Annotated in this window: 34 protein-coding genes and 1 pseudogene (1 of these 35 running past the window's edge); 13 read left to right on the top strand and 22 right to left on the bottom strand. The window is 37.6% G+C overall.

Translation table 11 applies throughout. The features are described 5' to 3' along the window. From ES765_RS09190 to ES765_RS09175, 4 genes are all read left to right on the top strand, one after another. Window positions 1–111: the 3' end of a PIG-L deacetylase family protein gene (locus ES765_RS09190; RefSeq protein WP_138113462.1), read on the top strand. The gene continues 777 nt to the left of window position 1, outside the view; 111 of the gene's 888 nt are visible here — the last part of the coding sequence; its start codon lies off the left edge, out of view; its stop codon occupies window positions 109–111. A gap of 60 nt (window positions 112–171) precedes the next feature. Beyond that, on the top strand, window positions 172–348 hold the full coding sequence (locus ES765_RS09185; RefSeq protein ID WP_249356303.1) for a hypothetical protein: 177 nt from the start codon (window positions 172–174) through the stop codon (window positions 346–348). A gap of 67 nt (window positions 349–415) precedes the next feature. Beyond that, complete coding sequence (locus ES765_RS09180; RefSeq protein WP_138113460.1) at window positions 416–3,064, top strand: hypothetical protein; 2,649 nt, start codon at window positions 416–418, stop codon at window positions 3,062–3,064. Window positions 3,065–3,504: 440 nt separating this feature from the next. Continuing rightward, window positions 3,505–6,150 carry a PQQ-dependent sugar dehydrogenase gene (locus ES765_RS09175; protein WP_138113458.1) on the top strand — a complete coding sequence of 882 codons (2,646 nt, stop codon included), beginning with the start codon at window positions 3,505–3,507 and terminating at the stop codon, window positions 6,148–6,150. Between the two features lie 665 nt (window positions 6,151–6,815). Here ES765_RS09175 and ES765_RS09170 read toward each other — a convergent pair. Further along, window positions 6,816–7,820, bottom strand: a complete 1,005-nt coding sequence (locus tag ES765_RS09170) for a PorP/SprF family type IX secretion system membrane protein (RefSeq protein WP_138113456.1) — start codon at window positions 7,818–7,820, stop codon at window positions 6,816–6,818. Then, the gene (locus ES765_RS09165) at window positions 7,820–15,889 is read right to left on the bottom strand and encodes a gliding motility-associated C-terminal domain-containing protein (protein WP_138113454.1); all 8,070 of its coding nucleotides are present in this window, start codon (window positions 15,887–15,889) and stop codon (window positions 7,820–7,822) included. The genes ES765_RS09170 and ES765_RS09165 overlap by 1 nt, the downstream gene beginning before the upstream one ends. Window positions 15,890–17,503: 1,614 nt before the next feature. On the opposite strand from ES765_RS09165, the gene ES765_RS09160 reads away from it, so the two are divergent. Then, complete coding sequence (locus tag ES765_RS09160; RefSeq protein ID WP_171017271.1) at window positions 17,504–20,572, top strand: gliding motility-associated C-terminal domain-containing protein; 3,069 nt, start codon at window positions 17,504–17,506, stop codon at window positions 20,570–20,572. A gap of 19 nt (window positions 20,573–20,591) precedes the next feature. Beyond that, a complete protein-coding gene (locus tag ES765_RS09155; protein ID WP_138113450.1) occupies window positions 20,592–21,479 on the top strand; it encodes a type IX secretion system membrane protein PorP/SprF in 888 nt (295 codons plus the stop codon). 480 nt (window positions 21,480–21,959) lie between these two features. Here the strand turns inward: ES765_RS09155 and ES765_RS09150 are convergent, their stop codons facing one another. Continuing rightward, entirely contained in the window at window positions 21,960–22,289 is a 330-nt protein-coding gene (locus ES765_RS09150; protein ID WP_138113448.1) for a hypothetical protein, read from the bottom strand. A gap of 1,157 nt (window positions 22,290–23,446) precedes the next feature. Between ES765_RS09150 and ES765_RS09145 the strand changes: the two genes are divergently transcribed. Further along, window positions 23,447–25,126 (top strand): response regulator, encoded by a 1,680-nt coding sequence (locus ES765_RS09145; RefSeq protein WP_249356302.1) that lies wholly within the window; start codon window positions 23,447–23,449, stop codon window positions 25,124–25,126. A gap of 507 nt (window positions 25,127–25,633) precedes the next feature. On the opposite strand, the gene ES765_RS09140 is transcribed toward ES765_RS09145, so the two are convergent. The 17 genes from ES765_RS09140 to ES765_RS09060 form a co-directional block, all read right to left on the bottom strand. After that, window positions 25,634–26,077 carry a hypothetical protein gene (locus tag ES765_RS09140; RefSeq protein WP_138113446.1) on the bottom strand — a complete coding sequence of 148 codons (444 nt, stop codon included), beginning with the start codon at window positions 26,075–26,077 and terminating at the stop codon, window positions 25,634–25,636. A gap of 5 nt (window positions 26,078–26,082) precedes the next feature. After that, window positions 26,083–26,289, bottom strand: coding sequence for a lipopolysaccharide assembly protein LapA domain-containing protein (locus ES765_RS09135; RefSeq protein WP_138113444.1), 207 nt, complete (start codon window positions 26,287–26,289; stop codon window positions 26,083–26,085). Window positions 26,290–26,668: 379 nt separating this feature from the next. Beyond that, complete coding sequence (locus ES765_RS09130) at window positions 26,669–27,499, bottom strand: GIN domain-containing protein (RefSeq protein ID WP_138113442.1); 831 nt, start codon at window positions 27,497–27,499, stop codon at window positions 26,669–26,671. Between the two features lie 90 nt (window positions 27,500–27,589). Next, complete coding sequence (locus tag ES765_RS09125; RefSeq protein ID WP_138113440.1) at window positions 27,590–28,426, bottom strand: mechanosensitive ion channel family protein; 837 nt, start codon at window positions 28,424–28,426, stop codon at window positions 27,590–27,592. An 11-nt stretch (window positions 28,427–28,437) separates the two neighbouring features. Beyond that, entirely contained in the window at window positions 28,438–28,629 is a 192-nt protein-coding gene (locus ES765_RS09120) for a hypothetical protein (RefSeq protein WP_138113438.1), read from the bottom strand. A gap of 119 nt (window positions 28,630–28,748) precedes the next feature. Beyond that, window positions 28,749–28,928 (bottom strand): hypothetical protein, encoded by a 180-nt coding sequence (locus tag ES765_RS09115; RefSeq protein WP_138113436.1) that lies wholly within the window; start codon window positions 28,926–28,928, stop codon window positions 28,749–28,751. Between the two features lie 2 nt (window positions 28,929–28,930). Then, window positions 28,931–29,548, bottom strand: coding sequence for an RNA polymerase sigma factor (locus ES765_RS09110; protein ID WP_138113434.1), 618 nt, complete (start codon window positions 29,546–29,548; stop codon window positions 28,931–28,933). Window positions 29,549–29,913: 365 nt separating this feature from the next. Further along, the gene (locus tag ES765_RS09105; protein WP_171017270.1) at window positions 29,914–30,957 is read right to left on the bottom strand and encodes a gliding motility-associated C-terminal domain-containing protein; all 1,044 of its coding nucleotides are present in this window, start codon (window positions 30,955–30,957) and stop codon (window positions 29,914–29,916) included. A 116-nt stretch (window positions 30,958–31,073) separates the two neighbouring features. Next, window positions 31,074–32,648 (bottom strand): hypothetical protein, encoded by a 1,575-nt coding sequence (locus ES765_RS09100; protein ID WP_138113430.1) that lies wholly within the window; start codon window positions 32,646–32,648, stop codon window positions 31,074–31,076. A 213-nt stretch (window positions 32,649–32,861) separates the two neighbouring features. After that, the gene (locus ES765_RS09095; RefSeq protein WP_138113428.1) at window positions 32,862–33,563 is read right to left on the bottom strand and encodes a hypothetical protein; all 702 of its coding nucleotides are present in this window, start codon (window positions 33,561–33,563) and stop codon (window positions 32,862–32,864) included. A 53-nt stretch (window positions 33,564–33,616) separates the two neighbouring features. After that, window positions 33,617–34,543, bottom strand: a complete 927-nt coding sequence (locus ES765_RS09090; RefSeq protein ID WP_138113426.1) for a hypothetical protein — start codon at window positions 34,541–34,543, stop codon at window positions 33,617–33,619. Window positions 34,544–34,626: 83 nt separating this feature from the next. Then, a complete protein-coding gene (locus ES765_RS09085) occupies window positions 34,627–35,193 on the bottom strand; it encodes a two-component system response regulator (protein WP_138113424.1) in 567 nt (188 codons plus the stop codon). Beyond that, window positions 35,190–37,973 (bottom strand): PAS domain S-box protein, encoded by a 2,784-nt coding sequence (locus ES765_RS09080; protein ID WP_138113422.1) that lies wholly within the window; start codon window positions 37,971–37,973, stop codon window positions 35,190–35,192. Before ES765_RS09080 ends, ES765_RS09085 begins: the two co-directional genes overlap by 4 nt. A gap of 6 nt (window positions 37,974–37,979) precedes the next feature. Then, the gene (locus ES765_RS09075; protein WP_138113420.1) at window positions 37,980–39,188 is read right to left on the bottom strand and encodes a response regulator; all 1,209 of its coding nucleotides are present in this window, start codon (window positions 39,186–39,188) and stop codon (window positions 37,980–37,982) included. Window positions 39,189–39,260: 72 nt separating this feature from the next. Beyond that, complete coding sequence (locus tag ES765_RS09070; protein WP_138113418.1) at window positions 39,261–41,234, bottom strand: PAS domain-containing hybrid sensor histidine kinase/response regulator; 1,974 nt, start codon at window positions 41,232–41,234, stop codon at window positions 39,261–39,263. Between the two features lie 722 nt (window positions 41,235–41,956). Continuing rightward, a complete protein-coding gene (locus ES765_RS09065; RefSeq protein WP_138113416.1) occupies window positions 41,957–42,592 on the bottom strand; it encodes a response regulator transcription factor in 636 nt (211 codons plus the stop codon). Continuing rightward, window positions 42,592–44,481 carry a PAS domain-containing sensor histidine kinase gene (locus ES765_RS09060; RefSeq protein WP_138113414.1) on the bottom strand — a complete coding sequence of 630 codons (1,890 nt, stop codon included), beginning with the start codon at window positions 44,479–44,481 and terminating at the stop codon, window positions 42,592–42,594. Before ES765_RS09060 ends, ES765_RS09065 begins: the two co-directional genes overlap by 1 nt. 594 nt (window positions 44,482–45,075) lie before the next feature. On the opposite strand from ES765_RS09060, the gene ES765_RS22875 reads away from it, so the two are divergent. The 4 genes from ES765_RS22875 to ES765_RS09040 all read left to right on the top strand — a co-directional run bounded on the left by ES765_RS22875 (window position 45,076) and on the right by ES765_RS09040 (window position 51,550). Next, window positions 45,076–45,276, top strand: a complete 201-nt coding sequence (locus ES765_RS22875) for a type II toxin-antitoxin system ParD family antitoxin (protein ID WP_410504460.1) — start codon at window positions 45,076–45,078, stop codon at window positions 45,274–45,276. 121 nt (window positions 45,277–45,397) lie between these two features. Continuing rightward, complete coding sequence (gene uvrA, locus ES765_RS09050; protein WP_138113412.1) at window positions 45,398–47,944, top strand: excinuclease ABC subunit UvrA; 2,547 nt, start codon at window positions 45,398–45,400, stop codon at window positions 47,942–47,944. Window positions 47,945–48,378: 434 nt separating this feature from the next. Next, window positions 48,379–49,782: a BspA family leucine-rich repeat surface protein gene (locus ES765_RS09045; protein ID WP_138113410.1), complete on the top strand. Its 1,404-nt coding sequence runs from the start codon at window positions 48,379–48,381 to the stop codon at window positions 49,780–49,782. 373 nt (window positions 49,783–50,155) lie between these two features. Beyond that, a complete protein-coding gene (locus ES765_RS09040) occupies window positions 50,156–51,550 on the top strand; it encodes a BspA family leucine-rich repeat surface protein (protein WP_138113408.1) in 1,395 nt (464 codons plus the stop codon). 561 nt (window positions 51,551–52,111) lie between these two features. Here ES765_RS09040 and ES765_RS09035 read toward each other — a convergent pair. Continuing rightward, window positions 52,112–52,681 carry an RNA polymerase sigma factor gene (locus ES765_RS09035; protein ID WP_138113406.1) on the bottom strand — a complete coding sequence of 190 codons (570 nt, stop codon included), beginning with the start codon at window positions 52,679–52,681 and terminating at the stop codon, window positions 52,112–52,114. A gap of 100 nt (window positions 52,682–52,781) precedes the next feature. Between ES765_RS09035 and ES765_RS09030 the strand changes: the two genes are divergently transcribed. Together ES765_RS09030 and ES765_RS09025 are read left to right on the top strand one after the other, a co-directional pair. Then, a complete protein-coding gene (locus tag ES765_RS09030) occupies window positions 52,782–53,945 on the top strand; it encodes a FecR family protein (protein WP_171017269.1) in 1,164 nt (387 codons plus the stop codon). Between the two features lie 171 nt (window positions 53,946–54,116). Further along, window positions 54,117–57,104, top strand: coding sequence for a TonB-dependent receptor (locus ES765_RS09025; RefSeq protein ID WP_138113402.1), 2,988 nt, complete (start codon window positions 54,117–54,119; stop codon window positions 57,102–57,104). A 435-nt stretch (window positions 57,105–57,539) separates the two neighbouring features. On the opposite strand, the pseudogene ES765_RS09020 reads toward ES765_RS09025, so the two are convergent. After that, window positions 57,540–57,671: pseudogene (locus tag ES765_RS09020) on the bottom strand (IS3 family transposase); the annotation flags it as partial.

The following is a 57,671-nucleotide window of genomic DNA, read 5'->3' as shown; positions in this document are numbered from 1 at the left end:
GTTGATGTCTCTAACGTGAAACAAGTTGAGTTTTTTGAAATTTGCGAATATGGGAAACAGCCAACAGACCAAGAAATTAAGCAGATGTTTCCGATGTTGGGTAGTAAGTAACTAGTAGGTCGCTAACTTTCTCAGTATCATTTATAATTAAAATAACCAACCAAACTAATAATGGAAAATAGTAAGCCTACTGCAAAAGGGTATGACCATATTATTGGATTGGTAATGCTCGTATTTTTTGTAATATCGTTCAGTACGAACATACTTAATTCGATTATTGTAGATGTTAAGGATAGTTTTAATTTAAGCCTTACTTCCACTGGGTTTTACCGTTCACTTTCATTCTAGCATACGGTATTATGTCAATACCGGCAGGGTTCCTATCTGAAAAGTATAGTGAAAAAATATTATATAAATGAGACTACTAATAACCATTCTAATCGTGGGTTTTTTATTGAAATCTTGCGCAACTAAAGAAGCTGGAAAACGAGTCGATATTACTATTGAGAATAATAAGTTAGGAGCGCCAGTTACCTTGGGCATACCATTCCCAAAAGGTGAGCTTTATTCTGTAGACCATTTACGTTTATTAACTTCTGATGGAATTGAGATTCCATGTCAAACAACTGAGGTAGCTAATTGGGGCCCATTAGATGATAGTGTAAAATGGGTGTGGGTTTTCTTCTTTTCTGAAGAAGGATCGGAGTATGTGTTAGAATACGGTGATTCAATTGTACCGATTCTTTCGAAAGAAAAAATTGTATCAACTAACAATATGAGACCGCAAGGTGGAATCGAAGTGAACACAGGGCCACTTTCCTTCTCTATTCATAAAATGGGTAATGGTTTTCTCGATGAAGTTTATTTAGATTCAAACAAAAATGGAGAATTTGAAGAGCGTGAACTTATAGCTACTTCTCCTGAGAAGAATAGAGGTTCCTTTTTGGATTTGTTGGATGATGCGGGGATTGATGCATCCAAAGCGGTTATCAATGAAGTTTTTAGGGAAAAGGGCTCTGGTCCTATGCATGATATTTTTAAGGTAGAGGGGACGTATACATACAATAGGGAAGATAACAACCTTTCACCTTTCACCATGTGGTTGCACGCCTATGCTGGAAAAAGTTATGTTAAGGTACTGCACACCTTAACGTATACGGGCGTACCTGATAAACATAAAATTAAAAAAGGAGAGCATTATAATATTGCCACTCAGAATACGAGTATTATATCTGAAAAAACTGAAAAGGATATTGGATGGACACAACCAAATGATGAAATAGCTGCAAGTGGAATTCAATTAAAGTACCATTTAAATGAAAACGTTAACGTTTCGATACCCATTACCGAAGGTGATTGGCAAAATGATGATGCCAAAAAAATAACGAAAGATGTCTCATTAAATGACAATAAAGTCGTGAAACTTTTACAACAAGGGCCTGATAGAGTAAAGAGCACAAGCCTAAGAAGCCTTTATGGAGATGGATTTAAAAAAGAGAAAACCGAAGAAAAGAAAGGTAGTTTTCAATTTGAAGCTACCATTTCAAAAGGTGAGGAAAACGTAGCTAAGTCTCAACGGGCAAAAGGATGGGTGAATGTTGCTGATGGACAAAGGGGTATAGGTGTAGGTATAAAGAATTTTTTAAAAGAATATCCAAAAGGAATTAAAATAGATCCGATTTCCGGTTTACTTACTGGAAGTATATGGCCATTGGAAAACGGCCCTATGAATTTTGCAAGGCATAATACGGAACCTGATGGTGGAATGCTAGGGAATTTTGCCCAAGGGATTACTAAGACTACAGAATTTATCTATTATTTTCATGATAATGATACAAAGGAAGAAGTTGGACAAAAAATGGATTACGTTCTGAATAGTCCTGTGGCACATGCAAAACCTGAATGGTATACAAACTCTAAGGTTTATGGAAATATGGCGCCTGCGTCAACCAAACATCTAGAGTTTGAGAATGCTTTACAATATAGATATCAATGGTGGGGCTACAATCAAAAGCATGAACCTTGGTACGGTATGTTCAATTATGGCGATGGAAAGAGTTATTTCTTTAACGACCGGTGGGTACAATGGACTAATAATGAGCCGACTGTAGATTTTATGTTATGGACCAATTTTATGCGTACAGGAGATCCTAAATATTTCAATATGGCACAGGCTATGAGTCGGCATACTATGGATGTAGATAATATTCATTGGCCTAAAAAGCGTACGTATTACGGGGAGATAAATGATGCAATTGACTTTTGGAACTATGAAGACGAACCAGAATCAACACCTTATTTAGGAATAGGTAGAAGGCATGCTAACGAGCATTGGTACGCGCTATTAAGTGCACATGTTTGGGTCCAGGGTTGGATTGCTTCATATTATATTTCAGCAGACCATAGGGCACTTGAAGTTGCAAGAATGACTGGTGATACGTATTTAAACAGAATATGGGGTGAGCATGATTTAAGAGGGAGAAGACTGTATTTGTCCGTACTTAATCTTGTGGAGCTTTATGATGCAACCAAACAGCAGAAGTATAAAAATGAGTTGGATGAGAGAGTCGGTTTAATGCTAGAGTTTCAAAAAAGACAGGGAGGAAATCTGTTATTAGATAGATATGGATATAGTCAAACATATGTAGCTCAAGGGCTCTATAAATATCAACAAATAACAGGCGATGAGAAAGTAAGAAAAGCACTATTGGACCATGCCAGATGGGTTCGGGATGTACCTCCATTAAATCATGAAATGGAGTCTTATTTAGCTACAATATATCCTTTGCTTATTGGCTATGAATTCAGTGGTGAAAAAGGATATTTAAATGAAGCCTTATCAAGGGCAGAGGTTTTAAAGATAGGTGAGTTGAAAAAACCATCAGAAGAATATGACGATGCAAAAGCATATAGTGATGATCTCTTAAAAATCTCAAACCTTCCTGAAAGTAAGGGTCGATTTACCAACTGGCAAACTAACCAAGGTTTACGTGTATTTGGTTGGACACACGCCTACAACATTCCTTATTTGTTATATTGGATGGACAAAGAAAATATTGATTAAAACCGAGACTTAAAGGGAGCAGGCTGTATATATTACAGCTGTTCCTTTTTCAGTTTTAATTAAATTCACCTGGGGTAAAGTGATATCTACACGTATTGGCAGTGTAATCGAACCAGTGACCTTCGGATTGTGAGTTTTGCAAAAGCCCTAATTTTAGGTCTATTCCATGCTTTTTTCGCTAAAACCGTATTCGGTAGCCTATACATTAGTTAAACAAATTGTCTAGTTAAAATAGCAAAAAGTACGAGGTATATTTACAATTAAATAAAATATTTTGGTAATTGAATAACGCCATTACAAAGTTTTTTTAAAGGAAAAGGGGTAGTAAATAAATTTATTCCAATTAAAAAAAGGAAAGGGGCATGCAACTTCGCAGCACATTACATTAAATTGCAGTTTCAATTTTATATAGTATTCCATTATAACCATAAACCCTTATTATGCTCAAAAAGATTGGCTTTCTACTGATATCCTTATTAATTTTTAATGGTTGTAAGAATGAAGCACCTTGTCATAAGAGTGCTGCACCTGTGAATTATCCTTCAATCGACTCATTGGCGGGGATACTAAACTGGCCTGAAGACTTGAATATTACCACATTTTCAGGTCCCAATCTTACACCAAGTCCAGCATGTATGGCCGTGGCTCCTACTGGTGAGGTATATGTAGGAGTTGATATGATAGGGTCTTTAGGCAAGGAAATGGGAAAGGGCTATATCAAACGTTTAGTTGACTGTGATCACGACGGCATTCTTGACTCTCATACTAATTTTGCGCAAGTCGACAACCCCAGGGGGATATTACCCATTGGCGACCAAGTATTTGTGCTCTACACAAGATTTTCAGCTGGTACTAAAAAAGCTGAAAATATGGATTTGGTTGTTTTTGAGGATAAAGATGGGGATGGTATCGCCGATGGTTCTCCAAAAGTTTTGATTAAGGATATCAGCAATCCTACCTATTTAAGAGAAAGAGGAACAGATCATGCGACCAATGGAATACAAATGGGAATTGATGGGTGGATTTATATTGCCGTGGGTGATTTCGGATTCCATAATGCTACTGATCGCGATGGCACTCAATTGACTATGCTCGGAGGAGGCATCGTACGCGTACGCCCCGATGGTACGGAAATGGAAGTATATACCCATGGTCTACGTAATATATACGATGTAGCCATTGACCCGTTCATGAATATTTATACAAGAGGTAATACCAACGATGGTGGAGGGTGGAACGTCAGATTTATTCACCAAATACAAACAGGCGAATACGGGTATCCCGTTCTTTTCAAACATTTTACTGAAGAAACATTGCCAGCCCTTGTTGACGTGGGTGGCGGTTCGGGTGCCGGAGCCCTTTTTCTTGACGATAGCCGATGGCCAAAACATTATAACAAAACTCCTATGATGGCCGATTGGGGCAGAAGTTATTTATACATGCATAGGCTTAATGAAGATGGTGCCAGTTTTAAGCAAGATGAGGAACAGTTTATCAAATTACCGCAGATCACAGATGTCGATGTCGATGCTTCTGGAGCCATGTACCTTTCGGCATGGGACGGTGCAGGATATTCGGGAAACCCCGATAAAGGCTATGTGGTCAGGGTAACCCCAACCGGACTCCAATATGCTGCTTTTCCCAAAATAAAAGATTTTTTCTGGACAAAGAGCGTTGCAGACTTGTTAAAATCAACCAACGCAAAAACCCGCTTGAGTGCACAATACGAATTGTTACGAAGGGGAAAAGGTGCGATTAATGCCCTAGAAATTGCAAAGGACGAGGAACAGCCCTTAGAAGTACGTGCCGCGGGTATTTTTACCTATGCCCAACTAACCGGTAAAAAAGGGATCGATGAACTCATTACATTGTCGAAAGACATCTCAGTACAAGAATTTGCCCTTAGGGCACTAAGTGATAGAAAGGAGCATATTGAAGGGGTTCCAGTAGCTCCATTTTTAGAAGCGCTACACGCAGAATCAGATAGAACTGTAGCATCGGCGATTATTGGACTTGGGCGTTTGGGAAAACAGGAAGCGGTAACGGCATTGATGGATATATCCGTACCAGATTCATTTGTAGCTCCAGAACCGGGTTTAGAAGGCCCACATGCTAGTCCCAATTCAGACATTGTTCTGCCTCATTTGGCCGTCAAGGCACTTGTTCAGCTAAATGCCATGGACGACTGTATCAAGGCTATTGGCACAGAAAATCAAGAATTGGCACTTTGGGCATTGAGGTATATGCACGAGTCAAAGGCGGTTAAAGGAATAATTGAGGCTTATAAAAGTACAACTGATGACCTTCAAAAGGAAAAACTGATGAATGCTCTGGCACGTATTTTTCATAAAGAAGCTCCCTATGATACATCATGGTGGTGGAGCACCAGACCTGACACACAAGGGCCTTATTATAAGACCGAAGCCTGGGAATCAACAGAGGTAATTCGGACATTTATGGTCCGTGAATGGAAAAAGGCCCCTGAGGATGGGAAAGATTTCTATGCTGCACTGAATACAAAGTATCGTTTGGAAGTGGCTGAATTCGGAACCATAGCGCCCATTTTACCGAAAGAAGATAAGCCCATTGCTGATCTCGAAAAGATAAAGAACAAAAAAGGACAGGTGGGGGAAACATCTATAGAAGATGTCATGTTGGCTATAAAGCAAATCAAGGGAGATTTTGAACTAGGTGCCAAACTTTACAAGACCCAAGCATGTTATACCTGTCATAGCTTAAAAAGTAGCGAGATAATGAAGGGCCCGTTTATGGGACAAATAGGATCTATTATGAACAGGGAACAAATCGCCGAGTCGATTTTAAAACCAAATGCCTCGATTTCGCAAGGGTTTTCAACCGTACAGATACAAACTAAGAACGAGCAATTTTATATAGGCTTCGTTACAGAAGAATCGGCAAATGAGCTTACGTTGACGAACATTGCCGGCGTAGCAACTCAACTAATGAAATCGGACATTGCTGAAAGAAAGGAATTGGAAAATTCCATGATGCCAGTTGGGTTGGTCAATTCTTTAAGTTATGAGGAGTTTACTTCGCTAGTGACATTTTTGGAACAGCAAAAATGATGCTTTAATTATACATTTAATGTTGTTCTAAGTCAACTTTGAATTTATTGCTCCCCTGAATTTAAAGTTAATAAATTAGAATTATGACTGTTCTATTTTCAGGGAAGCTTACAAAAATGTAGGTATACATTTTCGGAGAAGGATACATTCTGTCTTAATAAGGCTAAAATAATTAGAAAGGACTTTGTCTAAACTAGCACGGAACAGCGTACTTAAAAAGGAAGAAATAATGCTCACTGGGGCAATTTGCAAACCATTGGAATTGAACCCAAAGATGCTGAAAGCCAGCCACATATTTAGCTATAATTGGAAATTATAACAGCCAAGATAAAGAGATTACATGTGCAACTGCAAATGTTGGATTGTAAGCATGGAGTTGAAGAAATTTTTGACAAATGCCGTGGTAAAATAGAAAAGAAGGATGATTATACGATTTCCTATTTTTAAAGATTTGGAGTGAAGCAAACCAAATTAATCCGAGTGGATATTAAATCTTCCACCTGAAGGAAATCTGAAAATGTATGACATGATGTTAGTACATTTATTAATTCTAACTAGGGTAAGAAAGACTATTGTTTTCAATGTGTTGGCACCAATCATTTTAAGATAATTTCAAATATACTGTAACAAAAAAATTGGGTTTAGTATCCGTCAGAAAAAATAGGTTACTCATAAAACTTGCTGTAATCTTTTCTGCCGCGTTCCTTGAATCGGGATATATCAAACACAAGAAACAGTTCTAACGCTCTGGGAAGAAACATTTTTGCTTCGCTACCAAATGGCATTCTATAGTTTACGCCAAATTCAAAAGTTTCTAAGGTAATACTGGTGGCTATACCAACCTCTGAAAACGTTGCCGATTCTAAAAAACTAAAGTGTTCGTTGACTCCAAGACTTATATTCCCCAATTGCAGGTCCTGATAAAAATCTAATCTACTATTGGAACCTTGAAGGGAAACGGTATTGAAAAAATACAGATAAGAATATTCTGGAAGTTTAGACTGATTGTATTTGTTGATGTCCAATTCATACCCAAATTGACCGGATACCAGCATATTCAAGTTTACGTTGTTTTCGCTTTCCTCAGAAGATAATTTAGGCTGGTTCAAATGTTTGACGGACAGCCCAAAAAGCATATTAATATCGTTATGCATCAATACAGAAGCTCCCAAATCTAAATATCCAACATTTCGCGATGATGCAGTTGGGTCAATAGTATTTGCACTAATTTGACCTGTAAATATGTTTATTTGGTCTTGAAAGGTCAGATTGTTGAAATCGAACTTATAATTACTATAGCCCGCTGTTATCCCAGGATACAATAACCAATCATTTGGTAAGCGTAGTTTATACATGTAACTCATAGACGCAGAGGTATAATTAAACCCACTATTCTTTAAGTTATTGCTAAAAAGGTCAACCCCCAATTGAAAATTATACTCCTCAAAAAAGGTAGAGCCAAATGCATACCTATGTTGTGATTGGTTTCCTTGGTTTTGGCTCGCCAATTCTCCCAATACCCCAATTTTTGTCTTTTCTTTGAAGGCATGAAAACTTGGGTTCAAGGATACTGGAACCTTACTTAAGTTATAAATGAATTTATCTTGGGCCTTTGCACCCAAGGCTATAAAAAATAGAATGAATGTTATTTGTTGAAGTCTTTTGACCATTATCTTAATATTGTGGCTTCGCCAGTTTCGGTTATTTGTTGGTTGTCTCCTGTGGTTCCTACGAATATAAACCTGAAGGATAGGTTTTCATAGGCTTTCCCATCGGTATAGGTTCCGTCCCAGCCCCAGTTTTCGGGTAGGTCATTATAATCATGGGCAGTAGTGAAAATAAGATTTCCCCACATATCATAAACCTGGAAGGTAAAAGAGGAGATTCCTGTAAATTCTCCTTGAAAATAGTCGTTGATACCATCGTTATTTGGCGAGAATACATTTGGGAACATAACATCATACCCTGAACCAATTTGAACGGTTTGCATAATTTCCCTACTGCAGCCTTGGGCATTAAAAATCAGTAAGGTTACATCAAAAACTCCTGGAAAATCAAAATTATGCACCGTCAACATACCATCTGCTTCTGGTTCTACCGTTACTAATGGACTACCATCTCCAAAATCCCAAACAGCTTGGTCAAATTCCATTACCGAGGTATTCAAAAACCGTATATCTTCCCTGGTCAATAACAGGCCGGTGATATCGAATTCCGTGGAACTGTACTCAAAAGAGGGCTCCGTTACGGCAACGCTTAGTGGAGTGCTAAATCCACATCCCAAATTGTTTACTACGTTAAGGGTTGCATTTTTAACTGGGTCTGCAATCTGTAAAGAATAGGTATTCGGTGCTGTTTCAACAGCAGGCACCAAAGCACCTTCATAATAAAAACTCAACTCACCGTTCTGTGCATCGAATATGGTAACTGAAATATTTCCTGGCGTATCAGAGCACAAGGCATCATCATAATATGGTCCATCGACCAAACGAAGTGATTCCGTCTTGTTGATCGTTATCAATTCCTGATACCTGTACGAGGTGTTAGCGGCATCACAGCCAAGAATATTACTGGTAACCGTTAGTCGTATCCTACCCTCTGGAAGTTTATTAAGTTGGGTTACATTCTTTCCTAAAGGCGTAAATACTGGATTAGGGTCGGTGCTAGTACCGGGTTCTTCCTGTTCCCAGACTATAGAGTAGGGCCTGTTGCCCCCATCAATGTTAATTGAAATTGCACCGTCATCATCTGCCCCACAACTTACGGGAGTTATGGTTTTACTAACCGTTATAGGGTCATATGTAGGACTGAACTGGAATTCTACCTCTACTGATCCGCAGCTATTACTATCTAAAATAGTCAAGAAATAACTTCCTGTTATCGCTTCAAAACTGGTGATATCTTGGGCAATAAAATTATTAGGGCCTCTCCACTCGTATAAATAATACGTGTCATTGTTGGCATCCAGAAATGGAGTTCCTCCGGTTACCAAACCAGTATCCAAGTTAAAGGCATAACTGGTTTCACAAGCAGCTATCGTAACTGATTTTGTGCCGTTATACACTATGGGTTCTGATGGTTCTATATTAAAAGTCTGCACTGTACATTGGTTTGAATCAGTGACAGTAATTTCATGGTTATCATTCGAAAGGCCAGAAATAGTAGTCTGTAAAGTTGAGAACAGCACGGCAGTATTTCCATCCACGTTGTATTCATAAGGTGCTGTACCACCACGTACATTGAAGGTGAAACTTCTTTGGGCATTGGTGTCAAAACACTGTGCTGAATTACTTTCTACCTCGCTAGCGCTAAAAACTTGCGGTGCCGTAATGACAATAGTCTGGCGTGCAGTGCAAGGTGCATTAGGGTCGCTGTTGGTATCGGTAACCACCACTTCATAACTACCCGATTCTAAATTGGTGAGATTAGTGCTATTGGTGGCAAAACTAGTCCCGTTTTTGAACCAATTAATCTGTAGTTGTGCACTATTATCAGAATTGATTTGTATGCCAATTTCCGCATCGGTATCACCGGCGCATCTCAACTGTTGGTTTATTACCTGTACGTTGTCAATCTCCAATAGGGATTTTGAGGCGATGTTGGCTGTATATGTTGCAGAACAACCAATCTGATCGGTTACGTTTAATACATACACGCCAGGAGCCAGGTTGTCAATGTTCTGTGTGTTATAGGTGGCATTATCAGGGCCTGTCCAAACAAAATTATAAGAAGGGGTGCCTCCTGTTACGGTAGTGGTTCCATTGTTTAAACTGATGCTGCCATCGTTTTGACCGAAACAGGTTACATTTTCCACTACGACGGACGCAGCATCGAACTGCAATCCAAAAGGTAGGGTGACCGATGCTGATTCGGCAATGGTACACGTAGCTCCTTTCACGGAGACGGTATAGGTAGCCCCACCAGTAAGACCCTTATAGGTCATATTCGGATTGTTGGAAGTGCTTACGGATGTTGTTGCGTCAGGTCTGGTTAATGTAAAGGTAAATGGTGCGATACCTCCTGTACTGTTTGCGGTAAGTGCTGTGTTACAGGTATCGGCAATATCCAAGATCAATTCATCGGGTTCCGAGACCAAGAATGCTTCTGAGGTAACATCGCAAAATTGATTATAAACGGTTAAAAAGTAAACGCCTACTTTTAAATTATGGATGCTTAGGGATGAAGCTGTAAAGGAATTATCCCCGGCTTTTACCCATTCATACGTATTGGCTACTTGGTTTTCTTGTGTAATGACACTTGAAGCTCCGGCATTGGTAGTACTGTTGGTACTTGCAAAAGCAGTAAATCCTATACCGGCGATTTTTGCGGTTAATACAAGTTCATTTGCATTCGCTGATGCTAGTACAGGACTCAATCGATTCCCTGTAGCTTGATTGATTTCTAAAACCAAGGCCTGAACAATCTCGTCATTGGTCTGGTTCTGGTTCGTTCCGTTCAAAGTAACCTGATGCTCATATACAATAGTATCGATAATGATGCTATACGTACTATCAAATTCGGGTGTTCCAAAAAGAGTTACGGTATTGATCTGTTTTTGGGCCGTATTACCCCCTGTAATTCTTCCATTAGGGATGACGATGCTACCATCACTACCTTCATAGCAACTTACATTCGTAATATCATTTGCTATGATTGCATCATTATTTATAATAGGATACGGTATTACGGTCACCAAAACTGGCGCTGTATCATCGGTACAATAAACCCCGTTCAAACTACTGGTCACCACTCTTTTAAAATAGGTGGATGTCGTCAATGAAGTTGGCGGCACATAATTTGGTTGCCTGGCCCCAGCAACATCAACATAGACTTGATTGTCGGGTGATGACTGCCATTGATAAGTAAGTTGACCCGCACCAGTGGAAACGTTCACCTCAACCAGAGCATCTGGTTGGCTACCCTCGCATACCGACTGATTTCCTACAATAGCTCCAGCATCCACTTTGTTCAATGTTACCTTCACTACATTAGTTTCTACCGAACAGGTAAGATTGTTCAGAGAGGTTCGGGTTATCGTTCTCTTGTAATACATAGTCTGCGTGGGTACCGGTGGCAAGTAGGAGGCCGTAGTCACACCTGTATCATTATAAATCATACCGTCTACGGATGAATACCACTTAATACTTTGGTCACCAAATGAACTACCACCGGTAACCGTTAAAGCAGCAGGAGCAACTCCTTCGCAAACCGTTTGGTCGCTATTTAGAACCCCTGGTTCAATTTCTTCCGCTACGGCTACCATAATCACAGTACTATCCATAGTACAATCCACACCGTTAAGGGAGGAAATAGCCGTTCTTTTGAAGTAACGTGTTGGAAAATCACCTGCCTCAGGGTCGTAGGTGCTATTTTTAGCATCAATAATAACATCCCACGTCGCATTATCTTCCGAAGAGTACCATTGATAACTCAATACTCCTCTAGCCGTTCCGTCAGCACTAGATTTTAATAGTCCTGGATCTTCGCCAAAACAGATTTGTTGGTCTTCGGAAATAATACCTCCATCCACATCGTTTATAAAAATTTGAATGGTATTACTGAATCTTTCTGAATCACATTGTACGCCTTCAACGGTCGCTATATAACCTCTACGAAAATATAGATCTTCAGTAAGCGCTGAATTTGGGGAATAGGTAGCATATGTTGCCCCATCAATTATTCCGAATGCAGAGCCATCAGTAGAATCATACCATTGAAAGTCTAAAAAGGCCTCACCCTCAATAAGGCTAACATCCCCTAAGGTTGGTGGCGTTTCGCCAGTACAAAGCGTAATGTCGTCACCAATAGCATTGCCCTGCGGTACCAAGACCGTTATTGCATTACTATTTACCTCACAGGTATTTCCATTTATATTTTCGCTGTAGGTGGTACGTACGAATCTTGATGTTGCGTTAATGGCAACGGTTGGGGTATAGTCTATTCCTGTTGCACCGGCTAATGGCGTTCCACCTGAAAACCATTGATAGGATAATGTACTTCCCATTGCGGCAGAACTCTGCTGCATAGGGCTTGGAATAGTTCCCCTACAAATAACCTCCAAGCTTGGGTCTCCACTAATGATATTGGTCGTTTCAATACTGCCGCCGGTGGCATTGCCTGCATTTATAAATTCTAGCGTATTACTGGTAACAATACAAGAAACTCCATTTAGGGTAGATGTGGTAATTCTATTATAATAGATATCTTCAGTTACCGCAGGTGCGTCATATACAACATTAGTTGCTTGGCCAATATCTGAAAAATTAATATTATCATTGGATACTTGCCATTGGTAGCTTAAATCACCTGAAGCAATCAAATCAAAATTGGTTGCAAAAGCATCTGGATCGGCCTGATTACAGATTTCAAAAGGAGCAGTTGTGTTGCTAGAAAAAGTGATACGATGGTTGGCCGCATCCTCAAATCGGTTTACAAAAACAATAACAGGTTGCGTAAATACGTCACAAGTTGTTCCTTGCAAAGTAGCTGTTGCCCTTCTTCTAAAATAGGTTTGAATGTCCTCCGTAATAGGGGGTGTAAATGTAGCCTGTGTAGCATTTGCTATAGCAGACCAGGTATCACCATTTGATGAATCTTGCCACGAATAGGTAATTGCTCCGTTCGAAACCGCATCGGCCGTGCTGGTTAGCGGCGGAACATTGGCGCCTCCACAAACCGTTTGGGTCTGACCAATACTTCCTTCGGATAAAGAAAGAAGTGTCACGAAAGTAGACGAACTATTCGCCGTACAGGTGGTTTCGTTGTTAGATAAGGTTATTGCTCTCCTGAAAAAGGTAGATGCTGAAATTCCTGAGGAAAATGAAAGGGTCTCTCCCGTTTCTCCGGTAATGATTGCGTAATTAGTATCGTCTGTTGATTTGTACCACTGAAAGGTGATTCCTGTGCCTGCAGGCGTTCCATTGGTGACAGATATTGTGGTTGGCAATTGTCCTTCGCATACTGTCTGTTCTGCTGAACCGTCGCCACCATCGATAGCACCTGCAACGGTTATGGTAATTTCATTCGTGTATGCCGTACAAGTCTTACCATTCAAAAGACTGAAATCCAATCTTCTAAAATTCGAAGTAGTCTCCAATACGCCCGAAGTAAATGTAGCACCAGTTGCCCCAGAAATGGAACTCCAATTAGCACCACTATCCGTAGAGGATTCCCATTTATAGGATACAGTTCCTTCGGCTGAAGTGTTGCTTGAGCTTACTATCGTTTCAGGAATTTCTCCGGCACATACATCTTGGTTAATACCTATGACACCGGCAGTAATGGTATTTACAATAACGGTACTTTCAGTAGAAACTGCTGCACATACTTTTGCATTGTTAGAGACGATAGTCTGTCTTCTGTAGTTTGTCGTTGCTGATGGTGCAGTTGAAAAGGTAAGGCTGGCATCAGTTTCGCCCTCCATATTGGCAAAATTGCCAGATGTTTTGGATTGCCATAGGTAACTAATGTTTGATCCGGTCGTAGTTCCATTAGTAATCGTTATTGTAGATGGCGTCTCATCGCTACAGATGGTCTGGTTGGCAGATGCATCGCCACCAAGGACTTCTGCAAGTACTTGTATCGTAATTTCGTTGGTGGTTTCTGAGCAGGTAAATCCGTTGAGTTCAATAGCATCTAATCTTCTAAAGGAACTAGTTTCCTGCAAGCTTCCTGGCGCATACGCGGTTCCGGTTTGGTTGGTAACGGTCACCCAATTGGTCCCGTTAAATTGTTGCCACTGGTAGCTAATGGTACCCGTACCGCTAGCGTTAGTATCGGAATTTAAGGTATTCGCAGTTTCATTGTAACAAATGGTCTGTCCACTGGAAATACTACCTATCTGAAAATTGGTGTAGGTGATGGTGGCGACGGTGCTAATGCCTTCACAACTGGCACCGGAAACGGTAGTAACCCTTCTAAACTCAGTTACTCCTGGATTTACATTAGTACTCGCATCATATGTACTCTGGGTAGCAAATTCAATATCCTGCCAAGTGCCAGAATTATTTTTCTGCCATTGGTAGGTACCATTATTTTCCCCACTGTTGACCGTTAGCAATTGCAATTCGTTCAGGGCACAGATATTCTGATTTGTAGTGGTGCCACCAATAACCGTAGAATTTACCGTAACCGTTAGTTCATTGGTCGTTTCCGTACAGGTGTAACCATTTAATTCAATAGCATCTTTACGTCTAAAAGTAGTGGTCTGCTGTAAAGGTTCAGGCTGATAGGTAGTACCGTTTTCCCCGTCAAGAAGACCCCAATTAGCACCATCAAATTGTTCCCACTGGTAGCTAATCGTACCTGTTCCACTGGCATTTTCGGTGGAATTGAAAAGGCTTGGGGTTTCTCCGTTACAAATGGTCTGTGTACCTGCGATACTTCCTTCTGAAAAATTAGTGTAGGTGATAGTCGCTACGGTACTTACACCCTCACAATTAGCACCAGAAACGGTAGTAGCCCTTCTAAATTCGGATACTCCCAGATTTAGATTAGTACTTGCGTTATAGTTGATTCCGGTAGCGCCGGGAATGTCTTCCCAGGTTTCTGAGTTATTTTTCTGCCATTGGTAGGTGCCATTATTATTCCCGCCGTTTATGGTCAATACCTGTAAATCATTTAGCGTACAAACCTCTTGGTCAACAGCAATACCACCTGCTACGGTAGAATTTACGGTAATGGTCACCGGTAGCGTTTCTTCAAAACAGCTCAGGCCGTTGAGTACATTGGTGATTCTTCTTTTAAATTTGGTGGTTGTGGATAAAGCGTTTGGCTGATAAAAGGTTTCGTTCGCTTCACTGATAAGTTCCCAGGTACTACTATCATTTTTATACCATTGATAGGTCGCTGTTCCGCCAACAGTAACTGCCACATCAGCAGAAGTACTCAATTGAGCGGGAGTTTCGGTAGCACAAATATTCTGACCTGTTCCTTCGGTAATACTGCCCGGATAAATTTCATTTACTGTAATGGTCGCCATGGTACTGGTCAGGGTACAGGTTTCTGAATTTACCATAAAGGTAGTAATACGTCTGTACCTGTTTACCCCGTTGGAAATAGAAGCATTGCTTACGGCTAATTGTTCCGTATTAGAATTTGGAATAGGGTCCCAGAACCCACTTTCCTGTTTTTGCCATGCATAGGTTCTGCTTTGGGTAACGGTAGCTCCGGTAATATTAATGTCTTGTGCATCGGCCAAGGCACATATATTCTGATCTACACCATTTCCTTCGCTTAATGCGTTAAATGTAACGGTAGCCAAGGTGTCCCCATCGGCTAAACCATTAAGGTTATTTTGATTAGCACCTAAATCATAGTTAATAATTCCGTCTGTGGTAGTCCCTGAAATATGTTGAATCCGTACATTTTCTAAGGTCAAAATATCTACCGATGTTTCGGCCGCTACGGTTAGCGTAATTTCTAGTTTGGTTACATCACCGGCAGATTGGGCCACGGTAGCACTAGTAATATCGGTACCAGTAAACGAAGTATTGGCTGCGTTGATTTGAAAATTGGAAGGTGCCTGAATAAAAAAAGTATAGGTGCCAAATGCAAAATCAGTAGCGAAGGCTTCTGACATTACAAGGTCTCCTAAATTCAATTCAGATGTCGGCAAAGACTCCCCACAAGTGTCAAAATCTGTTTGTTGAAATGTGGTACTTACTTGAGCGTTACTGTTCCAAGTAAATAGTTGGAAAATAGCTGCCAAAAAGGCAAGCTTTAAATAATAATTGGTCATGTGTTGGCTGCCGTTTAAACATTTTAGGAGTAATACTAAACCTACTTTGTTGTGGGAAATAACTTCTTAACGGAAATAAACGTGCTCTATTGCATTTTATTGGAAATATTTTCTAAAGATTACGCTGTAGAAATGAGGGTAAAGAGGCGTGCTAAGTAAAACTTGGTTTTTGGCTGTATTTTTTGTTTCAATAAATAAATTTTTCGACCGCATTTACCAATTTTAAAATGGTACGAAATAGGCCTAGTAATCATCTGAAGATTGCAAACTCTTTTCAGAATTGGCTTCTAGTAAAGAGTTGAAATAATAATTAAAACCACTTCTATAATAGACGCTAAAATTTCAAATAGAAACTATCTAATTTCCTTTCAGTTCGCCGACAACGTGTTCTAACTTGAGTCTGGTTTATCTATTTAATGAATAGAGTTAAATATGAAATATGATTAAAGTCAACAACTGCTATAATATAGCTTCTGGTTAATTTGATGTTTTTTATCGGCGTTACTTTATCAGTAATTTGTTACGCTATTGTCTAGGTAAAGAGACTAATAGATAAAATTTTATGCGAAACAAAACTTTTGTATTCTGCAGAATGGTTGATGGTGTACATACATGAGAAAGAAGTATTTGATTTTAATACTCCTTGAGAGCTAAATCCCTACCATGATGCTCATAGTAATTTTCGGATAGGAAAGATTTTATTTTTAATTTAGTATCACACCCTTTAAAATTATCCTTTGCGCATCTTATTTAAGTTTGCTCATTTAAAGTAAAAATAATTTGAACATCATAACATATGTTTAGTCGATTGTTTCGCATCATTAATCGACCTTTTCACAACTATTTCTTTTGACTATCACAACAAAAATACGAATATAGATTTTAATTATATTGATATTTACCTTTCAAGTATTGTAATCTAATTCTTATCAAATAATGATTTATCCTACTTTGTTTTTTCAAAAGAGAACATTTTTAGTAATCATAGTTCTTATGGTATTTTATAACAGTAGGGGATTTACGGTAGAAAAATTCTTTAGAAAGGTATCTTTCTATTCAAACTTAATCTAAATGAACTACAGCAGTTTGGCTATAAGTCAAAACACTTCACTTATCGAAGTTGGTCTCAATGAAAAATTCCTTCTAGGAAGGAAGTATATCACAAAAGAATTATTTAGAAAGTTCATATTCTTTGATAGTCACTTACTGGAGATATATAAGCCTGCTTTACGATCTCTTTTGCGGAGAATAAAATTATCACAACTGTAATTGTTTTTTTGACCTAAACCTCAAATCTTTTGATCCTAGTGTTAAATCGCTTAAGCTATAAAATGAACACTACACTGCTGAACTTTAAAGTACGATTTCTGATAATGCCTTTATTTTTTTTCAATACCTAACCCTGTGCTTTACAAGCAAAAAATAATTTATTCTTTCTAGATGTATAAATTCAACGCTATCCAAAATCAACAAGAAATAAGCTCTAAAAATATAATTTTTTCTGCTTTGCAACAATTTATAACCACACAATATAGCCGCTACGCACCATCATTTTTTTTCAGGGTCAAGTCTCCTACGCAAAAAGAAATTTATCGTTATTCAATTTTATTATCTTTGGCATTTATTTTTGTTTTCTCTAACGTAGTAACGGCACAAGATGTTGATGGCGATGGTGTTACGGATAACCTTGATCTCGACAATGACAATGACGGTGTCCTTGATTACAATGAAGGGTATTGTAATACGTCTTTCGATTATATCAACAACGGATCATTTGAAGAATATACTACACCTCCTAATGGCCTTGGTCAAATAAATGAATATTGTGATTTTTGGAGTCAAGCGAACATTGCTACATCAGACTATTTATATGATGGAGTTTATTCGTACGATGGCTTTTCTCCTCCACCCGCTTATGATGGTAATGGTTTTTTAAATTCGTTAAGTCAGAAAGGAGGAGGCTATACAGAGTACATCGCAAACCAATTAGCATCTCCCTTAGTCGAGAACAGTACTTACACCATGCGCATTGCTCTTGGAGCCATGAACGAATCTTCTAATTTCGGTGGTGCCTATAACGGCGAATTTGTAGTTTATGGTTTAAAAGAAGAAATACTCTTGCCACTAAACACACCTAATACCATTTCTGCAGAGCCAAGTTTGGCACAAGAATTTCAGAACAGAGACATAGTAGAACTAGTGAGGGTAAATATTGACATTGCTATGTTCGACTGGGACGAGTTTACATTTACGTTCTCAGTTGATCAACATTATGAAAGACTTATTTTAGGCGGGGAGAATAGCCCAGTAATAGGGGCTACAACATATGCGACTCTATTGTACGACAATGTCCGACTAACAGAAGTCTGTAGCTCCATAGATACCGACATGGACGGAACTGCGGATTACCTTGATACCGATTCGGACAATGATGGTTGTGCAGATGCTTTAGAAGGATCGGGCAACTACACCCTTACCGATTTGACATCAAGCAACAACTTGTCCGATAATGATGAAGGAACCGTTGATTCCAATGGGATACCTAACAACGGAGGGAGTAGTCAAGTACAGGCTTCATCGCTAGCCATTGTTACCGCCACTGAATATGTAATTAACCAGACACCGATAGACAAACTGGTCACTTCTGGTAATTCAACGACATTTAGCATTGCTGTTAGTGCAACGAGTACGCAGTCCTTTACGGGTACCGTACCTAACACGGTTCCAGATTATACAGATATCTCCGTTATTGATGTGGGTAGTGGTATAAACTATCAGTGGTTTGTAGGAGATCCAGAATTTGATGGTGCTGCAATTTTAGCCAGCGATGCCAACTATAACGGTGAAATTACAGATACGCTTACCGTAAATGATGTTGCCGGATTAGATGGAACAGTTTACTTTGTTGTAGTGACCCATGATAATAATAAATGTTTAAATACGAAGGAAACTGGAACATTAACTGTTAACGCCGCTCCGTCGACAAACGATGTTGTTAACACGGCAGAAATACAACTTTCCGCAGGAATCACTTTGTTAGATGATCCAACTGGAACGGATATCGATGGTACCGTAGTTTCTTACAGAATAATATCATTACCTGAAAATGGATTATTAAGCTTGTCAAATGGCACTGTTGTAACAGCCAATACCGTTCTTACCAAGATTGAAGCTGACGGTCTTACCTTTGACCCTGATGGAACTACCGCTAATATTCAGAGCTTTACGTTAGCCGCCATAGATAATGACAATGCAGAAGACGCCTCCCCTGCATCATTTACCATAAACCTTAATTTGGGAGTTAACGAAAATGGGTATACTACCGGTGCTTTTGTCACCACCTGGAAAACCGATAACCTAGGAGCTTCAGATGACACCTCCATAACTATACCAACAACAGGCGCTGGTTACAACTACGATGTAGACTGGGATGGTGACGGTATTTTTGATGAATTTGGCATTACTGGTAATGCTACTCACGATTATGGTAGGGCAGGTACATATACGGTTCAAATTAAAGGTGATTTTCCTAGAATTTATTTTAATAATGATGGTGACAAGGAGAAACTATTGCGTTTAGAGCAATGGGGTGCTGGCTCTTGGAAATCCATGAGCGTAGCTTTTTATGGATGTTTAAACCTTACTATTTCAGCGGTAGATGCTCCTGACCTAAGCTTGGTAGATAGTATGTCTTTCATGTTTGCAAACGCTGCAAATTTAAACTCGAACATAGGTTTTTGGGATGTGAGTAAGGTCTCTGATATGGCAGAAATGTTTTCAGGTGCCGTTGATTTTGACCAAAATATAGGTAGTTGGGATGTTTCAAATGTAACACTTATGGAAAATATATTCTTTGAAGCTGGCTTGTCTTCAATTAATTATGATGCCTTATTAAATGGATGGAGTGCTTTAGGACTTCAAAATAGCGTATCCTTTAACGGTGGAAGTTCTATATACTGCGAAGGTGCCGAAGCCAGACAAAATATAATAGATACCTATGAATGGATGATTGTTGATGCTGGGGAATGTGACAATGACAATGATGGTGTCATAAATAGTGAAGACGAATGCCCTAACACACCAACAGGAGAACCTGTAGATGAAAATGGCTGTTCGGAAACGCAAAGGGATGCGGATGGCGATGGCATTAGCGACGACGAAGATGTTTTCCCTAACAATGCTGATGAATTTGAAGATACAGATGATGATGGTACAGGGGATAATGAAGACTTGGACGATGATAATGATGGGTATTCTGACGAGATTGAAATTACCGAAGGAACAAACGCTAAAAATGCTAATGATTTCCCATTAGATTCTGACCAAGATGGTATTCCTAATAGCATCGATACCGATGATGATAATGATGGGGTTTTAGATACTAGTGATAGTTTTCCTACTACTGTTGAACCATTTTTAATACCAGCAGAAGCTTTTACGCCAAATGGAGATGGTATAAACGATACCTGGATAGTACCTGGTATTAATAATTATCCAAATAACGTAGTTCGTGTGTATAATCGATGGGGCCATGAAGTCTTTATCGCCAATAACTATCAAAATGATTGGACTGGAAGACACAATGCAAACAGTACCCTGCTTCCTACCGGTTCCTATTTATATATAGTCAATTTGGGCAATGGTACTGATCCCTTGAAAGGTTGGATATTCATCAATTATTAATAAATAAGAAGTCAATAAAATGAAATTTATATATAAAACAGTACTAGCCCTTAGCTTTTTAACCGTTACCGGGGCATTCGCACAGCAAGATCCTAATTATACAATGTACATATATAATATGAATCTTATAAACCCTGCTTATGCAGGAGCCAATAACACCACTGACGTAGGTATAAACGTAAGAAGCCAGTGGAACAATATAAAGGGCGCACCCGAGACCCAAAGTTTTATTTTTGGAACACCAGTTGGTAAGAATATTGGCTTGGGACTATCCATTATTAGTGATAAGACATTTATAGAAAGGCAGACTTCCATCGTAGCTGATTTTTCGTATCATCTTAAATTATCATATCAGCACGATTTATATTTTGGGGTAAAGGCCGGTTTTAATTCCTACAAAGCAAATACTGATGGTCTGGTTACTTACGGTGTACAGGCAGACCCTAACCTAATGAAACTGAAAGGTAGGTTTAATCCCAATTTTGGAACAGGAGTCTATTTAAAGCACGAAGATTATTTTTTATCTCTGTCCGCACCAAAAATCTTAAGTAATAATCGATTGGAACAAGAAGATGGGATCGCACGAACAGGAACGGACCGGCAACACATATACCTTGCTGGTGGGTATAATTTTCAATTGAGAAATAGTATAGTGTTCAAACCAACGGTATTGTTCAGATATGTGGCTGCAGCACCTTTGTCTGTTGATCTTACGGGTAGATTTTCGTTCAGTGAAAATTTTGAACTCGGGGCGGCCTATCGTATCAATGAAAGTATCAGTGGTCTATTCATATTTAATGTCACTAAAGTAGTACAGATAGGATATGCCTATGAATTTGCAAATAGCAGTAACGTAAGAAATATAGCTAATGCTACCCATGAGATTATGATGAATCTTAGGCTGTAAACTATCTGAACATTTTATATTTATAACAGAATTCAGATTTATAAAAAGGAGAAAGGTAATTCTGTTTCTCGAAGTTATTATTGTGGAGCAATACGTAACAACATCTTTCGCTAATGCTGGATATAACTTTATTTTTTCAAATAATTCGAAAGTTCGTCCGCCGTATTTTTAAGAAGTCAGTCAAAGAAATAAGTACCAATAAGCACAAAAATAGTTAACGAGATGGGCGCAATGAAGCTCAATGCTCTTTTCTTTAAATATACGCTTATGGAACACTTTGGCTTTACTTAAACGACTACTATTTGTAAAACATTCGTAAGTATAGCAAAGTTTAAATAAAGGTGAGATTGAACACTATAAGTTCTGTGTAGATAGGCTAATTAGAACTTTTTAGGCCTAGATTGTAGCTTTTTACAGGCAGTTCTACTTTGTACCGCCGTATTTTACCTTTAAGAGGTTTTAAGGTTACTGCCTATTGTTCTAAAATCCGGTTATTAGTATTTGGGGTTTTTGAATTGGGTAGAGAATGCTATAATGTACCATTATAACAGTTCTAGTATTCTTCAAGTCTGTGGACTTCTCCATTTCAGAAAGTTGTGGTAATTTTGTCTGCTCTTTAATCGCTAAGTTCAATTTTTGAGCGTCTTGGTTGATTTTATTCCGCTTATTCCAATAATTTAAAATATATTTCTTTGTCTTTTTAGTAGTTTGTGTCGAAAATATTGCGAGCCCAATCCATTTAGAGTCCTCATTTCTAAGGTCGCTTTCGGAAATCAAATTTCCATTTGCTGTATCAGTTTCGCTTAACATTAGCATTTTTATTTGATGAGAATCCAGTTCTAGTCGATCAATCTGCCTTTTAATATGTTCAGCGTTTTCATAATTCGTTTTTAATTAAAATTCGTCAAATTTATTGGTTTTGTTAAATTTTGGGTAGGAGCTGTAGAAATGGTACATGGGTTTGTTTCTTTCAAAAAATCTTAAACTTATATACCAACTAATCTGATTCTTCGGACCTTGAAGAAAAACGATTGGGGTTTTTAATAAGTTCAATTAAGTGAACATAGGTTTATTTGTATGTTCGATCACGGGATTCGTACTTTGTATGAGAAGCTTTTCACTATTTAAATGATTTTTAAGGACTATAATTAAGCGTAAGGATCAAGTATACTTTTCTGAAAAGGGAACAAACCGTTAAAGCCTTTGATAAACGTATTATCAATAAGTTTTCAATCATTTCCACGGATGTTAAATTTTATCCGGAAATCAAAATTGTATTGGTAAGGAACGATTATCCTAAAAATCTATGTATAATTCCCTTTAATTTCACCTAATTACTCTTTTTTAAAATGATTGGTAATTTAATAGTAGGTAAGAAAAATTCTAATTGAATAGTCATTCATCGAATAGTACACTTCGCTTATCGATACTTTCACACACGTTTAACGTCATGTAACAACATAAAATAGGAATTTTCTTACTTTTTTAAGAATATTGCTCTTTAATGTAATAGAATAAATACGATACTTGATAATGGACAAATTTATTATAGAAAAAGGCACATCATTTTCACAAACACGACTCATAGTTTAAACTCGCTTGGCCGACAAAAACTAATTCATAGGGTAGTCGCCCTATTATTTGCTTCGTCAAAAGAAATTTTAAAGAATTTAACTGTTGACAATCTTATGGTTATAAGGACCACGATTAGAACATAATACTCGTACGAGTATTGATGTTTCAGAAAATTAAAAATATCTATACTATGTAATATTCAACCAGTATGAACATTAAAAAACACATTAAATCTATGAGGGTTCAATTCCCCAAAGCTTATTTCGTATGAGAAAAGGAAGTTTAAAAATTCAAGGTATTCATTGATAAAAATATTCTATTGAATACCTCGTATGCTTGTATCGAGGAAGTTTATTCGCTTTTATATTAACATAAATTAATCTTTCAAAACTATGCCTGAATTCTCTAAACGTAGAGTGGAAATTGTCTTTACACTTTCTCTATTGACCTCGGTCATTTCTGTGATTTGGTGTATTCTAGCTAGAAGCTTGAATATGTTGGAGCTGAGCAATTATATTGGGGCAACGGTACCTCTTTTTGTGTTTTCTGCTATTATTTCTAAAAAAGGAAACCTTACTCTGGCGCGTATCATCTATATAATCGCTTTTAATTTGAGCGTTGCCATAACTTCTTCGTTCGTCGGAAAGGCCGGCAGTGTGGAATTTATATTGATGTTTGCCATGGCATTACCTTTTGTGTTTTTTTCGTTTAGACGGGAAAAAAACTATATCGTAATTTTTCCAGTGCTGTCAATTGCACTTTGGTTTCTTCTGTATTTTACGGATTTTAACCTATTTACAAATACAAAGATGGATGCTTTACTCGCAGGAAAGTATATTTATCCTATTTCCATTTTTACCAATATAGTTCTAGTTACCTATCAATTGATATTTTTCTCTTTCATCAACGCTCGATTTTATTCGAACATACATAATGAATGGGAAGATGCCATTGAGGCATCAAATGCCAAGTCTAGGTTTTTGAGCATGATGAGCCATGAGATTCGAACTCCGCTGAATGCGATTACTGGGCTCTCCCATATCTTAGGCGATACTAACCCTAGAGAAGACCAACGGGACAATATAGAGGCACTGAACTATTCGGGGAAAATATTGCTGAATTTACTAAACAATGTGTTGGATTTCAGCAAAATGGAAACTAGCGTAATCGAGCTCGATTTAATTCCCACAGACATATTGGCAGCTGTAAAGCAGATAAAAAAGATACATGAGCCTGCTTGTTTAAGTAAAGGGATTGCTTTAGACTTGGAGATTGATGAAGAACTTCCAAATGTCTGGTTAGATATCGTGCGTTTCAATCAGGTAATCAACAATCTGGTCTCTAACGCCATAAAATTTACCGAAAAAGGAAATGTGACTTTAAAAATAATAAGGCATAAGCACATAAATGGAAATGTGCTTATGCGTACTGAAATCATAGATGTCGGAATTGGTATTACTCAAGAACAACAAGAAAAAATATGGCAGCCATTTACCCAGGCCTCTATTAGTACAAATCGTTTATATGGAGGTACCGGACTTGGCTTGCCAATCGTTAAAAGTATAGTGGAAGCCATGGGATCTACAGTAAAAATAGAAAGTGATGTCGGGGTCGGAAGTCGCTTTTACTTTGATTTAGAGTTAAAACCGGCTTCAAACAGGCAGGTAGATCAGAACACCCTTAAAAAAGAGCGAAATCTAAAGGGCAGAAGAATATTGCTGGTAGAGGATAACAAAATCAACATTATGGTCGGCAGACAGATATTAGAAAAGGCCAATCTAGTTGTAGATGTAGCTTTTGACGGTCTAATGGCCGTAAATATGGTACGGGAAAACAATTACGATGTAGTCTTAATGGATATTCAAATGCCCATAATGGATGGCTATGCTTCCACCCAGGAAATCAGAAAATTCAATACCACTTTACCAATCTTGGCGCTATCGGCCTCGGTATTCCTTGAAGTGAAGAACAAGATTTTTAAAAGTGGCATGAACGGTTTTATTTTTAAACCTTTTGATCCCGAAGACCTGTTCAATAGAATCGAAAAGGTGATGGATATATCGTATGTTTAATAGTTTCCTTAAAGAAAAATTCACTGAATTTCATAGTTTCACCTTGCTGATAATCCCAAACACCACTTAGGATATTAACTTTATCGCTTTCAGTTAGCTCTTCCTATTGGTCTGAATTCTTAATTTGATAATTTGAAGTAATTTGGCAGTCCTAAAATAGAATCATCTATTAAATATCGGTTCCGTACTACAAACTCTTTTTTAGTGTTATTCAATGTTACTTTGCTCATGTCAGTACGCTAACGTAGCGTTGCAAAAACCTTACATTACTTATATAACCCAACTATGAACTGTTTACCTAATCAAAATAGTGTCGTACCTCATCCTTTATTTAAACTTCGAATTTTGTTTTAATTCGCCCACACGATTTTCTATCGCATCGTTCTATAAATATATGGGTATAGCCACCTCGATATCTATCATTAGAAAGTGCTGGCTAAGCTGAATGATGTATTCATATCCTCAAAGTGGGGTTTTAAACATGTTCTAAGTTCTAAGAGTGCCTATTTAATAGGTAATCTGTGAGGTAAACGGCTCAGAATATTTGGAAGCCCTTCCAACGATTGGAGCCATAGTAGCAAATACTTCTAATTTTCTGCTAATTGGTGACATCTCCTTATTAAATCTACCTAAAGTAAGCGCCATAGGAGTCTCTATCGTCATTTTCGCCTCAGTTGCTTTTATCATGGTCGCTTCTTGACCTAGAAGATCATCTTTTCTACCTAAAGCGATCGAAACAACGACGCTTTCGTCCCAATTAGGTATAACAAGGGGGGCATCTAAAGCTCCATGAATATCATAAACGAAAACATGTAAGCAATAAGGCATTTCTAGCTTTAGATCCAGTTCATGGAACTGTATTGTTGTTAGTACGGTTAAATCGTTGATGTCATCTCCTACGTTAATATATTTAGGTATTTTTTGCAGTTCTACGGAAAGTATCTTGGCCATGATTATTATTTTTTAGTGTTGATTAATTGACGTTTCATAGAGGCAAGGATACCAACAAGAACACCGACCCCGAAACTACCTAAGATGATAAGAACCCGGGACATTGATAATTTCCAAAGTAAAAATTTAACATCGGTAACCTCTGCGTTTTGTAACGAAAAAATCACGATTATAACTGCAAATAATAGGGCTAGAATAGTTTTGAATTTCATTTTATAATTTTTTTTGACAACCAAAGTAGCGTGATTATGCTGCTTTCTTACATGTGAAACCTGTATCTCATACGAGACCTCAAGTTTGGAAATAAAGATATGGTCGTTGAAAAGTCGTTGTTCAGTTTGTTCAATGCTTTTTCCAAATTCTTATCGGTATGATTAAATAGAGCATCTTCTAGGTGACCTACTTTTTCGACCAAACTTTTGCAGCTATTTTTGATATTTTCTATTTTTCAATCGTGTATGTTTTATGGTTATACTATGTATACACAGACTTTTAAAAAAGTCACAAAAAACGTTAGATTAAAAAAAATGCCTCCCATAAGAGAGGCATTCGAACCTTAGTTGTAGGGAGTTAAAAATATGCAGTATGTGCTTACCTTTTTATAATCTTAGATTTATCTGTCAACCCTTTAATCTGTACTTCGGGATTTCCGTAAACATATACATTGCTCTTACCTTGAGCATAAACTTCTAAGTTTCTAGACGCATTAATATATACATCAGAGTTGTTTGAAGTGTAAAGGTCGGCAGAACTGATCTTCATTTTTCTAGCATTTAAATTCCCGGATTTCTTCAAATTGAAGCTTGCATAGTCCGCATCACCATTAAGGTCTAAGTCAGCTGAGTTGTTCAACGTAACTCTTACCTTGTCGGCAATGACATCAGCCTTTAAATCCGTTCTATCATTCATCACTATGGTCGTATTTTCCGACTTCACTTTTATGTCGCCTCCGGCATCCCTGTGCAATGTAATGGTCACATCATCAGCTCTAACATCCAAATTTTTTATCCGACTAGAATTGTACGCATTAAGATAGAATTTTTTAGCTGTGAACCTGCCTTCTCCATTTACTTTAGCATCGTTCTTCAAAATTAAATGTTCAATTTCAACAACAGTTAAGTTGATCTTCAACTTTTTACTGCTTGTGATGTTATTTGAAGTATATATTTTCAATATGCTATCGGTAACGGAAAACTGAAGAATGTCAACAAGGTTACTGTCTATGTTCAAGGCATAGGCATTATTGTTGCCTTGGGTTATGGTGACTTCCAATGCATCGTCTATTTCTAATGCATTGAATTCACCTTGAATTTCCTTAATAACCTGGGTTACTTCCTTATTTCCTTTAATTTTCGGTTTCTTTTGTGCCGCCAATGACACACTTATTAAAGCTATTGCAAAGAAGAGTACGTGTTTTTTCATTATTTAAATATTTAAAAGATTATTACTTGTCTATTCTTTTTACACCAATTTTTCAAAAGGTCACATTTTAAACAAAAAATAATTTTCAAATTACTTGGAATCTTCCGTAACCAGTATTTCCTCTTCCATGATTTTATGTATCGGTACAACTAGTAGCCCCTGTTCGGTTCGTATGTCCATGGTAAGAGATTCTAATGCTTCAATAGTACCAGATACATTCTTGTAGGTAACTTTTTGCCCGATCTTAAATTTTTTACGTGCGTAGGATGTTCTAATAATATCTTTGACAATATCTTTTGAGCCAAGACCAAATGAGATGGCCACGGCCGCTACAAAGCCTCCAAGAATCAAAGTGGTATTGTTTCTAATAATGACGGTTTCGATGCCTGCTTGGTTTAAGGCGGTAACCGTAATGATGAAGGCAATGATATAGAATACCAAGGTGCTTACGAGTTTGGCACCTCTAAGATCAAAGGAGTCGAATACCCCTTTGATGGCTTTCTTTACAAAATTCGCTATATACAGGCCGACCATGAACACTGCTATGGCGCTAAATAATTTTGGAAGGTAGTGCATTAGATTACCAACTTCTTGTGAGACAATTTCCCATTTCATTATATCGGCGGCTGCGATGAGGAACACTAGGAATAATATCCATTTAACAAAAATCAGTATCACCTTTGAAATATCGAATTTTAAGGAGGTTTTTCCGGACAATACTTTTTCATTCAGGGCATTTGTCCATTTATCGGCCTTAACGAATTTTAAAACCCTTTTTAGCACCAAAATAATGATTTTGGTTATCAGCCATCCGATCAATAGGATCAATACCGCACCAAAGATGTTCGGAACGGCTTCCATGATGGTTCTTCCCATCTCATTAATAGTGTTTGCAGTCAACTCTTTCCAAGTAGTAATTGTTTCCATTTTATTGTGGTTTATGGTTTTTTATGTTGCTTTAGGTTTTTATAAATCTGTTTTGCCGTCAATGTAAACGCTGAAGAGAAAAACCTTGTAAGGTGCATGAGAAGTTTGGCATCTTCAATGTCAGATAAAACCGTGTTTCTTAAATCTGAAGGAACTTCTTTTAAAGGAAGCCCCATTCTTTTAAAAATAACTTCTTTACCCATACGTTCACACTTTTGGGGAATTAAACGATTGCAGCCTTCTTATAGCTTATTACCCAGATAAATGAAAAGGTCACATCAAAACGTTTATTTGTTATTTAGAATAAGCGCTAATGCTATAATCATTCTTCCTTTTTATCATTTTTGAAGAAGTCTTTTAAAACGGATAAATATTCAGTACCAAAAAGTTCGGTAAAGCTTTGGAATAATTTAGCCGTCTCGATATTTGATACCAATTCCTCTTTTGCTTCTTCTGGAAGTTTCTTATCTGTTTCTATTTGTTTGAAAATATTCTCTTTCATATTTAAAGTGTATCATAAATTTTTACAACTTTTGCCTTGGCTCTGTTCAATCTCATTTTTATGGCACTTTCACCAACGTCAAAGGAAGCTTGTAATTCTTTGATAGAAACATCATCTTGATATTTTAATAGTAAAAGTGATTTTTCTTCAGGGGCTAATAATTCAAGAGCCTTGGTAAGTTTTTCGGCATTTAAGGTGTTTATCTCATCGATTTCAACGTTTTCCTCACTTAAATGATACTCATGGGCATCCAGAGGTTCCGACCTGTTTTCTTTCTTTTTGTCCCTGTTCACGTAATTAATGCAAAAGTTATAGACCATGACGTACAACCATGTGGAGAAAGATGCCTTATCACTATTGAAAAGTTGTAATTTTAAAAAGACTTTTAGGAAAATTTCTTGTGTGAGATCTTTTGCATCACTATCATTTTTAGCAAAACTAAAGCACTTGTTATAGACCTTGTTACCATAACGGTCATAAAGAATACCAAAAAGTTGACTGTCTTTTGAGGCATTTATTTTATCGACCAGCTCCCCATCGCTCATCTTTTTTGCCAAGGTGAGGTACGATTCCTTTTTGGAGCCTACAAATACTAAAATAAGCGTTTTGAGTACTGACATTTATTATTTGAATCTGTCGTTTTGTTGATTAGATTCTGACCGATTGAACTTTAACTATATAATGTACTAATAAATTTCCTTTGTTACCAGTTCTGAAATTAAACGAAACTGATGAAGACCAAGAAAACCTATAGTTTAAATGAACTCTAAATATGCTGTGAATGCATGAAATAGGGCCTCTATTTGTGGAAGGCTTCTTGCGATCTGTACAGAGATCCGAACCTACATTTAAAACTTCTTGAAATAAAAGGCTTGCCAAAGGGTGGTTGTTAGGCTTATCGCAGGGCTCATTTTTTAAAATGGGTTGAACGCACATAGTGATTCTTAACATCAACGTTTTAAAAAAGGGAGCTAAGACTGTGGTGTTACCTGTAGATGGCCAAATACCCTTGATGTGAAAAATTGATATCATGCAATTTTAAAATGTAAAAATAGACCCCTTCGGGAAGCCCTCTGTTTCTTTCGATTACCCAATTTACATTGGCAAATCCGTCAAAATTATTTTGGTAATCTTCGGCCTCATAGACCAATCGCCCCCAACGATTATAGATTTGAAGCGAATTATTGCCCGGGGAAAGTGAAATTGCATCTAAATATAAAACGTCATTAACGCCATCGCCGTTCGGTGTTAAAAGATAGTTTCCTAAATCTGCAACAGCCTTGTTGTCTAGGCTACCAAACGTAATAGCACCATACTCTTGGGGGTCAAAAATAGCTGAGGTAATAGTGCCTGATTGCAGATCTCCTGAAACCATTGTGATGCCCAGACTTACCCAAGTATCTTTTTCTATGTGCCAACCGACCACCCGTAAGTTTTTTAGTTGTTCTACAACGTTTTCCAAGCGACTGTTCTGATTCCAGAATAGTCGTACCCTTGAAGGTACTATAGCTTCTAAATCCCAAAACTCATACGGACTCACGGCTGTTACCTTAGCCGTGCGCTTTTCAGTAGGATAGGATGACATAATGCTTGTTGGGTAGTTGGGGTCTTCTTGAAAGTAAGCGCACTTTGCGCTGGCATTTATATCTTCTGAAAGTAACTGTAAGGGTTTGAATTCGTTGCCATAACCTACGGGAAAGGTGAAATCTTTTTTATGTGTAAGTGAAGCGTAGCCATCAATTTTTGTAGTATCTGACAGCCCTGAATAGAAGGCTTGGTCGATAAAGTCTAAATTGACATCTAAAAATGATCTTGGTGTATTGATGTCTCCCAGAATAAGGTTCAGGTTATTGGTTACCCCAACACCGACTTCAAGCATAAGATCATCGGCGACCATAACCTCCATATCATAAAAAATTGGACGAAACGCACCCGAAACGGTCAGAAACCCGTTTTCGCCAAAAAAGCCTACACGCCCCGAGTTTTCATCAAATGTACCATCATTGACCAGATTTACATGAAACCCCATCTGGGCCTCATTTAAAAGTTTAAGGTTCCCGAAATTGCGAAGTGTATTCTGGCATTTTACCGAAGAACAGTTGAAAATGCAACTTACGAATACCATAAAAATATAAAACTTCGATATCATTTTGTAGTCGTTAGTTCTTGCCAATCAGAACCGTCGCTCTGTAGCCATAGTAGACCTTCTTTTTTTAATGTATTATCAACATCACCCTTGTTATTTAGGAAATCGCTAATTGACGAATCATGCTTCGTCGGGTTTTTTATAATATAAATTCGTCCTTTACATTGAGAAGCGCTTGGTAGGGTGATATCATGATCTTCACCCAGAATAACAGTGTGGTGGGTCTCGTTTAAGGTCAAATCTCCTGTTGTTTTAATAATGGCTGTGGAAAAGGAACCATTGGTATGTAGTGTGGAGTTTGGTGTTTTGGTCCCGATTCCTACCCGTTGTTCGGCATCTATTCTCATAGCCTCTTGGCCACCAGTTGAAATACCTATTTCATTTGTAGCTGCGTTGAAAATACCTGTATCCGTATCGTCATTGAACGCGTACGATGGGCTACCCTGCGTACCATCTCCATTGAAAATTTTTAGGGCTTTTATAGTACCGTTCACTTCTAGTTTCTGGGTCGGATTGTTGGTGCCGATACCAAGCCTGGTATCATTGGCATTCCAAAATAGTGCGGCATTGTTCTCTGTTGGCGTACCATCGGTATCCGCAAAAAAGATAGAGCCTTCAGTACCTGAAACAGTGCTGTTAGTAGGCTGGTTGATTAAATCATTATAATCCCCTGAAAAATCATCAGATGCATCTGAATCATAGCTACTTAAATCGACTTCGACGATATCACCATCAGTGTCAACTCCAAGAATATATGAAAATCCGGTAGAGCTAAAATTACCAGTACCATATTGGTTAAAGCGTATGACTTCGTTGCCATCGGTAAAGGTCATCATTCGGGTATAGGAACCACCGCTTATATTTTCATTATAGTCGGCGAAAAAGAATTCACCTACTCCGGCACCTGAGGCGTTCATTCCGAATTGAAAGGATTTCAAGGTATTGCTCATACTACCCGAGTATCGATCAAAGATCATCGCTGCCGTATCACTTGAACGAGATAATCGTAAAACCGAGTTTTCACCTGCAATATGAAGTCCCCGTTGTGGATTGTTCGTGCCTATACCAACATTTCCCATGGTATAGATATCCTGATTGATATTGGTTGCAGTGTTGTTACTATTTGCTTGAAACCAATCACTATCTCGCAGACCGGATAGGTCTGCACTGAACGAGGTTTCCCCTTCGTCTACTTTCAAATTGGTTCCGTCGAATGATACTCCCGTAATATCGTCATCGTCTGATGTGACCAGCTGTGCATCGACATACGTTTTTACTGCGAGTTCTGTTGGGAACTTGGTATTGGTATCATCGGCTAAATTCGTATCCGTAGATTTATTGGCGCTGTCTTCTTTATTGGCCAGGGCATTTAAATTTATGGTCAGCCAAGTGCTGCCATCATATATTTTAGTGACCTCGGCGGTAGTATCGAACCAGATATCATTTTGTAGGGGAGCGTTAGGGGTAGTCGCAGCCGTAGTTACGATAGTATTCCTGACATTCACTAGCGTACCCTTCTGGTCAATGACCATTTTCTCTTGTGCATATATCCCAATTTGTAAAAATAGGAGCATGGCAAGAGTACTTAAGCGATATTTGGTACGTGTTCTAATAATGGCTACGAGTATTTAAATAGAAAAATTTTGTTTTAGGGAAGTCTAAAAACACGAAAGCACTAGGGTTGATTTTTCTTTAATCGTAAAATCGTAAAATTTATGTAGTAACAAATAGAGTAATAAAGCATAGCGCTAGTCAAAAAATCATGAACAGCGCTATGCAATAGAAACTTACTTCACAAATTGTACTTCGATTACGTCACCGTCATAGACCGCCCAATCATTAGGAACTGTCGTATTTGGCACTAAGGTAACTGTAGATGTTGCAACGGTATAATCAACATTGGCGATTAGTTTCGCCCCGTTTCTATAAACCCATACTTGACTGAAGGCCGGTAATACCGGGCTGCCCGTTAATGGATAGGCCGCTTGCGCCGCTGTGGCCGTAAAGCTTTCCTGTCCGCTTTGTATTAGATCCGTGGCCAATAACTTTTTAGTTGCCCCGGTCGCTTCGTCCCGTACTAAAATAGTGTAACCAGTGCCTGTACCAGCGCTTGACGCAGTCGTGGCATCTGAAGAAGCACTCTCGGTCGCGATGTCTATCAACTCGATACCATCAAGACCAAAAATATTTCCATCAACGTCGATAAAGGTGTCATCTGTAAGTGCGCCACCCAACTGCCAGGTCGTTGTGGTTACATCGTCGGTCGTATTCGAGAGCATGGTAATTCCGTTTTTGGATTGCAGGTACTTAATAGTCCCCTTGTTGTCGACCACACGAACGGCTCCGGCAGTTGCTGTAGTACCGGGAACAACATCACCTTGTTTGGTGGCGTCGCCCACTACTTGTTGTGCGCTACCTATTCCGAAGGTAAGCAGTGTCAGAGCCAAAACTCCGGTTTTGAATGCATTTTGGTACGTCTTTTTGTTCATAATATTTAATTTAGGGTAATAGTTAATAATAATTAATAAAATTTTAATGATTTCTAGAAAAATTGAACGATTCTAATTTCGTCGCTTTCAAAGCATATAACATTGGTTTCCAGTTTTATAAGGTTGCTTCCTGAAGCGGTAAAATCTATTTTTATACCATTACGGTAGACAGCTATATTTTTTAGATCGGTAAACGCTAAGGGAGTGGAAAATTCCTGCTGTCCGTTAACCGCTATGATAATGAGCTCTTCCCTTTTCATAAACGAACTAGCTAACGTAGTGTGCAGTTCTCCGGTGGTTTCGTCGACAGCAAGTAGCTTTATGGTGTTGTCGGTTACTTCTGTAAGCCCTTCAATGGCCAAAGTGTTCGTGGCATTCGTAGTAATAACGGTAGGGTGGGTCAACTCCCCTCCAAGTTCTATATTACCCGATGGGGAAATACTAAGGCCGGCCCCAACACTAGATATACTGTTTTCAGTCCATGTCGTACCATTGTAAGCGAACATACCGCCAGTGGTGCGATCTACATAAATATCGCCGGCCACAGGATCTGTTACCGTAGTAGGTGAGGGTTGCCCTACGCCACTTTTCGGGTTGGTATTTATGAGAACCCATGCGAAACCATTCCAAACACTCACTTGATTGAATGTATCATCGATCCAGATATCACCGGCTTCGTTATTGGTCGGCCCAGCGATAGCGGTAGTGACCACTATGCCAGAATTACAAAGGCTTTTCCATGCTGCACCATCAAAAGTGAATATACAGTCGTAATCGATATTGTAGACCAATGCCCCTTTTAAGGGTGTCATTCCTTTCATTTGTAGATTGGTAATGCGCGTAGGAACAAATGCCTTGGTCTGGCTATCAAGCTCCAATATAGATGCACCATCAATGGTGTTGATGTTATTGCCTATTTTCACCTGTCCAAAACTGAGGAAAGTGAAGCATAATAATACGATGCAACTAAGGTGTTTCATAATAAATGTCATAAAATTAATTCGAAGAAAAAGCACTACTGTTAGATAAATAAGACCGTTTTTTTGAGGCTATCTTTTAAAATTTAATAGCTAAAGAATAAAGGCTTCCTATTTTTTTTTGCCACATTATTTTCTTGTAAAAAATTCAATTTTCTGTATAAATCACTAATGCTCAAAGACGGCATAAACTGATGAGCGTTACCCTTTTTATTTGAGGAAAACTTATCAGTATGACCCGGTGTACTATTAAAGTGCTCTTTTAGTAAAATATTAAATTTTTCGGGGGTTAGGGGTTTATTCACAAACCCAGATACCTCCTTTATCTTTTCTGCTCTTGTTTTGTCTTCAGGGTTTATGGATGAAGAAAGAATCACAATTATAATTTCATCTTTTTGATCGAATTTTAGTTCTTTAAACGCTTCCATAAACTCCCACCCATTTATGCAGGGCATGTTTAAATCAAGCAAGATTAAGTCTGGAAACAGATTCGTTTCCTTAATTCCTAAATTCAATATATCTAGGGCTTGCTGACCGTTTTCAGCAACTTGTATGTGGTCTGTGCAGCCATTTTTCTTTATTATATAGTTGTTGAGGTAGTTAAACTCTCGACTATCATCTACAAGTAAAATACGTTTTAATTTATTTGTCATTGTTCGTTTGTTTTAATCGTGAAATAAAATGCACTTCCTGCATTTAGATTTGATTTCATCCAAATTTCCCCATTGTGCATTGTAACAATTTTTCTACACTGTGCAAGGCCGATACCAGTGCCTTCATAGTCTTCTTTGTTATGTAAGCGTTGAAAAATGATAAAAATCTTTTCTTTAAACTCTTCTTCAATGCCGATACCGTTGTCCATAAACTTGAATTGCCAGCCATCTTTTAGCTTTTTGGTAGAAATATGAATAATGGAGGGAACATTGTGTTGGCTGTATTTTAAAGCGTTACTAATGAGGTTTTGGAACAATTGTTTCATTTCAATAGGGTAGGCCAGTAATTCTGGAAGTTCTTCGCAAGTGATAACCGCTTCTTTTTCTTGAATAAGAACGTGCAGGTCTTCTTCTATAAATGCCAGTAATTTATTGCAATTCACCTTTTCCAATTTTCTTTTACCGCCTATTCTCGAATACTCAAGTAAGCCTGTAATTAAGCTTTTCATTCTCTTGGTAGATTGCTGAATGAAATCAAGATAACGATCGGCATTGCTATCTAATTTGCCTTTATACTCTTCTTCTAATAATTTAGCAAAACAACTTACGGTGTCTAGAGGTTCTTGCAAGTCGTGAGAGGCGATGTAGGCAAATTGTTCTAATTCTTTGTTCTTGGTCTTGAGCATGGTTTCTGAGGCAACTAATTCTTGTTGAATCTTTTGCTTATTTGCTAAATTTTGCTTCGCTATGAACAAGTTAGCACATGTGGCTAATAGCAACTCTAGTTTATCAATGAACGAATCATTATAGCCCCCAGGTCTATTGGACACTCCCACCATACCGATTAATTTATCGTTGTTGTATAATGGCATACCCATAAAGCTACCCAGATTAGAATGATGTTCAGAAAGCTCCTCGCTATATGGATCAGTATAAAGCTCGTTGGAAATTATTGGTTTACCAGTTGTAATTACTTGTTTTAAAAGAGCATCAAGGTTCTTAAAATTCAATTCTTCAGTGGTTATTTTTTTGTAAAACGAGCCTTTTTCTTCGTTCGGGTATACATTGGTTATAGCTTGTATTTCAAGGGTAGGTTTTTTGTTTTTATCCACCACTATTTCACCAATAAAACCGTATTCACTAGCTGTTGTGTGCAACAAAACATCCAATAGGTTATCGAAAGGTATTTGAGAGCTACACGTTGTAATAAATGATGCTTGTACCTCTCGTAAAGCCTCTAGCATTATTTTGGCTTCCTTTTTTTCTGTAATATCTTTGTTCGTTCCAATCATGCGAATAGCCGTGCCCTGATCATCACGGATCACCTTGGCAGTAGCATGAATGTGATGTACAGAATAATCAGGCCAAATAACCCGAAATTCGGTATCGAAGCTTTTGTCACCGTTTAAAGCTAGAAGAATTTCTGCATCGATATAGGTCTTATCCTCAAAATGAATTTGAGAAACCCAGATATCATAAGGCTTTCTAAAATCACTTTTATTTAGGCCATACAAACTATATGCAGTATCATCCCAAATAAGGCTATTGTTACTAATGTCCCAGTCCCATATACCCAATTGAGCTGCATTAACTGCCAATGCAAGTCGTTCTCGCTGATTTTCAATAGTATCGTCAGCTTTCTTTTGCCGGGTAATATCCTTAACTACTGACCAGACTAAGTCTTCACCATTTTTACCAGTTATTTTCACTCCATTTATCAATACGGGATACCGCTGTCCGTTTCTATGAATATACTCTTTCTCATAAGGGCCAAAACTATTTATTTTTGCCAACGAATCGAGCTGTATTTGTTCTTGTACTCTGTAGTCATCTGGGGTTAACTCCCAATAAGAAAGTTTATTCAGTTCATTGATAGAATATCCTGTAAACTTTGAAAACTCTCGATTTATTTCGATGAAATGCCCTTGCATATCATTTAAGATTATACCCACCGGTGCGATATCGAAAAAGCTTTTGAGTTTAAGCTCATTTTCCACAAGTGTTTTTTGCTGTAGTTTAAATTGCGTTACATCTCTTATCAAATGGTCTATGCCAATGGGCCTATCAAATTCATCAGTACGTATCCTGAAATTAACCAACACATGTAAGCGTGATTTATCTTTGGCATAAAGATCTGTTTCAAAATTATTGCAAGATCTCGTTTCCTTTATTAGAAGAAAATCGTTGGTTGCATTTTCTTTATCCATAAAAACGTTCACACTATTTTTTCCAATTACTTCTTCAGGTCTATAGCCAAAAAGTTCATAAACGGACGGTGATATCATTTCAATGATGCCGTCATTATTCACCCGAATAAAAACATCACTTATCGCTTTAAATATATTATGAAATTTATTTGCTTTTTCTTCCATTAATAGCAAAGCTTTCTTTTCATCGTTATGTACTTGGTACACTTGAAGCGCCCCGTCTATTAGTGCTTTCATTTCACCAAAATCAAAAGGTTTATTTATAGAACTGAATATCCCTATTTCGCTGCTTACCTCTTTTACCATATTGATGTCAGCGTATGCCGTTACCATGATACTTTTTATATCGGGCCATTTTAACGTGGCCTGTTTTAACAGTTCCATGCCCGATATGTTTGGCATGAGTTGGTTCGTAATAATTAGCCTTATATGATTTTTCTCAAGTATTTTTAGTGCTTCAGCACCAGATAGCGCAGTGAAAATTGTATAATGACGTTTCAAATTCGTTTCAAAAACACGAATGTTACTTGGTTCATCATCTACGTAAAGTATGTTAAGTTTTTCTGCTTCCATAACTGTTTACTTTATCTTAGGAATACTGATTGTAAATTCAGTGCCTTCTCCCATTGTACTTGCAATACTGATTTTTCCGTTATGTGATTCAATTATGCTATGACATATTGATAATCCCAACCCGGATCCTACATCTTTAGTGGTAAAAAATGGATCAAAAACCTTTTGAAATATTTCTTCCGGTATTCCATTCCCGTTGTCTTTTATACTGATATCTATTTTATTCTTAAATGTTTTGGTGTTGATGGTAATTGTTCCATTACCATCAACAGCCGCTATGGCATTGTTTATAATATTCAAAAAGACCTGATTGATCTTCCCGGGATGGCATTTTATAACAGGCAATGTAGGATCGTATTCTTTTTTTATTTCAATACCATTCTTGTATTTGACCTGTAAAATTTTCAATGTTGATTCAAGTCCTGCATGAATGTCAGATTCTACCATTTCACCTACATCGATTCTTGAAAAGACTCCCAGTCCTTTAACAATTTCCGAAGTACGAGTCGCCCCTAGTTTGATATCATCTATTAGTTGTGGTATCAATTCTTTAATATCGTCGTATTCATATTTCGATTTAAGGAGTTCTATTTCCTTTAAAACGCCGTTAAGGGTGCCAGTGTCGGTTGAATTTATTGAGTCGTACTTTTGCATGATCATCCTAAGGTCATTAAAACTCATTTCCAAAGCAATCACGCCTCCATTAATAAAGTTTACCGGATTGTTTATTTCATGGGCAATACCAGCGGTAAGCACACCCAATGAGGACATCTTTTCAGACTGTACCAATTGTACCTGCATTTGTTTTAAATGTTGCAACGCTTTTTTAAGATCCTGTTGTTGTTTTTTAAGGGTTAAATGCGTTCTTATTCTGGCAATTGCTTCTTTTGCTATAAATGGTTTTTCAATATAATCTACCCCGCCCATTTCAAAGGCTTTAACTTTTTCTGCGGTTTCTGATAAAGCACTAATAAATATGACAGGTATGTCAGCTGTTTTTTCATCGCTCTTTAACCTCTCACACACTTCAAATCCATTCATATTTGGCATCATAATATCAAGTAATATGATGTCTGGTGCGTTGTTTTTAATACTCAATAAGGCTTGCTCCCCATTATTAGCGATTCTTACCTTATAACCTTCGGGTTTAAGGATTCTAGAAAGCACTTTTAGGTTTTCTGGGATATCGTCAATTATAAGTATGGTATGACTCATGTCTTTGCTTGTATTGTTTTTTAGTGTGCTTTAGGCTTCGATTGCCCGTCTATTTTAGTTTACAAAAACACACTAATAACATAATTGCTGTATTTTTTCTAAGTTAAAATCACCTGTTAATCTTTGAATATATTTTGCCAATGGCAGGTTGACCACTTTAATGTCGTCGATAAGTGCTTCAATGGCGTCGATATCCCCTTCAGTTGCACTTTTTTTAAGGTTGTCCCTTAGTTCATCGGACAAAGCCTTTAGTTCTATTTTTGCATCAATTAGCTCTTTTTTATTTTCTGTACATGTAACGATTGGCTCATATTCATAGTCAATTTTCGCACATTGCTTTATTTTTTCTAGTAATTCTGTTTCCATAAAAGGTTTGCGTACAAAAGCATCTGCACCTAATTCAAGTAGGTCTTCCCCTTTGTCATCAAAAGCACCGGCACTTACGGCAATAATTGTGGGATCTTTCCCATCCTTTAGTTGTCTTATTTTTATCGTTGCTTCTTTTCCGTTCATAACGGGCATTATGGTATTCATAAGTATCACTTGGGGTCCCCATTGGGTATAAAGATCAATTGCCTGCTTACCATTTTTAGCCTCTTTTATTTTAAAGCCAATCGGTTGAAGAAGTCTTTTTATAATGTCTCGATTTTCAGTATTATCATCAACCACAAGAACACGCATTTCAGTCTGCCCTTCGGCTAACCTAAGCACCTTTTTTTTTGTTGATTTATTTTCAATTTGTTCACCCTTAACAGCCGTGTATTCAAACGAAAAATAGAATGTAGAGCCAAATCCTATTTTACTTTTTACAGTTAGCTGACCATTCATTAACCTTGCTAGCTGTTGACCAATAGTCAAACCAAGACCGGTGCCCCCGGCTGTTTTCGTACCCTGATCGGTCTGTTCGAATGCGTTAAAAATAAGTTCTTGTTCATCTTCGGGTATACCAATCCCCGTGTCTGACACTTCGATCATAATCTTATTTTCATTTAAATAGGCAACCAAACGCACGCTTCCTTTTTTGGTGAATTTTGCTGCGTTTCCCATTAAATTAAATAGTACCTGGCGAATACGGCTTTCATCACTATATATGATTTCTGGCACATCTGAACCTATATCGATTGAGAATTGTAGGTTTTTGTCTGCCATCACTATACGTAACATCTCATGGATGTCCTTTAGCAGGTTATGAAAATTAAATGCGTTAAGTGACAATGTGACCTTTCCCAGCTCTATCTTAGACATATCCAGTATATCGTTTATGATTCCCAGTAGATGTTCCCCGCCTTTGTTAATATGATGAACGCTTGTCTTTTGATCATTGGTCAAGGTTCTATCATTTCCCAGAACTTGGCAATAGCCAATGATAGCATTCATTGGTGTACGTATTTCGTGGCTCATGTTGGCCAGGAACTGTGATTTTGCCCTATTTGCTTTATCAGCTGCTATTTTGGATTTTATGAGTTCACTTTCCAACTTTTTTCGTAGGGTGATATCTTTCCAGTTACCAACCATCTCGATAGGTTTTCCCGTTTTATCATATATAATTTTTAACTCATCGCTCATCCAACGATACTCGCCGTCTTTGTATTTCCAGCGGTATTCATGCCTGTACTTTTCTTTTGCAAAAAAACTTGAGAGTCTACTTAAAACCCGCTCTTTATCGTCTGGATGAACGTTTGATGCCCAAAAATTAGGATCCCGGATATAATCTTGAGGTGTGTAACCAGTAATTTCATGTATATTTTCGCTGATATAAATTGCCCCAAAAGGTTCTTTTGTTTCACAGGTATATGTTATGCTAGCAGTAGATTTAAGTAAGAACTTCAATCGCTTTTCTGAATCAAAAAGCGAGTCGTTTTCCTGTTTTAGGTTGTTAAGTTTGTCTGTACTTATTTTAAGGGTTTCCAGAGCATTCTTGTGTAAGTAAACCTCTATTTCTAATAAGTGGCTCTTATGCTTCAATATTTTATTCGCCGATAACAGCTGCTCTGTCAGTTCCTTGTTTTTTTTAATCAGGAGTGCGTTGTGCTTGTTTTTTTCCATATTTCTCAGCTTTAATAATTAGCTAAAAACATTACCGTATCACATCTTCATGTTTTTTGTCTCCGCGTGATATTAACAAGTGTATCGAACTTACAGGAAGGCCATTGAACTCGATACTATTTTTATAATTTTTCAATAGGATTTTTGCAAGTAAGATGGCGTTTTCTAGGTATAGCATATTATATGCGTTTGTTTTCTTAAAGTTCTCCAAAACCTAATAATTGCCGATCCTAATTGACTACTAATTCTATGAACGTTGATATTTCTTTTGAACATTGTTCATATATCGTTGTTACTCTGCAAATTTAGATTTGTATTGGCGATTCACAGTTAGGGGAAAGGCTTAAAAAAGTATAGGTGTTTGTCCTATGTGTTTTGTAGTCTATTTTAAATGCTTTCGGGGTAGGAAAAGAACTACTGATGATTTATGGAGTCTATTTGTCCCTATTTAAAGCAGGTTGGGTTGGCCAGTAGAAAGAATCGGCACGATCACAAAGTTATCGGGAGGCATACTTGCCTGTTCGAGGTACAGGTTCTATTGTGCGAGCTGTCTGCTTTATCTATCGGTTATCAGCAAAACAGATAAGATCAAGTCGAGGGATAAAACCTTGATTCCGTTGAAAAAAAGGGATGTTTCAACCATCGAATTTAACAGCTGTGGCTAATGCTAAAAAATAGAATTAACAAAATGGTATTTCATTAAAAAAAGAGAACAATTGTAGTTAGTCTACAAGATCATTTTTTATGGCGTACAGAATCATATCCGCATTAGATTTCATATTCATTTTTACAAGTATATGGGATCGGAAGGTACTTATTGTTTTTACACTTAATGATAGTTCATCACCAATTTGCGATACAGATAGGCCTTTTCCTATTAATTGCAACACCTCTAATTCCCTATTCGATAACGTGAAATGGCCATTCTTTTGATCTTTTTTACTGACATGTGAAATCAGTATTCTAGTCATAGCTTCTGTTATATATTGTTTGCCGTCGAGTATAGTCTTAATGGCTTTGACCAATAATGTAGGGGTTGTGTTTTTAGTGAGATAACCAGCAGCACCTGCCTTGACTACTCGCAACGCAAATTGATCTTCCGGATATACGCTTAATACCAATATTGGAGTTTTTATACCATTACGTTTTAATTCTTTAATGGCTTCAAGACCATTTCTTCCAGGCATATTTATATCCATTAGAATAATATCCCAAGGTTGTTCAATTGCTAATTTTAAGGCTTCAGGCGTATTCCCTGCTTCACCATACTGCACTTGAGCAAAGTTGTCATCAATTATATTTTTTAATCCTTGTCTTATTATTTGATGATCATCAACTAACAGTATTTTTAATATCATTATAGTGTATATCTTGATTTGGGGATTGTGACATTTATTTCAGTTCCGCCTTGTTTAGGGGAAAAAATTAAAAACTCACCCCCTACAATATTAGTTCTTTCTCTCATTCCGAGCAATCCCATCGAATTTATACTATCAATGTTTTTATTTGTTACCCCTATACCATTGTCACTAACAAAAAGCTGGATGTTTTTATTGTTATTTTTCAAAACAACGTTTAAGCTAGTTGCTTTGGCGTGCCGTGAAATATTGGTCAGTATTTCCTGAAAAATACGAAATAGGGCTGTTGTTTTTGCCTGATCAAGCTGATCTTTGTCATGTGGTTCGATATTGACATTGATTTTCATTTCGTTTCTTTTCATAAACTTTTCCAGTTGCCACTCAAGGGCTGCACTAAGCCCGAGTTGATCCAATATTCCTGGCCTAAGGTTGGCCGCTATTTGTTCGGCTGTTTCGATAGAACTGTTGGTTAAGCTGATCATTGATTGTAGTTCAACTGCTATGTCATTACCCTGACACTCCGGTTTTTTACTGATATGGTGCAGATCCATAAGAAGGGCCGTTAAATAATGCCCTAAATCGTCATGAATGTTCCTTGCGATGAGCGTTTTTTCTTCTTCCCTAATTCTTTCAATCCGTGAGGCCAATGCCCTAAAATTTTTCCTTGCTTGAATGAGTTTTTCCTTGGTAATTTTTTGTGACGAAATATCCCGTACTATTATTTGAATAATCGTCTTTTTGTTTAGCTCTATTTTAGTGAACAATATTTCCGAATCAAAAGTTGTTCCGTCCATTCGTTTAGAAATCGCTTCAAAATCAATGGTTCCCGCTACTAAAACCTTATCGAATTGCTCCTTTATTAGCTCAGTAATCGGCTGACCATTTGGTAAGAAACTAGAGAGTAAATCTTCCAGCTTCATTGCCAAAAAATCTTCCTTCTCATCAACGTTGTACATTTTTAAAGTCGCTATATTACAGTCCAAAAACTTCCTTCCATCATGAATAATTATCGCGTCTCTTGAATATTCGTATATAGCACGAAACTTGTCTTTACAATACTCTAAAGATTCTAATGTCAAAACCCGTGCACTAATGTCTCTACCCTTAAGCGTGAAATTGGTAATCTCATTTTTTACATTTTTTATGGGAGTAATAGTTGTCTCTTCATGATACAATTCATCATTTTTTTCTCTGTGCATTATTACACTTTTAAAAACCTCTCCCGCACCAATCGTTTTCCATAGATTTCCATAAAATTTAGTACGATGTTTTTCGGAATTTAATATAGTAGGTTTTTCACCCTGCAATTCTTCTTTACTGTAACCCGAAAGTTCTATCGCTGCATTATTTGTATATATAATTACAACATCTTCATCGGTAACTATAAAGGAATCTGCAGTTTGCTTAATAATATTAGATACACTCATTGAAAGTGTTTCGCCTTCCCTATATATCTTTTCCTGTTGTACACCCGCCACGATGTCACTAAAATTTTCATCAGGCTTTTCCTCACTGTTTTTAACGGCCGTGATATCAATATGAGTCAACAGCACCATCGGCGTCACTTCTTTTATTTTAGCAACCCTTAACAAAAACCATTGTGGTCCGTCGGCACTATGACAAGGATATTCCATTTCAAAATGGTCAACCTCCTCATTAATTACAGACAAAATACCTTTGTGAGCTTGCTGTTCCCTTTCCTTATCTTCAAGGGTTGCTTTTTTGCGTATTTTTAAATAGGTCAGTCCTGTCTTCGACTTTTTAAGTTTTCTAGCACTATTTTTATTGAATTTGTCCCATGAATCATTAGTGAGAATAATTTCACAATCCGCATTTAAAATCATTAAGGAATCAGAGATGGCATTAACAATATGTATGTGCTTGACCATTTTTAATCATTTAAATTTAAAGGTATTCTTTTATAAGCAACTTGCCGGTTGATAGGGTTGCTATTGTTGAAGCGGCGGATGCAAGTGTTTGATATCAAGCTTGCTAATTCGAAAAAAAATTATAGAAAGGGAGCGTAGTTTTTGAATGTTAGAACGAATTTTGCGTAATAGCCTCTGTGAATAGTTTTTTTAAATTTACACAGTAAAACAAATTGAATTGCTTGCACGTTTCCTTTACTAGCGCTCTAAGCTGAGGTGATCCTATGAATTGAAATACTGAAAGGAGGCAAAGAATATAAACAGAGAGGTTCATTAACAAATAGGAAAACCTACATGGCTTACCTAAGAAAAATTCAATACAATCTCAATATTCAATCCCACCCATATGTTTCGATAAACCTATCTTATTTCATAAAAGCCTTAGAAAACAAACGTGTTAAGACTATGAATCTTCTGTTCTTTTTTTCAATTTTGACTGTTCAAAACCTTTAAAAGGTCTAATCAACCTAGTTAGATTTATTTGAACTTGGGTTATGAGTACCATTTTTAATGAAACTGTGAAAATATTGGTAGCTACTTAGTGGATAACCAACTGTGTTTTGTGCTATTTTCAAAATTATATTTACACTAATTTTTGCACCGTTGAGTAAAAACATTTCAATTTCTAGGGGAAATTACTTCGACCAATTTATCGATAGTCGAATGTCAGAAGAAAGGCTAAAGTACATGAGTGAAGTCGTTAATATTGGAGTCAGACTTCTGGAAAAAAAGAAAGTAAGGTCAAAGCACTTCTAAATGCTATTCAAGAAAGAAGTCTTACCTAGATTTTGAACTGTTGCAGATTGAATTCCGGACAGGATTGAAAAACCTTCGAACTTAAAAGCTGTATCAGTCGATTCTTGGTATATTCGAACATATGGAACTAACACATGACAAAAGAAGCAAAAAAGAAGGCTTCGTTTCTGTAAGTGGAGCAAGACAACATAATCTTAAAGATGTAAGTCTTGAAATTCCCCGTGATGCTTTGGTCGTATTTACCGGAATTTCTGGCTCAGGTAAATCATCACTTGCCTTTGGCACTTTGTATGCCGAAGCTCAACGAAGATATCTTGAATCTGTGTCACCATACGCACGGCGACTTTTTCATCAAATGCCAATTCCAGAAGTCGATGAGATCGAAGGTTTGCCTCCTGCGGTTGCCTTACAGCAGCAACGCAGTTCAGGAACCACCAGATCCTCGGTCGGCTCCGTGACCACATTGTCTAACCTGTTACGTATGTTATATTCCCGCGCAGGCGATTATCCACCGAACCAGCCTCTTTTATATGCAGATTCTTTTTCAACCAACACTCCAGAAGGCATCTGCCCAGAATGTCATGGACTTGGTCGCGTGTACCAAGTCACAGAAAAAAGCATGGTTCTCCATGATACCTTAACCATTCGGGAAGGAGCCATAGATTCCTGGCCCAAGGCATGGCAGGGTAAAAATCTTCGCGACATTTTAGTCACACTGGGATATGATGTTGATGTTCCTTGGAAAGATATCCCACAAAAAGATCGTGACTGGATCTTATTTACAGACGAAAAACCTAAGGTACCGGTATACCGAAACTTAGATCAGGAGGAAGTGCAACGTGCCATTAAAAATAAGCGGGAACCAAGTTATATGGGAACCTACACGGGTGCCAAAAAATTGGTATTGTACACTTTTGCAAATACGCAAAGTATGTTGATGAAAAAGCGTGTGTCTAAATATATGATCAGCAGTGAATGTCCTACCTGTCATGGCAAACGCTTACGGCCAGAATCTCTTTCCGTCACTTTTTCTGGTTATGATATTGCTGATATTTCGAGGTTGCCATTGAAAAAATTACATGCTATTTTCTCTCCTTATGGAAATGGCTCGGCGCCGGGTTTAGATAAATTGACCAAAAGCTACGAAGAGAAAGCACTCGTTGCACAACGTATTGCCGAAGATCTTGTTGCAAGAGTAGACGTTTTGTTAGAATTAGGGCTGGGTTATTTGTCTTTGGAGCGAAGCACACCGACCCTATCTCCTGGTGAACATCAACGTTTAAGATTGGCGACCCAAGTACGTAGTAATTTATTTGGAGTGGTGTATGTATTAGACGAGCCTTCTGCAGGATTGCATCCCGCTGACACCGAAGCTTTACTCAAAACGTTGGATAGATTGAAAGCTAGCGGGAATTCGCTTTTTGTCGTCGAGCATGAACTAGATGTGATTCGCCATGCCGATTGGTTAGTAGATGTAGGTCCTGATGCTGGCGAAGGTGGTGGTGAGGTTTTATATAGTGGTCCTCCAGTAGGTTTAAAAGATATTTCAAGATCTAAAACCAGGGAACATCTTTTTAACGACCTCCCTTTTAAAAAACCCAAACCGCGAAAGCCTTCTGGATGGCTCAACTTAAGCGGAGTTACCAAAAATAATTTAATCAACCTTGAGGCATCTTTTCCTTTAGGTGTATTAACGAGTGTTACTGGTATTTCAGGCTCGGGTAAAAGCAGCTTGGTGAGTCAGGTTTTGGTAGAGCTAATGTCCACCCAACTAAGAAACGGCTCTTCTTCAGAAAAAGAAGAAGAAGAGGAAGATCTCTTGAAACAGGAAGTTGTAGCAACGCAGGGTGGTGAGATTACCGCGGGTTCAGAAAACATAAAACGCATGGTTGTGGTCAATCAGAAACCAATTGGTAGAACACCACGCTCCAACTTGGCTACTTATACGGGCTTGTTTGATGTGGTGCGAAAATTATTTGCGACAACAAAATTAGCTAAATCGCGTCATTATCAGGCTGGTCGCTTTTCATTTAATATCGGAAAGGGCCGTTGTCCCAATTGCGAGGGCGAAGGCTTTGTGATGGTCGAACTCTTGTTTTTGCCCAGTGTCTATGCTCCGTGCCCTGTTTGTGAAGGCACGCGCTATAATCCTGAAACCTTAGAAGTCACTTATCATGAAAAAAATATAGCTCAGGTTCTTGGTTTGACCGTAAATGACGCAGCAAAATTTTTTGAGAAAGAAGACCGCGTAATGCGTCCCCTTAAGGTATTGCAAGAGGTAGGTTTGGGTTATTTACGCTTAGGTCAACCAGCAACAGAACTCTCTGGTGGAGAAGCGCAGCGTATAAAACTGGCAAAAGAACTACAACGGTTGAACCGAGGAAAAACGCTTTATATTTTAGACGAGCCAACAACGGGCTTGCATCCAACCGATGTAGAAAAATTACAACTTCACCTGGCAAGATTAGTTGATGCCGGCAACACCGTAATTGTAGTGGAGCATGATATGCAGGTAATTGCTGGAAGTGATTGGGTTATCGACATGGGGCCTGGAGCAGGAGAAGAAGGAGGGAAAATGGTAGCAGCAGGCATACCAGAAATAGTCGCAAAAAACAAACAGAGTAAAACAGCATTTTATTTATCGAGAATATTAAGCGGTCACTCTTAATGCATATAAATATTTTATACGGCAGGTTTTAAAACTCGTCCTAGTGGCAACGTTGTAAGATTGGATTTTCAAAATCTCTTCCGAAGTTGGTCGTCCATTCAATTAATCACCTCCCTTTCTATACTAGCTGCAACGAGTTCTTAAAGAATTTTTTTAATTTTTAGGGTGTACGAGATTATCGGTTCCGAACTAAAGGGTATTCGACCAAATTACCGCTTGCCTTATTCTCAAACTCTCGAATAACTTTTCTGGTATAGAAAATATATAATATTGGTAGATTTACTACTGTTTTTTACTCGCTTTAGCTAGAATTATTTTTCTTATATTAATTGTAATATTTATCGTACATAGTACGTTATATCAACCGGTCGATAGATTTTTTTAACACCTTAGATGGTAACTACATCGATTTTCAAATTAAAAAACAAATAAATATGAAGCGTACCCTATTATTTTTTGCCTCCCTTTTACTTATTTTTTCGTCCTGTACGGTAGACGAAGTTGCCGACGGCGCCGACGGTGCGAATGGTTTAGACGGTGAAGCCGGTCTTGCCATTAGTATGGAACAAATTGTTCTAGCTAACGGGTGTGCCCAAATTCGTTTTTTTACGGATACAAATACCAACGGCACATTAGACGCTGAAGAAGCTTTGATTTCTGAATTTGAGCTGTGTAATGGAACAGACGGAACAAACGGTAATGATGGAACCAACGGAACGGAGGGAGTCAATGGTAATTCGATTGGCGTTATATTTAATGAAAGTACGAGCTGCTCAAACGGTGGCAAAACCTATACTTTTTATGTAGATAGCAACGGCAATGGTGCGTTAGATACCGCAGAAGCGATTATTACCCAAGATACTATTTGCAACGGAGCTGATGGTACGGACGGTGAGAATGGTATTGACGGTAGCCCTACAGCGATTAGCGTCAGCAGCGCTGATTTAGAAGACTGCGCTTTAGGTGGTCTTGTTATTCAAGTTTTTATAGATGACAACCGCAATGGAATATTGGACGCCGGAGAAAGCCTTACAGCTACTACGATTACCTGTTATAATACGGTAGACACCGATGAAGATGGTGTACCCGATGTGATCGACCTTTGCCCCAATACGGTGGCCGATACCGATGTGAATAGTAGTGGATGCTCTATAATTTATGTAGCAGAAAATGGAATTACCTTAAAAGTACTAGCAGGCGTTGAGGCAGGAGATTATAGGTTTAACAATGAAACCTATACCGTTGTGGAGAATAAAGAAGCACTGGAAGCTCTTGTTACTGACGGTGCGGACCTTTCTAAGGTCATTACCTCTAAAATCACGGATATGAAATGGCTTTTCTATAATGAAACTACTTTTAACCAAGATATAAGTACTTGGGATACCTCGAATGTTAGCAATATGGAATCTATGTTCTATCATGCTAATACTTTTAACCAGTCCATTGGGGCTTGGGATACCTCGAAGGTTACTACTATGAAATCTATGTTCAATCATGCTAATACTTTTAACCAGTCCATAGGGGCTTGGGATACCTCTAATGTTAGTGATATGAAATCTATGTTTAGTAATGCTGCTACTTTTAACCAAGATATTAGTACTTGGGATACCTCGAATGCTATTAATATAAGTTTTATGTTCTATATAGCTAATAATTTTAACCAAGATATTAGTACTTGGGATACTTCCAATGTTAACGATATGAGAGCTATGTTTTCCCAAGCAGATGCATTCGATCAGGACCTAGGCGGTTGGTGCGCAATAAAAATAGACTCAAGACCAAATTCATTTTCAGCTATGGATTCTAGTCAAGAGCCCGTTTGGGGAACATGTCCATAATATAATTAAAGAATAAGTACTTAAATAGGGCATAAAAAGGGTACGGTTACCATCGGTAATCGTACCCTTTTTCTTTGTTGTTGGGTAAGCTCTTTAACACCTGTATGCCGATTTAAATATTCATTTAATTCTTGAGCAACAGTAGTTTACATAAAAGTGATTGATGTCGCAGGCTCTGTTTATTTCGGTCATCGTAACAGGTGTTTTTTCTTCACCTAAATTTTCCGAACAAACGAAACGTTTTAGCTAGAATTATTTTCTGATATAAATTGTAATATTTATCGTACATAGTACGTTATATCAACCAGTCTATAGGTTTTTTTAACACCTTAGATGGTAACTACATCAATTTTCAAATTAAAAAACACATTATATGAAGCGTACCCCATTATTTTTTGCCTCCCTTTTACTTATTTTTTCGTCCTGTACGGTAGACGAAGTTGCCGACGGCGCCGACGGTGCGAATGGTTTAGACGGTGAAGCCGGTCTTGCCATTAGTATGGAACAAATTGTTCTAGCTAACGGGTGTGCCCAAATTCGTTTTTTTACGGATACAAATACCAACGGTACATTAGACGCTGAAGAAGCTTTGATTTCTGAATTTGAGCTGTGTAATGGAACAGACGGAACAAATGGGAATGATGGATCGGACGGAGTCAACGGTAATTCGATTGGCGTTATATTTAATGAAAGTACGAGCTGCTCAAACGGTGGCAAAACCTATACTTTTTATGTAGATAGCAACGGCAATGGTGCGTTAGATACCGCAGAAGCGATTATTACCCAAGATACTATTTGCAACGGAGCTGATGGTACGGACGGTGAGAATGGTATTGACGGTAGCCCTACAGCGATTAGCGTCAGCAGCGCTGATTTAGAAGACTGCGCTTTAGGTGGTCTTGTTATTCAAGTTTTTATAGATGACAACCGCAATGGAATATTAGATGACGGGGAAAGCCTTACAGCTACTACGATTACCTGTTATAATACGGTAGACACCGATGAAGATGGTGTACCCGATGTGATCGACCTTTGCCCCAATACGGTGGCCGATACCGATGTGAATAGTAGTGGATGCTCTATAATTTATGTAGCAGAAAATGGAATTACTCTAAAAGCACTAGTAGGGGTTGAGGCAGGAGATTATAGGTTTAACAATGAAACCTATACCGTTGTGGAGAATAAAGAAGCATTGGAAGCTCTTGTTACTGACGGTGCGGACCTTTCTAAGGTCATTACCTCTAAAATCACAGATATGAGTGAACTTTTCTATAATCGTTCTACTTTTAATCAAGATATAAGTACCTGGGATACTTCGAATGTTACCGATATGCGTAACACGTTCAGATTTGCAGATAGTTTTAATCAACCCATTGGGGCTTGGGATACCTCGAAGGTTACCGATATGAGTCAGATGTTCTCTTATGCCGATAGTTTTGACCAACCCATTGGGGCTTGGGATACATCGAATGTTACCCGTATGGAGTATATGTTCTATGTTGCAACTAGTTTTAATCAACCCATTGAGGATTGGGATACGTCGAATGTTACCGATATGTCCGAGATGTTCCGTGGTGCAACTAGTTTTAACCAACCCATTGGTGCTTGGGATACCTCGAAGGTTACCTATATGAGTTATATGTTTTACAATGCAGACGCATTCGATCAAAACCTTAGCGCTTGGTGCGTAACAGAAATAGGCTCACGACCATCTGAATTTTCAGGAATGGATTCTAGTCAAGAGCCCGTTTGGGGAACATGTCCATAATATAATTAAAGAATAAGTACTTAAATAAGGCATAAAGGGGTACGGTTACCATCGGTAATCGTACCCTTTTTCTTTGTATTTTGGTTCCGTATGTAGTTGTCTAGTATGACCTGTGCCTATACTTTTTCACACAAACAATAGACTGATTTTAATACTAAATGGTCTGAAGACAAAAACTTTAAACTAGGTATTGTCTTATTTTAAACGTTTAAAACTATTCTAAAACAATGATGGTTTGAAATAGGCAGTATCATATTTATGGATTATATCGATTTCTTAGTAGCCCTGTTACAATGAAAATAATAACGTATACGCTAAAAATTATGGCTGCAATCGCGACATAGTAGATAAGTGAATTCATGTGTTACTTATTTTTTATGAAAAGACAGTTCTTATAGAAAGGGGGAGTAGCTTGATATGTGATGTATGTTTTTTTGTTAATCTAGTAATTGACTATAGATTTGAAGTATGCAATTGTGTGAAGTGTTGTATTAGTTGTGTAGAATGTAAGAAAATTAGCATTTTTTTAATGGGGTAGTTTGTCTAAAATTGATATTTCAATTAAAATTTAAATAATAAAAAGAGTAGTGCATCCATCTTAGCACCTAATTTCTTATTCAATATTTTAAAAGCTCTCGTCATATGGCCTTCAATAGTTTTAATTGAAACTCCTAAATACTCTGATATTTCAATATGGGTCAGGCCTTCCTTCTTGTTCAATAAGAAAATTTGTTTGCATTTTTTAGGTAAACTGTCTATTTCTTGTTGAAGTTTGCCTAATAGTTCTTCTAAGTTCTCTGAATCATTCTCAACGACATGATCCAAAGCTTCTAAATATTTTTTTTCTAAATTAATAACGGGTTTGTTTTTTCTATACTGATCAATAAACCCATTATATACAGAACGATATAAGTAATTTTTTAAGGAAAGCTTTGGGTTTATATTTGTCCTTTTAACATAAAGTTCAACAAAAACGTTTTGTACAATATCTTCAGCTTTTTCATGGTCATGTATCAATGAATATGAATAAAGGCAAAGATTTTGATAAAAATCTTCCATCAAAAAATCGTAGGCCTTGGAATCTCCCAATTTTAATCTTTGGGCTAAAAAAAAGTGATTTTTAAAACCCATTTAATACTTGAATTTCAGTAAACTATAAAACTTTATCACTAATTCAAAAAAAAAGTGAAAATAAGTAGAGGGGTTTGCAACAATGATACGTAATAAAAGTATGATGAAGGAGTCAAAAGCACAAAAACTAATTGTTAAGTTCTTGAACAAGGAAATTAACCATGAAGAACTTGACCAGTTATATAGTTGGATAAAAAACAATAAAAACAGTAATACGTTCAATGAATACGTTAGAACTGAATATTTAACCAATGCATTCATGAAGAACTATAATGTGGAAAACGCCAAAAAAGTAATCGCCAAAAAAGTTGAAAGACAGAAGCGTAAAAAAAGAATCCAGCTGTTTAAAAAATTAGCAGTAGCTGCATCGGTATTAATTTTGTTTGGCATTATTACCTTCAATATACAATCAAATAATATAGAGACTGAGGTTGTAGATTATAAAATACAGATAGAATCTGGTTCTAATAAAGCGATACTGACCTTGGATAACGGAAATGAAATAACTCTTGAAAAAGGCAAGAAATATGCAACGGATAAGTTGACGAGCAATGGTGAAAAATTAGTTTACAAAAACACAGAGAAAGCTTCAAAGCTAAATACGAAGACTTATAATTATTTAACAGTTCCTAGAGGCGGACAATTTTTCATCCAATTATCTGACAGAACTAAAGTTTGGTTGAATTCAGATTCGAAACTTAAGTTTCCGACAGTATTCTCAAAAGATGAGACGCGTAAAATTGAATTAGTCTATGGGGAGGCTTACCTTGAAGTTTCACCAAGTTCAGATAACAACGACACTTCATTTTCGCTGATTTGCGATGGACAGGAAATCAGCGTTATAGGAACACATTTTAACATAAGAGCCTATTCTGATGATCATGAAATAGCTACTACGTTGATAGAGGGTAAGGTACTTGTTAAAAAAGATGGGTTCGAAGAAATTCTCAATCCCAATCAGCAATCTATAATCAACAATGAGTCCAACGGGATAAAGGTAATAGCGGTAGATGGTTCACAAGAAATTTCATGGGTGAAAGGAGTATTTACGTTCAATGAAAAGTCTTTGGTCGAAATCATGAAAATACTTTCAAGATGGTACGATGTAGAAGTGATATTTGAATCGGCAGAATTAAAAAATTATGTATTTACTGGAGTCTTGGAAAGGACGGATTCTTTTTTGGGTATAATCAAACTCATTGAAGCTACAAGTGAAAATGAGGTAACCTTTGAGGTCAACAATAAAACGATAACTATAAAATAAAATGGAATAAAAAAGAAAAGGCTTGAACCTTAGACAGTAGCAGTCTTTCTCAATTGGAAATAATTAACAATGCTCACTAAAACAATGTATAACTAATTCAAATGTAAAATTATGAAAAATATTCTCATCAGATCGACCTCCTATTTTGGAGACAGACTCTTAAAAACAATTATGAAAACATTGATCTTTTTTTGTTGCGCCCTTACCTTCGCACTTAGTCCTAATACGGGAGTTTCGCAGGATGTGGACATAACAATCGAGAAAGACATTTCTTTATCGGTAAAACAGATTTTTAAACTGATTAACGAACAAACAGATTTCAACTTTATTTACAGGGATGATTTAATTAAAAATGCTCCGGAAATAGATTTGAAAAAAGGAGTGGTAAAGGTAAAGACGCTACTTAAAAATTGTCTTTCACCGATTAATTTTACTTATGAGTTAACAGAGAATGGTACAGTAGTAGTAAAAAAGGCACAAAACAGTAAACAACTTGATACTAAAATCGAGACCTCTTTTATACTACAATCAACAATTACCGGAACTGTTACAGATGTGGATGCAAAGCCTTTAGGAGGTGCCAGCATATTAGAGAAAGGTACCACCAATGGTACGACTACTGATTTTGACGGTAATTTTTCGATTACCCTAAACAATGAAAATACAGTAGTGGTTGTTTCTTATATTGGATTTGCAACGAAAGAAATCACCGTAGAGGGTGAAAACAGTATAACCGTAGTGTTAAATGAAAGTGCGGCCCAACTCGACGATGTAATCGTTGTCGGTAGTAGAGGTAAGCCTAGAACTTCTTTTGATTCGCCTGTACCTGTAGATAATATAAGAATAGCCGATTTGGCCAAAACTGGACAAGGCGTGCTTGATCAACAATTAATGTTCAAGGTACCTTCTTACAACGCTACCCAACAGCCAATTTCTGATGCTGCTGCACATTTTAGTCCTGCAGATTTAAGAGGTCTTTTTCCTAGTAGAACCTTAGTTTTGGTCAATGGAAAAAGAAAGAATGCAAGTGCGCTCGTCTATAGTTATGTAACCCCTGGCCGTGGTGAGGTCGGTGTAGATATGAAGTCTGTTCCATCTGCCGCTTTAGAACGTGTAGAAATATTAAGAGACGGTGCTGCTGCCCAATATGGATCTGATGCCGTGGCTGGCGTCATAAATTTAGTTATGAAAAAGGCATCAGAACCTTTTGTAAACACAAGCTTTAGCACAACATCTAAGGGAGATGGTGAGCAATATCAAATAGAGACTGGTTTCGGAGTTAATATTTCGGATAAAGGGTATGCCAACTTCACCTTGAACTACTTTGACCAGAAAAGGTCACAACGAGCAGGGGCCATTACCAGTGTAGCAGATGAAGCTGCTTACTGGGGTGTTTCCGAAACTTCAGATTACAATACTAATGATTTAACTGCATTTTTAGATAGAAATCCAAGTGCAGGTTTTCAAGTTGGTTTACCAGACATGACCATTACTAACTTTAGCTACAACATGGGTTATACCTTGGACGAAGCTAGCCAAACTGAAATTTACTCATTTGGTACCCTAGCTAATCGTTCTGGTTCTGCTCCGCAATTTGCTCGTGTACCTTACTGGGTAACTGGTTTTGAACAAATCTATCCAGGACAGGATTTCTTCTTGGCAGAAATGTCTCCACAAATCAAAGACAACACCTTAGCATTAGGAATTAAAACGGTTTATAACGAGTGGAATTTTGATTTAAGTTCTACCATGGGAAAAAACCGAATAGATTACTACATTACCAATTCTTTTAATCAATCTTTTGGGGCGAGTAGTCCATCTGATTTTTACAATGGAGCTCACCAGTTCAGTCACGTAGTGAATAACCTTGATGTGGTTCGTACGTTCGAAGGAGCTAATGAAAGTGCTGTAACCGTAGCATTTGGCGCGGAACATCGTACAGAACGCTTCGTAACGGAAGAAGGTGAGTTTGCCTCTTACGGCGATGGAACGCCAGATGTGGCGGACAGAACAGGTTCTGAATCCTTTGGTGGGTTTAAGCCAGAAAATGCATCTAATGACTACCGTAACAACCTAGGTATCTATACGGACATCAACTATGATATTTCAAAATCATTCTTAATTGGTGGTGCTTTACGTTTTGAAAACTATAGCGATTTTGGTTCTAACACCAGTTGGAAACTGAATTCAAGATGGAAATCACAGAATGAAAAACTAAATATAAGAGGTTCTTTAAGTAGTGGTTTTAGGGCTCCTTCTCTACACCAATTATTCTATACGGCCATTACAACGACCCTGACCGAAAACGGAATACAGCAGAACGGTATTTTGAACAATTCCGATCCTGCACTTAGAGCATTGGGCATTCCAGAATTAAGCCCTGAAACTTCTTTTAATGTCGGCGCCGGTTTTACCTATCGTATCAGTAGAAATGCAGGTATTACAGTAGATGCTTACCAAATCGATGTTGATGAAAGAATCGTTCTTTCGGGTCAAGTAACCCCGACAGGAGACCCAACCAACCCAATCGATCAAACTTTAGATGGGGTCAATGTTGGTTCTGCAGGCTTCTTCTTGAACGCTATCAATACCAGAACAGAAGGTATAGATATTGTATTTAGCTATGATAACATAGCGTTGGGTAAAGGTTATTTAGGGGGTAGCATTGCTGCTAACTTTAATAAAACGCAAGTCACTGGGACCAATTTTCCAAGTTTTATTAGTAATAACGGACTTGAAGATGCAATTTTTTCAAGAGAGGATGTCTCAAGAGTTGAAAGTTGGAGACCAAGAAAAAAGATTATCGCTTCTGCGAATTATAGAATCAATAAATTTTCGACCAATTTATCTTTTATGAACTATGGGAAAGTCACCTACAGACATCCAAGCAATCCGGCAGATGATGCTACATATGGTGCAAAAACCTTGACCGATTTAAGTTTCTCGTATGAATTTACAGATAAAATCAATTTTACCCTAGGGGCCAATAATCTTTTTAATGTATATCCAGATACTTTCGCTGATGCTTACAGCAATAATGGTGGTGTACCTAACGATAGGAATTTGGATTTTGTGGGTAGGTTCAAGTATCCTTGGCAAACAACACAATTTGGTCTTGACGGAACAAGGATATTCACAAAACTAGCATTTACGTTTTAATTTTATTTTTTAAGTTTAGCTAGCCCAATCTTACTTCTTTTGATTGGGCTTTTTTAAATATTAATCGTTCATTAATGCGAATTATATCAACAAAGGCCCTCTTATTGAATGCCCTAATATTTAAAACATTTTTAGTCTTTAAACTACATTTTTAATCTACTCACTATCTAAATGAAAAGCACTTTAAGTATTGACAACACTTAAACCAAAGTTCCATTTATATGGGCCAATCTTCTCTTCCTGCTTTTTGGCAAAAGATAGATTACCGCTGTGGCGAAACTGGTTACAAATTTCCTGATTGCCATTATATTTTCCATTCGTTCACTATTAAAGAAGGCCGTATTTGAACAATTTCATAGAGGCGAATTCATAACCGAATGTAAACCTCTTGTAGACACTAGACTTGCAATAAAAAAGTGGACAATTAGATAAGAGTCATACTGCTATTTGTTGATTATACATTTCGTTTTCAAATTCTTCTATGGTTTTATACCCCAATGTAGAGTGCATTCTTCTTCTGTTGTACCAAGTTTCTATCCATTGAAAGACTGATAGCTCGGCTTCTGA

Source organism: Maribacter sp. ACAM166, assembly GCF_005771495.1.
Taxonomy (GTDB): domain Bacteria; phylum Bacteroidota; class Bacteroidia; order Flavobacteriales; family Flavobacteriaceae; genus Maribacter.
The sequence above is the reverse complement of the archived record's forward strand: the minus strand, read 5'-3'. Positions and strand labels throughout refer to the sequence as shown.

What these genes read in the sequence shown, in the direction of transcription:
- ES765_RS09040 (WP_138113408.1), top strand. Translation starts at nt 50,156, where the DNA reads ATGAAGCGTACCCCATTATTTTTTGCCTCCCTTTTACTTATTTTTTCG.
- ES765_RS09125 (WP_138113440.1), bottom strand. Translation starts at nt 28,426, where the DNA reads ATGGAAACAATTACTACTTGGAAAGAGTTGACTGCAAACACTATTAAT.
- ES765_RS09095 (WP_138113428.1), bottom strand. Translation starts at nt 33,563, where the DNA reads ATGAACAAAAAGACGTACCAAAATGCATTCAAAACCGGAGTTTTGGCT.
- ES765_RS09100 (WP_138113430.1), bottom strand. Translation starts at nt 32,648, where the DNA reads ATGCTCCTATTTTTACAAATTGGGATATATGCACAAGAGAAAATGGTC.
- ES765_RS09030 (WP_171017269.1), top strand. Translation starts at nt 52,782, where the DNA reads ATGATGAAGGAGTCAAAAGCACAAAAACTAATTGTTAAGTTCTTGAAC.
- ES765_RS09085 (WP_138113424.1), bottom strand. Translation starts at nt 35,193, where the DNA reads ATGACAAATAAATTAAAACGTATTTTACTTGTAGATGATAGTCGAGAG.
- ES765_RS09175 (WP_138113458.1), top strand. Translation starts at nt 3,505, where the DNA reads ATGCTCAAAAAGATTGGCTTTCTACTGATATCCTTATTAATTTTTAAT.
- ES765_RS09185 (WP_249356303.1), top strand. Translation starts at nt 172, where the DNA reads ATGGAAAATAGTAAGCCTACTGCAAAAGGGTATGACCATATTATTGGA.
- ES765_RS09025 (WP_138113402.1), top strand. Translation starts at nt 54,117, where the DNA reads ATGAAAACATTGATCTTTTTTTGTTGCGCCCTTACCTTCGCACTTAGT.
- ES765_RS09115 (WP_138113436.1), bottom strand. Translation starts at nt 28,928, where the DNA reads ATGAAAGAGAATATTTTCAAACAAATAGAAACAGATAAGAAACTTCCA.
- ES765_RS09090 (WP_138113426.1), bottom strand. Translation starts at nt 34,543, where the DNA reads ATGAAACACCTTAGTTGCATCGTATTATTATGCTTCACTTTCCTCAGT.
- ES765_RS09140 (WP_138113446.1), bottom strand. Translation starts at nt 26,077, where the DNA reads ATGGCCAAGATACTTTCCGTAGAACTGCAAAAAATACCTAAATATATT.
- uvrA (WP_138113412.1), top strand. Translation starts at nt 45,398, where the DNA reads ATGGAACTAACACATGACAAAAGAAGCAAAAAAGAAGGCTTCGTTTCT.
- ES765_RS09065 (WP_138113416.1), bottom strand. Translation starts at nt 42,592, where the DNA reads ATGATATTAAAAATACTGTTAGTTGATGATCATCAAATAATAAGACAA.
- ES765_RS09130 (WP_138113442.1), bottom strand. Translation starts at nt 27,499, where the DNA reads ATGAAAAAACACGTACTCTTCTTTGCAATAGCTTTAATAAGTGTGTCA.
- ES765_RS09165 (WP_138113454.1), bottom strand. Translation starts at nt 15,889, where the DNA reads ATGACCAATTATTATTTAAAGCTTGCCTTTTTGGCAGCTATTTTCCAA.
- ES765_RS09170 (WP_138113456.1), bottom strand. Translation starts at nt 7,820, where the DNA reads ATGGTCAAAAGACTTCAACAAATAACATTCATTCTATTTTTTATAGCC.
- ES765_RS09120 (WP_138113438.1), bottom strand. Translation starts at nt 28,629, where the DNA reads ATGGGTAAAGAAGTTATTTTTAAAAGAATGGGGCTTCCTTTAAAAGAA.
- ES765_RS09155 (WP_138113450.1), top strand. Translation starts at nt 20,592, where the DNA reads ATGAAATTTATATATAAAACAGTACTAGCCCTTAGCTTTTTAACCGTT.
- ES765_RS09105 (WP_171017270.1), bottom strand. Translation starts at nt 30,957, where the DNA reads ATGGGGTTTCATGTAAATCTGGTCAATGATGGTACATTTGATGAAAAC.
- ES765_RS09080 (WP_138113422.1), bottom strand. Translation starts at nt 37,973, where the DNA reads ATGGAAGCAGAAAAACTTAACATACTTTACGTAGATGATGAACCAAGT.
- ES765_RS09135 (WP_138113444.1), bottom strand. Translation starts at nt 26,289, where the DNA reads ATGAAATTCAAAACTATTCTAGCCCTATTATTTGCAGTTATAATCGTG.
- ES765_RS09145 (WP_249356302.1), top strand. Translation starts at nt 23,447, where the DNA reads ATGCCTGAATTCTCTAAACGTAGAGTGGAAATTGTCTTTACACTTTCT.
- ES765_RS09180 (WP_138113460.1), top strand. Translation starts at nt 416, where the DNA reads ATGAGACTACTAATAACCATTCTAATCGTGGGTTTTTTATTGAAATCT.
- ES765_RS09070 (WP_138113418.1), bottom strand. Translation starts at nt 41,234, where the DNA reads ATGGAAAAAAACAAGCACAACGCACTCCTGATTAAAAAAAACAAGGAA.
- ES765_RS09060 (WP_138113414.1), bottom strand. Translation starts at nt 44,481, where the DNA reads ATGGTCAAGCACATACATATTGTTAATGCCATCTCTGATTCCTTAATG.
- ES765_RS09110 (WP_138113434.1), bottom strand. Translation starts at nt 29,548, where the DNA reads ATGTCAGTACTCAAAACGCTTATTTTAGTATTTGTAGGCTCCAAAAAG.
- ES765_RS09075 (WP_138113420.1), bottom strand. Translation starts at nt 39,188, where the DNA reads ATGAGTCATACCATACTTATAATTGACGATATCCCAGAAAACCTAAAA.
- ES765_RS09045 (WP_138113410.1), top strand. Translation starts at nt 48,379, where the DNA reads ATGAAGCGTACCCTATTATTTTTTGCCTCCCTTTTACTTATTTTTTCG.
- ES765_RS09150 (WP_138113448.1), bottom strand. Translation starts at nt 22,289, where the DNA reads ATGTTAAGCGAAACTGATACAGCAAATGGAAATTTGATTTCCGAAAGC.
- ES765_RS09035 (WP_138113406.1), bottom strand. Translation starts at nt 52,681, where the DNA reads ATGGGTTTTAAAAATCACTTTTTTTTAGCCCAAAGATTAAAATTGGGA.